The sequence below is a fragment of the Winogradskyella marincola genome (genome assembly GCF_029624125.1).
GTDB lineage: Bacteria > Bacteroidota > Bacteroidia > Flavobacteriales > Flavobacteriaceae > Winogradskyella > Winogradskyella marincola.
Map to the genome: position 1 here is coordinate 57,672 of NZ_JARSBN010000001.1, position 57,671 is coordinate 115,342.

A 57,671-nucleotide genomic window follows, 5' to 3' on the forward strand; every position below is an offset into this window, starting at 1 on the left:
GTATATGGTTATGGCCAGTATGATTTTGATGCACCTAACTTTTATCTAAAATTTGCAAGAGGAAAACTAAACTACCTTATAAGCAGACATTTTTATTCTGATATTTTCAATTATTATTCCAGAGAAAACAGAACGATTAACGAACAAGTTTTAAACCTCTCTACTGAGCAAAAGCAAAAGCTTTTTCATTATCTTGAAGACAACTATAAACCTGAAAACAGAAAATATCTCTACGACTTTTTCTACGACAATTGTGCTACAAAAATTAGAGATGTACTTTCTACTGTAACTAACAATGCTATAACATTTAAAAAACCAGAAAGTTTTGAGCCAAAAACCTTTAGAGCACTTATCTACGAGCATGTTGATAAAAATTCCTGGGGAAGTTTTGGGATTGATGTTGCGCTAGGTTCTGTTGTAGATATGCAAGCTTCTGCTAATGAGTTTATGTTTTTACCAAAGTATATTCATGCCTTTTTTGAAGTTTCTAAGATTAATGAAAATGAAGATTTAGTAAAATCTTCAAACGTTTTGTATAAGAGAAAGGATGATAATTCTTCAGGCTTTATTTTTAGTCCTTTGGTAATTTTAGGATTACTCGCTATTGTTATTCTATTTATTACTTACAAAGACTTTAAAGGGCAAAAGCGAACTAAGTGGTTAGATATTACTTTATTTTCTTTAACTGGCACTATAGGTATTCTTTTGCTACTCTTATGGTTTGGCACTGACCATACAGCGACCTGGCAAAACTATAACTTGCTATGGGCTTGTCCGCTCAATATTATAGTGATAGGTCAATTGCTAAAAGCAAAAATTAAAAACTGGGTAAAAAGCTACCTAAAATTTTTAGTTATAATGCTCTGCCTTATGACTATGCATTGGCTTATAGGTGTACAGGTCTTTGCCATTGCTTTAATACCTCTACTTGTAGCCTTGGCTATGCGATATATCTACTTAGTAAAATATTTTAATAGCTAAAAAACTTATTTACTGACCTCTGTAGTACAGAATTGTACTGAGCGTTTTTATGGCAATGTTGAAGTCTAAGAACACACTTCTATGTTTTATGTAATACAAATCGTATTGCAGCTTTATAAGACTATCATCTACTGAAGACCCATACCTTGTTTTAACCTGAGCCCAACCTGTTAATCCAGGTTTAATTATATGGCGTGTTTCGTAAAACGGAATAATACGAGATAATTCGTTAACAAAGAATGGACGCTCTGGTCTTGGACCAATAACACTCATATCTCCTCTTAGAACATTATAAAACTGAGGTATTTCATCTAAACGAGACTTTCTTAAAAACTTACCAAACTTAGTCACTCGTGTGTCATTTTTCTTTGCCCATCTTGCTCCATCCTTTTCTGCATTGACAACCATTGTTCTAAGTTTAAGGATATTAAATGGTTTTCCATTTCTACCTATACGTTCTTGCGAATAAAACATAGGACCTTTGTTTCCTATAATATTTCCAATGAAAATAAAAGGTATGATTAATGCACCCAAAGCCAAGCCTATGATTGCCAAAATAACATCAAACGTTCTTTGAAAAAAGATATAAAGTTTGTTATCATTACTTCTACTAAAAGGAAAATATTTATAGAAATCCTTGCCTACAAACTGAATTGGAACTCTGTGCAATAACTCTTCATAAACCTGAGTGTATTCTCTTATTTTAAAGCCTCGTTCTAATAACATCATAAGATCATGGTAAACCTCAGCTATAATAGCTTCAGAATTAAAACTCGCTACCAAAACTTCTGATATTCGTTCTTTTTCTATAACACTAAGAAAATCTGCAGCTTTAAATTCTTTTAAACCTTTAAACCTTACAGAGTCTGATGTAGAAGCTTCACTATTAATGAAACCTACTATTTTATAGTTAGGGTCTGAGGTGTTGAGGGCTTTTACTAAACCATCAATATTTGATATTTCACCCACTAAAAGTACACGCTTATAAAATCTTGGAGACTCAATAAGGTTGATATAAAACAATCTCCACAATAAAATAGACACTATGAGTGCCACATAAAAATATACGATTTGAATACGTTCTTCTGGTAAATATGGTGATAAAATTGGTGTTAAAAGATAGAATAGTACAACTGTAGAAGTTGTAATTACAATATTTCTAAATGTTGTGTCAAATTTACTGGCTTTCTGTAAATCATAAAGTTCAAAAATTGTCCCAAAAATTGTGATATAAACTGCCAATAAAGTCAGCGCTACGTAGTTGGATTTGTTAAACTCTATGTAGTCAAACTTGGGATAAAGGTTTAAAAAATAAATCGCCAAAAAGACCATAAGTATATCCATGATTCTGAGAAGAATCTTTCTTTCGGATACTTCGAAATGAATGCCTTTTTTTTGTGTCATATCAGGTTTAACTATACTGTAAATATAATAACATCGATTTATTATAAAAGAGAATTAAGACAAAAGCCTTTGCCATTTTATTTTAACGTCTTCCCAATCTAATTTTTCTACTTTTTTGCGAGCGTTAGTTATCAACTGATCCTTAAGTTTTTTATTTTCTTTTAACTCCTCTATAGCCTCTACAAAAGCATTTACACCATTTGCAGAAACTAAAAGCCCTTCTTCATTATGCGAAATTAAAAAAGGTAAACCTCCTACATTGGTAGACACAACTGGCAAGCCTAATGCCATAGCTTCTACAACACTTATTGGCATGTTGTCGTAGTTGGTGGTATTGATAAAAATATTGTATTCTTTAGAGAGTTTTAGCCACTCTTCCTTTGGAAGTTTTCCTGTAAACTTTACATCAAGATTTAAGTCTTTTGCTAATTGTTTAACCTCTTTTAGTGTACCATCACTATCTGGTCCTACCATACACAACTCAGCGTCATATCCTTTTTTTACAAGACTATCTAACAATAGCACTGCTAACTTAGGGTTATATATTTTAGAAAATGAACGTACCCAAAGTAAACTTAGCTTTTCAATTTCTTTTCTTGAAAATTCATAATCTTCTATACTTATTGAATTGGGAATGTACTCAACATTATCATAACCGTAATTCGCAAAAGTATTTCTTAAAAAAACAGATGGAGATACTAACCTGTGAGCATTACCAAAAAGTAGCTTACTCTTTTTAGGACTTTTAATTAATCGGTTTTCTAGATTACCACCATGTAAAATGGTTATATATCTAATATTGAAACATCTAGAGAGTTGTGCAACAAAAAAAGCATAATAAAAATTAAGCGTGCTATAAGTATCTATAAGTACATAATCTGTATGTCTTCTATTTTTTATAACCATCAACATCATATCTAGTAATCGTAAAACCTGATTTTGCTTTTTGGAAGCAATCTTTACGTTACAAAATTGTCTTAAGCGTGCACCTAAAACTTCTATAGAGGTTATATTTTTACCTTTTTGAGATAAGGCGTTTCCTATGTAAAGGACGTTTTTCATATTGTATATCTAATAGAGCCAATGCATAAAAAAAAGCTGGCGCGGCAATACGCATAGCAGAATGATTTATTGTTGCAAACCAAAAAGCTAAAAAGGCGTAGAAAAAAACATTTTTCCTGTTTGAACTTCTATATGTTAAAGGAGCAAAGATTAATATTAATAAAATAAAAATGCCTAAAATTCCATGTTCGGATAATAATCTGGTAAGTTCATTATGAGTTACAATAGCTCTACCTTCTCTGTTATACTTTGTGTTACTTGCTCCTATGCCTAAAAAAGGGTTTTCCAAAAAACCATCTAGCTCATTTAGAATTAAATCTGCTCTACCTGTGGTAAGATCTTGCTTTTCTCTTCCTAAGGAATCTCTGTTAGTGTATCTCTTATCAATCATTCCTACCGTAGCTATTGAGCTAACCACCCAAGCAATACACATTGCAAAAACAAAAACAACCACAGAAACTGCTACTTGACTCCTTATTCTAGGAATCGATCTAAAATAAAAAATTGCCAAAAAAGCTAATATGGTAATTGCTGCTGCTACAACTCCTCCTCTACTAAATGTTATAATAGCTCTATATGCAATTAATGATAAAAAAATGGTATTAAAAATTTTTAAGAAAAGTGAAGGCGACTTTATAAACAATCTTACAGTAAATGCAAATATCCCTAATCCTAAAATTGTTGATACTTGATTGGGACCAAAACCTCCAGACGAAGTGTAATTAGAAGCTGTACTTTTTATAGAGTCTTTTAGAGAAGGACTATACACCAACAAATAAACCATAGTTGTTACTATTGGCATTGATAACGAAGCTAGTGCATTAATAATATCTTTGTGCTTAACCTTTTTGTCTAAAAAAAACAATGCACTAAGCCCTAAACAAACAGGTCCGCTAAGAACAAAAGCCAAATTTGTTCTAAAATTTGAATCAATTTTTAAATCAAAAGAGGCAATTATTATTGATGGAACCAATAAAATTAAATACGTAAAATATGGATATCCTTTATTAGAGACTCCTCTAAAAAACATACCAAGAAGCACAAAAAGAATCACTAAATACTTAGACGCTTCATAAGCTATACTTCCTTTGGTCATCCTAAACAAAACTTCTGCACCTACAAAATATGCACAAGCCATCATAACAGTGGTTGTTTTCTTTGATTTAGGCACAACAATTATTCTACCTATAAAAAAAACAACTGCTGCAAAAAAATAAACCTTAGACAAAGGTCTATAGGTATATATTAAAAGACCTATGACAGCATGAATAAGTATTAGGGAGATATATCTGCTATCTTTATTCAATATCTAATTTATAAAATGCTAAGAAAAACTAAATCTAAACATTTTTCTATAATCTCTTAGCGGAAATTTATATTTATAACTTTTACCAATCAAGTATATATAAAAATGCACAAAGAAAACCGGATACTTGGAATTATTTTTTTTCAGATATTTATCATAAAGAGAATTACGGTAACTGCTAATTAAAAAAGGCGTAGCTCTTTTATTATAATAGTAATTAAGAATCTGTGTGTTATCTTCTATTTCTTTATAAAAGCTGCTATATCTATGGGAGCCATTTGATGTGAAAACTTGAAATAAAGAAAGAGGCTCATTATTATCCTCGTAATAAAACAAAATACTTTTTGAAACATCTATAATAACCCATTTACCCAATTCTTTTGAAAAAATTTCATTTGTAGCGTGACCACCATATTTTTTATTAAAAGGCACAATAGTAATTCCCCATTCTCTAACTTTTATGTCATTAATAACACAAAAATTATTGAATATCTGAGACATATCACTACAAACACCACCATCACCATTAATCATAGCTTTCAAAGCTTCATCAGAAGCCAGACTTAAACCTCGTCCTCCTTTAATGTGCTTTCTAAGCCACAAAGCTATTAATACTGCTTTGTCTACATCTTTTTCTGGTTTATAGTGTTCAAATATTTTTTTATTGATTTCATAAAAAAATTCAGGAACAACTGTTTTAGAATTTTCTCGATTATAACAATCTTTATCTAATCTGTTTATTGTAGAATTTTTTGAAAGTAGCCAAAATCTGGTGTAATAAAGTAATGGATGTCTACGGAGTGCCCAGGTAATCTTTTTTAGAGTCAAAACAAAGAAATTGAATTTATTAATATTCGCTAAACGATATCATAAATTATCAAGGTAGGGCTCTCTAATTTCTAACAAATATAATATTGTGAGTCAATCAATTAACTCCAGAACTTAGCAAATAAGTTATTTTTCGCTTAATAACATCTTTATTCGCTCAACATAATAAGTATATGAGAATTTTCTTACTATATTATCATTTTCAGTAACAAACTGATTGTAATCTTGAGAAGGCATGGTTAATGCTTGAGTAATGGCTTTTAATACATTACCTTCATTAACTGGAGAAATTAAAAAACCATTTTTACCATCTGTAACATATTGTCCTATTGAGGATATATTTGAGACAATAGGCAAACAACCAAAATTCATTGCCTCTGCTATGACTTTTGGAAAACCTTCTGAAGCAGTGGTTGGCATTATAAAAAAATGTGAACTTTCGTAGATTTGAAATAATCTGTCCGTTGGCAAAAAACCATGAAAAACAAAATCAATTCTACTTTTCTCACCAAGGTTTTTAAAGTATTCTATCTCTGTACCATTACCAACCAAGTGTACAGTACCTACTTTACTAGACATCTCTTCATCTAGATTATTAAACGCTTTAATAATACGCTCAACACCTTTTTCTCGTTCTAATCTACCTGCATAACAAAAATTAATAGAACCATTGTTATTCTTAGCGTTTCTCACTCTTACTCCATCTTCTAAATCGTTTTCTGTAAGACATGGATTCTCAAAGCTTAAACAGTGTGTTTTTTGATTTTGCCAGCTTCCGTTTATAGTAACTTTTCGATTTTGATGTTTTAACATAAATCGTTGTAGAGCATATCCTAAAGGAGGTGACTGCTGATTCCAGTTGCCAGCATACTTATACCAGCCTTTCTTTTTTGAAAAAATTGTGAGGTAAGGAATTAAAAAAACACCTATTCCTGTAGGAGCGCGTAATTGAAAACAGTCTGTTTTTTTTAAAACTGAATTTACTGTCTTAATAACTTTTGGTGCCGTTAAGGCTACTTTAATTTTATCTAATACCGAGTGACCTCCAGAGGGTTTTATAGGTACAAATTTAATTTTATCACTTGTGTAAGGCATAGAACTTTCCGGAGCCTCAACATCATGAAACATAGCAATATGGTAGATTTCATCGAAAATCTGAGCTAAAAAATTGATTTCGGTTATGGTTGGTCCCCAACCAACTATAGTTCCATTTGCTAATTTATAATGCTCGGTATGTGATATGATTGCAAGTTTCAATTAAATTTAATTTTTGGTTGAATTTAATAATTCTTCATAAATAGAAATGCAAGATTTAAGGTAGGCATCTTCTGAGAAATTTTGATTGTAAAACAATTCTATTCTAGTTTCTAGTTCTTCTTTGCTTTTCAAAAGAACATCCATTTGCTTTAACCAATTATTTACCTCAAAATTGTTTTGAATAAATTCTGTAAACTCTAATTTTACCTTATCTGCAACTTCACCAGTATTGTAAGCTACAAAAGGCAGATTTTCACTTAGATATTCTATGGCAACCAATGGACCTGTTTCAGATTTAGCTGTATGTATACCTATATCGTACTTATGTAATTCTATCGTAACGTCTTTGCAATTAGTAATAATAGTAACCTTATGCTCTATTTTAAAACTTTTGATCTGGGTTTTAATTTTTTCGAAATAGCCATTATCAACAGGTTGACCATATATTGTATAATGATAATGATCTGGGCTACTTTTTATGACGTTTAATAAGTACTCATAGTTTTTTTGAGGTCTAAAATTACCAACAGAAATTACTTTTACAGAATTATAATCTTTTTGATCATAGTTTACACCTGTCTCCTTTTTCCTTATAATATTTGGTAATTTATAAACCTTTTCGTTCAACTTTCTTTCTCTGGCCCATGATGTTAGTGCTTCGCTAACACCAATATAAGCAGAACATTTTTTTATTGCACTTCTTATACTACCATTAATGCTTTTGTTCTCTGCTATTCTTCCAAAGTGATCATGAAAAATAACAACGCTTTTTTTATGCAATTGAGTACTATAAAAAAGTAAAGACACATACCTAAGAACTTGCCTTAGATGAATATGGATAACATCATATTTTTGTAGTTCTTTATAAAGCTTATAGAGATAAATAGGATTAAATTTTTGCTTCCTTCTTATATAAGTTATTGATATTTCTGAAGCTAACTGAGCGTCTAACTGTCCTTCTTGTAAAAGACAAATTACACTAACATCGTACTGACTTTCATGCAATAAATTAGTAAGATCTACCAAAACACGCTCAGCACCACCAACTTCTAACCTATCTATTACTTGAACAATTTTCATAATTACAACTGTTCTATTTTTGAACCTTGTTTAAGCTTAACAGAAGCTAGCTTCCAAGACTTTAACACCTGAAACAAAATAAGTGGTAAAATTAAAATTGAAAAGAATACACCTACAATCTTAAGTGCTTTATTTCCTTTAAATTTATAAGGCATTACAGATGAAGGAACTGTTCTTAACAACTCTAATCTTGCTCTGTAATTACCATAATAGTTACGATACAAGTACAACACGCTTGGAATTGGTCTTGGTGCAAAGACATTTTTTGGTCTAAAGGCGTCCCAACTTCCCATTTCCCTTAACCCACCAGAACCAACTTTGAGATGTACTCGTTTGGCATAAGGGTTAGAGACATTAACAAAACCATTTATGTGCGCTCTTAGACCAAACTCACCATCTCCCATACGCTGTTTTTCAAATTGCCTATCAAAGAGTCCTATGCTCTCAAAAACTTCTTTTTTAACCAAAACATTGCCTGTATCTAATTGATCTGATCGTCTAAAAAATGAATAATTCTCTGGGATTGTATCTCCAACAACAGACAACGAAACACCAGATGATATATCTGCATTAAAAAAATCGATACATTTTAGATGATTAGAAATCCAATTTGGCTCTACTCTACTATCATCATCAAATAGCAGTATCAATTCTCCCTTACATAATTTTATTGCTCTATTTCGTGCTAACCAAAGTGCTTTTTCCTGTTGATATTCTACTGTAATATCTAAATTATAAGATTCGTAAAATGATGCATTAAAAGGCTCTGACTGGTCTATAACAATAACTTCGAAATTAGAATAATCCTGCTGTTCTAAATCCTTTAAAACATCATGCAAATACTTGTATCTATTGAGTGTTGGAATTATGACACTTACCTTGGGATTTTTCTCAATTAAAGAAGAATTAAAAGTATCCCAATTATTATAAGATATAGGTTTCTTGAGATATTGTGACCGTTTTATGTGCTTACTTTTTAAAAACCCATTAATCTCTGTTATTGGATTTTTGAAACTTAAAAGCCTAATAAATAAAACATAGAGACTCCAAAAAGGGTTAAAATATTTTCTTAAAAAACAATAATTATCCTTTACAGAAATACTATCAAAACTAGTGTAAGTATTAGCTTCACCGATGTAACCCAATTGTACTGCCTGCCATGACAAATCGTATAATCTTGCATTTTTTGAAGTATAATTTTCATCCGGAACTAATTGGCTTTGAACGTCTTCTGGAAGAGTTTCAAAAACAGGAAAAACATACGCTCCTTTTGAAGGTAAAGCAAAATAATGTACTGGCTGTATGTATTTTAGAAAATCAAACATTTTCTTTAGGTTTTGCAGGAATTCCAACAAGTACAAGTCCAGAATCTGAATACGAATTTACAACACATGCATTTGCACCAACTCTAATTTTATTTCCTAATTTTAAAGGACCTATTATGGTTGCATTAGCCCCAAGATTACAATTATTACCAATTACAAAGTCTCCTTTCTCACAAGGTTTATTTATTCCCAAAACATTTCCTCCTGTAAGTGTTAGGTTAAAACCAATTACACACACACCATTAATTACAACACCTAGAGCTGGATGATGAATCAATAATCCACCTTTAATATCAGCTTTATAATGTATATCTATATTTGATATTGTTTGAAATACAAAAGAAAAAGGAAGATAGAGTATCCTAATCACAGGATAAAAACTACCAAATAAATCATAACCACAGCGCTCTATACGATAATTAAAAAGTCCCCAAAATGATCGTGTAAAGAAGACCGTAAAAATCCGAAGCTTTTTTCTACCGATTGCTCTTTTGACATCTGCTATGAAATATTTTAATTGTTTCAATATTCTGTTTCCTTCGTTTTTAAAACTACAACATTATAGATTTTGAAATAATTTTTGAAAGTAAGTCTTTAATCTCAATTTATCTTCCCAAAGTTTTCTGTTTGCCTCAAATAAGTCATTCAACTTTTTATCATCTAGTTTACTATGAAATTCTACCACTTTTTCTACTATTCGATGCCTATCTTTATACTCTACCCATACTACATGATCTCTCCAGTTTAAAAAAGAGTCATGAGGTAAAATACAATCTGTATTTACAAAAACAGGGATTCTACCCATAGCCAGAGTTTCGTATAATCGAACTGAAAAATTGCCCACTCCTCTCACACACAAAACATAATCTGAGTTCTTGATATTATCAAAAAATTCTAACGTTGTTTTATGGGTATCTCTGTTTTTTAGCGTCTCTATACCTGCTCTATGCTGTTTTCTTAATATAAAATTGGCCCTTATTTTAGGATTCTCTTGGAATAATGTTATTAATTGAGACCTTAAATATTTCGTTGGAACTAGCTGATGTGGTGTTTGATATCTCACACCAAAGTAGTATAGAAAATTTCTAATAACTATTTTTGCCGATTCTTTTAGAGCTTCAATTTTACTATCATCTGTTTGTCCACAAAAACCTACAGTAGGCAGAATGCTATACTCCTTTTTAAAAATTATTGTCTGGTTGTAATGCTTTTTTAATGGATCTTCTATAAATACTGGCACACAATAATGATAATCGTCTAACTTAGATCTATAACCTTGTTCTCTAACAATTATAACATCCAAATCTTTGGGTATGTTAATTCCAAAATCGCTCGGTAAGGACACTACAACCTTTCTTCCTAAACGATTAGCTTCTTTAATAAATGTTATAGCCTTATCAACTTGTTTGGTTACTTTGTAATACATCCATGACATTGTCAATATCACAAAATCAGCCTCTTCAATGGAACTTGCAAAGACTACATCTTTATCTGATATTCCATAAGCAGAAATTCTACTTTTATCACTAAAATCTTTTGCTTTAACAAATGGCTTTAAAAGTGCAAACAGATGCCTTCTATAGTTACTATCATAATGTTTTTTTGGAAAAAACAGCTTCATTATGGTTAAATTTCTAGGTTGTTCTTGATAATACAAAATTTTTATTCTTGCTTCTTGGTATAAAAATCATGAAACGCTTGTTGCTGTATGTTAAGATTAAAATGATCTTTAACTCTATTAACAGCGTTTTCAGAAATTCTTAGCCTCTCTTCTGAAGATAAAGACACCACTTCTAAGAGTTTATCTGCGAGTAATTTTGATTGTCCTCTAGCAACAACCCATCCTGAAAAATTATCTTTAACATTTTCTGAAAGTCCTTCTGCATCACTAACTACACATAACAATCCCATTGATTGGGCTTCTAAAACGGCATTGCAAAACCCCTCTTGCACGCTATACTGTATATATATATTGGCAGTTTGCATGATTGTTTTCACGTCTTTACTTGCCAATTTTCCTGAGAACGTTACGTCTTCTTGAAGGTTCAACTGATTTACAACATACATTAGGTGTTCTTTTTCATCACCCTCACCAACAAGTGTATATTGAAATTTTATTCCTCTTTTTTTCAATAGTGCCAGAGCTTCCAGTGTCTTAACCAATCCTTTTTTCCAATGTAATCTTGCTACTGTTAACAGCTGAATAGGTGTGCTAAAGTCGTTAAACCCATCTGCATTAAAATACTGATTATCAATAGCAGGTGTAATTTTTATTACAGATGCCTGGTCGTTAAACCCATTTGCATATAGTAATTGTTTTATATCGTTTGAAATAACATGAATTCTTGATACATGCTTCCAAAGTTTTTGATAACAGTTAGGATACTTTAATGTATAAACACCTATATCAAAGCCTCTGAAGCTTACAGCCATGCTTGCCCCAATTGATTTTGGTATTAATTCTCGCTCTAGCGCGAGTGTTCCAAAACCAAAATGAACCCAATCTCCTTTAAAAGTAAGAAGATGTGCGTTGAGGTAAATCTTTTTTAGAATTACTTTGGTTGAACTTCCATCTAGCTTTTCTAATTTAAAGAACCTATTGACTATTTTAAAATATGGAAGCAGTCTTATAAAGACTATACAAATACTAAAAAACTGTAATAAAAAGAACTTGCTTATTGGTGGACTCTCTTTATGCAAACAGTTTTTATACTTAACTCTAGAAGGGCCTGTAAACAAAATGACCTCATGCCCTTTTTGCTGTAAACCTTTAATTTTATTATTAAAAAAAGTTTCAGAATAACTTGGTGGTTGGGCAAGTACTAGAGCTATTTTCATAAACTATAGTTTCTTTTATAAAAATCAATTTTAAAGAGGTCTAGATAATAGTTAATGGTTTTGTAATCTAGGTCTGTAAATTTAAGATTTTTCGAAGTACCTGTTATAATTTCGCTCTTAGGATGCGTTTTACTAGAAGGCTGATTATAAGCAGTTTCTATATTACTTAATGGTTTTAAATTATATGACTTACATATTTCTAAAAAAACGTTTATGTCGTTCTTGATATCTTCATACTTATATACAGTATACTTAGAATCATTTTTATTTAATAAAAAAGGAATGCTGTTTTCTATACACCACCTTATACTTAGCTTTTCTATATCGCTTAAATTTTTCTGATTTCTCAAATCAAAATTATAATGCTCCATGAGCATATTGCATAACAAATCTTGATTTTTAAATCTATTTAAATTGTACAACCAAGGAAATTTTACTCTTTGTTGAGAAGCAATAACATCGTAAGGGTTTCTTATTACATACACTATTGGAATGCTATATTGCTGAGCTATATAATGAGCACTCATATTACAGCGCACAAACTTTATAACATATTTTTTTGGTATTACAGGCCACAAATGTCTTTTAAACTTTCTATTACTCAACTGCGCTATCCAATCATTATCTACCTGGTTTTTAAAAATATTGACAAAATATTTTTTTTGATCTCGTTCTACATTCTCTGCTGTTATTAATTTATCGCAAATTAAATAGCCTTCTTGTGTTTGATGCTCATGCTCTGGCTCAAACAAAAGTCTATAACGATACTGCAATCCAATTATTTCGGATAACCAACTTGTGCCGCTTCGGGCAGAACCTGCAATGATGATATGTTTGTTAAATAATTTCAAATCTTCATTTTTTGACAAGTTTCAAATATAAATTTTTGTAAGTATTTATCTCTTTTTTTAATGAAAAACGAGAAGTTACATTATCTATAGCTTGTTGTTTTAGCATATTATAGAGTCCTTCGTCCTGTAATAATAATTTGATTTTATCAACTAATTCTACTGTTGAGCTAAACATAAAACCTCCTCTATTATTCTTTAGAATATAAGATGCTCCACCTCCTGATTCTGAACTCAACACAGGAACACCACAGGCCAAAGCTTCTAAAATACTTACAGGCAAACCTTCTTGTTTTGAAGCTAAAACAAAAACATGTTGTTGAGAAAGCTCGTGTGGTATATCTTCATTTTTCACAAAACCTTTGAACGATACACGATCTTGAAGATGACATTTCTTTATTAAACGAACAAGTTGGTCTTTATATACCTCATCCGTTCGTCCGTACAAATTTAAATGCACATGAGTAGGTAAATTAACCAAAGCTTCAATTATTTGTGCTTGGTTTTTGTTTTCTACAATATTACCAATACAACATATATTGAAAGTGTTTTTATTCCTGTTATCTATAAAAACAAATTTATCTAAATCAACTCCATGAGGAATTAATGTAATCTTTGACTTAAAATAAAATGGGTTAAAAAACCGAGATCTCATTTCAGGATTGTCATAAGCAATATGATTGGCTAAAAGACTTTTTAGCTTCCAACGCTTAGACCAGGCATTGTTTTTTTTGGTGTATAGATATTTAACATTTGCTAATCTACATGCTAAAGCTTCAACAAAATTAGATTTATAATCCCAAGAATGGCATAAATCTATTTGATGTGTTTTTAATATTCTTGAAAAATATCTAACATCTTCTAAAAGTTTACCTACATATAAAACATGTATTTGGTTTGAAGCAGAGATGTCGTCTGGTATAAGTTCTGGATGCTTTTCTACAGCTATAAATACCTCAAATTTTTCAGGATCTAAACCTCGTACTATTGAAAGTAAAACGTTTTGACTTCCGGCTGTTTTAAAATTTGGTATGGTATATAGTATTCTAATTGGCTTCAAACTCAACTATTATTCTTTTGCCATAAAGATAAGGTTAATAACATACTTAAAGGGTGCGAAAATTTTACTCTATCCTGCTCCCTAAAACTATGATAAATACTATCAATGATTTTTTTATCTATAAGCGAATAAAAACTATCATTATAGATGTAAGTCTTTAAATTATTATCATTGTCTTTACCCAAAAACTGTAATTCCCAATTACGCTGAATATAGGGTTTACCAGTAAAACTTTTAAGTGTTCTATATAATTTATTATTAATTCTATATGGTAAATTATAAGGTGATTTATTGAACTGGAAATTGTTTAGGTTAAAGGGTTTTTGCTCTTGCCATGTAATTTTAGAAAGTACTTTGCTTCTTTTCTTTATATACGCTATCTGTAGTTTTCTATCTTCTAAATAGGCTTCAGGAATAGTGCATATAAACTGACACATCTTATCATTATAATATGGAAGTGTTATTGGGTGTATGTTTTCAAAAACAGATAAGTTAACAGTTGTCCATCGAGGTGCCCAGTACATAGATTTAAATGCTCTAATTTTTGCACTAGAGTTTTCGATATTTATTTGTGACAGCAAACTTTTAATTCTATCTCTCAAATACAACTCAAAATCTCCATCTAAACTCCAAGACTCCCAAAGTGCTTTCGCTAATTGTAATCCACCTGGTTTAACTATCTTTTTTAAAATTAAATTAACCTCATCGTCAATAGACAATTGCTCTTTTGTTGTAGCGTCAAAAAGCACATCTCCCCAATGACCAAGCGAAAAGACATCTCCTTTAGACTTTAATTCTTCCGCTACTGCCATTTGCCTTGGATGAGTAAACTCAGAATAACACTGATTGATGCTAGACAGTTTCTTCACCTTATCCCACAAATAACCCTCTGCTATTGTATACGCTTCAAACGAAAAGCCACATGCATTGGCTATTTGTCTTGATATGTTGGCCTCATTGTATCCATTCTCAAATGAATAACTATAAGCTTCAACATTCTTGCCAAGATGATTTAAAGCTACTGCTTGCGTTCTGGAATCTAATCCGCCAGATAATGGCAATATAACTCTCTTGCTTCCTACTTGTTGGTCTATAATTGATTCGAATAGTTCTGAGAACTCACTAAGCGCCTCCTCAAAACTAATATCTCTTGGTGAATAATGCCATTGAAAATAAGATTCGCTTTTTATTAAAAAACCATCCTCATCAATTGTATTAACTGTACCTGGTTTTAAACAAACCTCATCTTTAAAATACGTATCTTCATCCAGAAAAAAACCTATTGCCGTAAACACACATATAGCTTCGTAATTAATTACATGCTCTGTTTTAACCTTAGCAAAGGTTTGCTTTTTTGGAATTACAGGTACTTTAGTTTGTAAAGGTTTCTTCATCTATATTAAAATACGTGAATACTTCTTTTATCTGTCTATCATTAGCGCTTTCAAACACATTGGTTTTAAACAAACTTTGATCTTGGGCTTCACTGATTTCTACAAAAGCTCTATTAAATTGATCTGTTTTAACCACCATAATATTGCTATGTATTTGTGCAGCTTTTAACCATATATCATCTCCAATACAATTAGTTTTTGCCATACCTTGAGTATCATAAATAGATTCTAAAAAAAGACTAGGATTATACAATACACCACTAACTCCGGTTGCCAACAAAAAATGAGAAGGTGTATTAGATCTTGGCGTGTTAATCTTCCATTCTCGGTAAGATTTAAAACCAGCATTATCAACAACTATTTTTCTTACCCTATTGGCTACAACACTTTTTGGAAATTCATTTGACTTATTAAGTAATACTTCTATTAAGTTTTTGGGATATATAATATCATCATCTATAGTAACTACTAGATTATCTGGATACTTCTTAAAAGCGTAATAATACTTAGTATGCGCTTTAAGATCCTTACAAAACTCAATCTCTAAGCCCAAAGGTATAAGCTCTTGCAATGTACTGGGTAAATCCTCTATTTTAGAAGTAAAAAATTCTTCACCAAGCCACAAGACTATTTTCTTTGGAGGGACTGTTTGGTTAAGTAGACTTTTTATTGGTAAATAGACATACTCAATCCTACTAGGTATTGTGGTTAAGCTAACTATTACAGCACTTTCTGTATCGATTTTAAGCGACTTTAAAGGAAAATTTTTATAATACTTAACCAAGTTGATTTTTAGATATTTATAAAGTTGCCAATTAATCCATCTACCGAATTTAGTTCTCTTTTTATCTCGTTTTCTATTTAGATGATAACTATATAAGTAGTGAATCATAGTGAAGTTAAAAATGCTGAAGCGTTTAGGCCAACAATAATTACAATACGTTTTTGCGTAAAGATAGACTATTTTACATTTTTATGATTAGAGCTTTATATCATATAATTTTTATACCATATCTAACTATTGAAAAACCAAAATATAATGTACATTGCCAATACAGATTTATTTTCAATAGGTTACAAAAGATAAAATGAAAAAAATTAAACGTTTCATTTACAACAGAAAAGTTGTAAGATATTATAGAAAAGGAAAAGCTTACCTCAACAATCCTGAATATCTCAAAACACAACAAGAAAGTAAAAAAGAAATCTTAAAAGAGCCTTCTCGTACTACAATCATAAACTACCTTTTATCCTTAAAAAAGGAAGATACTACGTATTTAGAAATTGGTGTAAGAAACCCAGAACACAACTATAATCATATTAATGCTAACACAAAGTATAGTGTTGATCCTGGTATTGAATTCAAAAAAAATCCTGTGGATTTTAAAATGACAAGTGATACTTTTTTTAATAAACTCCTTAAAAGTGAAATCCTTAGCAATACTATAAAATTTGATGTAATTTTTATTGATGGACTACACTTAGCAGAACAAGTAGATAGAGACATTGAAAATGCACTAAAATATATTAAAGATGATGGTTTTATAGTTTTACACGACTGCAACCCTCCTACTGAATGGCATGCAAGAGAACATTTTGAATATAAAGATACACCTGCTGGTGGTTACTGGAATGGCACAACCTGGAAAGCATTTTTAAAATGGAGAGGCAACCCTTCTGTACATTCTTGCTGTGTAGATAGTGATTGGGGAGTTGGCATTATTTCTAAACATCATCCAATAGGAAAAAGTATTACAAATGTTAATCCTTTTTATGAATATAAAATCTTAGAAAAGCAAAGAAGAGAGCACTTAAATCTTATTGATTTTGAATTGTTTAAGAAAACATTTAATTAAACCCTCTGTTGTTGATGAAAATAATTCAAAAACTGAAAATTAGAAATAAAGAATTCAGTAGTCATCCTATCACTAAAGATAATAGAATTAAGGCTTTATCTCGTTATATTATTTTCAACTTTGTTAATAGGTATAAAAAGAATATTAAGTACAAGTGGGTTGGAAAATTAGTTTTTTATGCAAATAAAGGAGATGCAGGTATTGTTGGTAATATATATTATGGATTATATGAATTTAATGAATCCATGTTTATACTACATTATTTGAGAGAAAGCGATTTATTTTTAGATGTTGGAGCAAATGTAGGCCATTATTCTCTTCTAGCTTCAGGGATTAAGAATTGTAATTCAATAGCAATTGAGCCTGTACCAAAAGCCTTTAATCAACTCAAAGAACTTGTAAAGCTAAATAAGCTAGAAGATAAAGTTGCTACACAAAACATTGGGATTAGTAATATGTGTTCTGAAATGTACTTTTCAACTGACAAAAACACGATGAATAGAATTGTAAGTAAAAATTACAAAAATTCGGTTAAAATCCCTGTTAAAACCTTAGATTTCATATGTGAAGATATGGATGTTTCAATACTAAAAATAGATGTTGAAGGGTATGAGAAATTTGCTTTAGAGGGTGGAAAAATATTGTTATCAAATAAAAACCTAAACATAGTCATTATTGAAATTAACTTTAGTAATAAGTTTTATGGCGTTAAAAATGAAGAGGTAGAAGAAATACTTTTGCAAAATAATTTTTTACCGTATGAGTACGACCCAATCAAAAGAAAAATCTCTGAGTTAAATTCTTACAATAAAACACAGTTTAATACTATTTTTATAAAAGATATAAGTCTTGTCAAGGAAAGAATAAAAACAAGTGCTAAAATAAAGGTTTGGAACAAACTAATTTAGTTCAAAATGATGCATCACTCCATACTTTTTCTCTCAAAACTTCCTTGGGATAATCAATCTCTACGACAGCACTTTCCTTTCGCTTTAAAATATTGAACAATCTTGTTTTATATAGCTTTTTTAACTTTTGAGGATGATATAGAAAATTATCTTTAAAATAGTTTTTTAAAAACGCATCAGAATTGTTTTTATCATTAACAAGTGTTATCAATAAACTTTTAAGATCTTCTATTTTATTACCACTAAGAAAATGATCTGGATGGTTCTCAAAGTTTTTATATTTCTTTTTAAAATCTTCATAATCATAAACATGATAATGTAATACATTTCCTGAGGTAATGGCTTTTAACTCTTCATCATTATAAGAGATATAACGGTGAACATTATAAGGAATCACTGTACTGTTTACCTTAATTGCAGATTTCCCCATGGTGTGCCCCAGCCAATACGATATCTTCTTGTACTCTTTTTTATAAGGGTCATATAGCTTATTGTAAATCTGGTCTAGCCTAGAAGCAAAGTTCTTTTGTGTTTTAAATAATGTTTCCTCTTGCATTACATTATTATAGGCAATCTTTCTAGATACAACTTCTAAAGGTTTTAAATTAACTATAGTTGCATTCTGAGTTTCTGCTACACTAAAGAAATCTTCAATAGATACTCTTCCATCTTTTGAAGTTATAAATAACTCATCAGCATCTATAGAAATTAGCCAGTCTATATGCTCTTTTTTACATTTTTGTAATGCATCAAACGTATTTAAACATTGTCTTGCGGTATGATGTTGCTCTGCATTACTCCAAAATTTTTCTAAAGCTGAGATATGGCTGTAGGTTTCTGCTTCTACAGAGTTACTGATTTCTACACCTTTTATATCTTTTATTACTTGAGGACCATTATCTGTAGTATTATCAAAATAGACAAACACTTTAGTAGCACCAATACCCAAGTGATAGCACACATTTTGCTTTAGCAAACGTGCTTCATTTTTTACGGTCATAACTATTGCTACTTTCATGTATTATTTTTTTATGTCCTTGTAATACTTAAGGCGCATCAAAAGATATTTCAAATTTAGTTTTTCCGTTTTTCTCAATCTATTATTTACTCTATTAAAAAAACGCTGCACATAAGACCTATACAATTTAACATCTATTTTATTGGCTTTATAAGCCTCTTCTGCAAATCGCTGATGCTCTCTGTAGTACTTAATTAAATAATTTAACCCTTTAGAATTTAATGTAGATACACTTTCTCCTTCTTTTCTAAAGTACGATTGTGTTAATGGATTTAAAGCTATTTTTTTATTATGAAAGGCTTCAAAATAAAAGACTCTATCTCCTATTAATCTATAATTTGTATATCTAAAAGCATCCTTAATTAAGGTTTTTTTAAAAATGATAGAACTTACATTTAAAATTGGGCAATACAGAAAGTAATCTAAGCTTATTTTTAATTCGTCTTTTTGCTTAAATATTGGATGCTCTGTACGTCCAGTGATTGAATCTTTATTTACAACTTTGGTTTCAGCAACCACAACATCTAAGCTTCTTTGCTGTATGTGTTGAAGTTGAGATTCTAAAAAATTAAGATCGCAATAATCATCACTCTCCGCAATCCAGATGAATTGTCCTTTTGCCAAGCTCAATCCTTTTTGCCATTGTTTAAATGGGCTTCCGCTATTTATTTTATTTACTATAAAATGTGACGTTTTTGGATGATCTTTATACGTACTTAAGATAGACAGACTTGAGTCTGTTGAGCAATCATCAAGGAGAATAACTTCAAAATTTTGATAACTTTGGTTATAAATACTTTCTAAACGAGAGGTTAAATAATCTGCATGATTGTAATTAGGTAATATTATGGATACTAATTGGCGGTTCTGAATATTCATTTATAATAAAGCATTGAAGTCTAAAATTCTTATTAGAAAAGCTAGAACAGAGAACTTACCAATCATTTTCTGTATAAAAATTTTCCCATACTGGCTTCGTTCCTATCTTTACTCTTGCGATTTCTTCTTCTGTTAATCTATTTTTCCAAGTCTTTACATTTTCTTTTGAGTTCCTTTTTAAATCAGATTTTACTCCACTATTAGTTGTTTCAAAAATATAACTCTTTACGTTATCACTGAAAGTTAAATTAATTTTTGAAAAGATATTTTTAAACTCTTCAATTGGATTTATAGACAAGTCTTCATGTTTTACAAAATACCAATCATCTTTATATTTTTCTTGATAATATGATACCGTTCCATAGATTGTCTTCCATAGTAAAATACCTTGGTCTATAATGTCTTTTTGATTTCTGGAAAAATCATTAATTTCATCTCCATAGTCTTTTAAGTAAGACTTCATTAACATTGGTTGATTTAAATAATTATTAAAATCAAATTCCCATTTTTTCACTTTCAAACTTGCCACAAATGCTGCAGGATGCCTTATAATTATTACAACATCTAAGTTATAATTATTATATAACCACTCTGTAGACATAATTGCTATTGGATCCTTTATAATTGTTCTATCTGTGGCTCTTCTCTTTAAATCTAAAAAATGCCCATATATCTCTTTTACTGTCCTTACTTTAAACAACCTCGTAAGACTTGAAATATGAAAAATTCTTAAAAAAGAATCTATATAACTCTTTACATCTTGTTGATGTTTTACATCACTGGTAATATATTGAAACCAGTATTTAAAAGGAGGTTTGTAGCGTTTAATTGCAATATTAAAAGGTTCTTGTATGTATCTAACCTTTGGTGCTTTAGATATAACTTTTCCGGTCCAAGTTGATCCTGAGCGATGAGAGCCTGTAACCAAAATACTTTTTTTCATTCCTTCAAACTCTTTAATTTAATAAATTGATTAGATCCTCTTTTTATGAATAATTGCGAAAACACGCAGCCTACCAGATAAATTTTTTCATTCAAACTAATATACTCAAAGGTCATTAGCCGTTTTAAAACATCACTATAAAAGCCATTTTTCAACATAACCTTTAAGGTATTTAAGCAATGGTATCTATATTTTAAAACACCTTTAGTATGCTTATGTTCTTTAAAGTAATTCAATACCATAAGATAAACTCTATAGGTAGAAGCCATTTTAGAAATGTCTTTGCTTGTACCATAGGTCATTGAATCCTTATGAGATTTTACTGTATAAAGTACATCACTCACATGCTCTACATCTAAATTAGGTTGTGAAGTAAAAAACCTAAAGAAAAAATCGAGATCTTGGTTTTTGGTCAATGTTTCATCATAACTGTAACCTGCTAGCAACGCTCTCTTTATAAGAAAAGATAATGGCCCAAAGGACACAATACCATCTACAAGATCGTTAAGTATGTTACCACTAAATTTTTGATTGGCTAGTCTGGCTCGCTTTCCATGTTTATTTAAATTTTCGAAAGCAGAAAACACAATATCTACAGAGTTGTTTGTAATAAAAGGTTGTAGTTTTTTTTCAAGAAATTCAGGTTTCATAATATCATCGCTATCAAACCATTGTATATAATCTCCTTTACTTACTGTAAACCCGTAATTACGTGCTCCATTACCTCCTGGAAGGTGGTTTTTTGGTCTATTAAAATACCGAAACCTATTATCTTTATTAATATACTCTTGTATTAAAGCTTCTGTATTATCTGTACTTCCGTCATCAACTACAATACATTCCCAATTTGTATACGTTTGTGCTAAGACAGAATCTAACGTATCGCTTATTAAATGTGCACGATTCAATGTTGGAATGATTATGGAAACTAACGGAGTCATTCTTTTAAATCTTGAAAATTGTTATCTAAAAAATTAATAAAAGCTTTATTGAAAATATTAACACCTGTTTGATTAAGGTGATGACTGTCATAAAAATCTATAGTGTCGTTAAGATTTAAAACTTCATTGTAATTATAATAATCGCCATAAGAAGCCATTAAACTATTAAACGCTTTGATGTTAGAGTACGAATTATACTTTAGAGATGTCACAGGAGCTTGTACCAATATATAATTTATGCAATTTTTGTTTAATCTTCTAAGTATAGTTTCAAAGCTTTTAATTTGATTTTCATTAAAAGTAATTAAAGTTTTATCTTGTTCCTCTCCATTAAAGTATGCTGGTTTTAACTTGGCAACATATCCTCCTTTTTTATAAGCTTTATTCTTTACATATACCGTATCGTTAAAAATACCATTTACCAATGTATACAAATAGGTGTTATGTAACTTTATGTTTTTTTGATTAAATACCATTTTTAATGAATGTAAATCGTTGTTATCATTCACAATTAAATCTAGTCCAGATTCTACACCATCTGAAGCAAAGACCATTGGATTAACTTCAAATACAACAAGCTTCGGATTTAATTTTTTTAAATACCTATCTATTAGAATTAATGTTTGAATAGGTGTTTGCGAACTAGAACCCAAATTAAAAGCCTTATAGTTTGACGCACTAAAAATTCTTGTATCAAAACCTCTATAGGCATGTGAAGACCCTAAAAACAACAAATCAACGTTAGACGTTTGTCTTACTTCCTGTAATCTTAAATAATTATGACCTACTTTGTACACTAAGTTTGGCAAATGTTTTGGTTTTAATACACTACCAAACAAAAACAACAATAATGTATATCCTATAATTAAAAAAACAGAAAAGATTAAAATCCTCTTGATTAAATTAATTATTTGAATACTCATCATAAAACTACTAAAATTGAAAATAAATAAACGGAGTCTCTTCGGTTTGCATATACATTCCTATTAAAAAAATGATTAATGTATAAAATGCCCAGCGTATTGGTGTAAATTTATTTTTCAAGAGATTCTCTATTGCATACTTATCCTTTCTGCCAAACCACTCTACTACTACAAAAAAAGCAAGCAATACAACTATTGGATATATTAATTTTCTAATACTATAGACTGGTAAACTCAGTAGATCTAAACTAAACATATCCCTTATAAAAATTAGTGCATGAGATACAGACTCTGCTCTAAAAAACACCCAAGCAATTGTTACAAGACTAAAGGTAGTTATAATATTAAAGAGTTCTTTTGGACTTGGTAATCTTTTATTTTCTGCAACAATACTTGTATTAACTCTGTTTCGCTTTGCTAAGAGCAGTGGTATAAAATACAGAGCGTTTATTGCTCCCCAAATAATAAATGTCCAGTTAGCTCCATGCCAAAAACCACTGACCAAAAATATAACAAACACATTTCTAACCTTATGAGACCTAGATCCGCCCAAGGGTATGTATAAATAATCTCTAAACCATGTAGAAAGTGAAATATGCCAACGTCTCCAAAACTCTGCAACATCTCTAGAAAAGTATGGAAAAGCAAAATTTTGCATTAAGTTAAAACCAAATAACCTTGAAGTTCCTATAGCTATATCAGAATATCCAGAAAAGTCTCCATAAATTTGAAAAGCAAAAAAGACAGCACCCAAAGCTAAGGTACTCCCAGAATAACTTTCGGAATTATTAAAAATCATATCTGCGTACAAAGCGCAATTATCGGCTATTACCATTTTCTTAAATAGTCCCCATAAAATTTGTCTCAACCCATCAACAGCATTGGTATACTCAAATTTTCGAGATTTATAAAATTGTGGCAATAAGTTTGTTGCTCGCTCTATGGGTCCTGCAACCAACTGAGGAAAAAAGCTAACAAATGCCGCAAAAGAAACAAAATTATGCGTTGGCTGTAACTTACTTCTATAAACATCAATGGTATAGCTGAGGGTCTGAAACGTGTAAAAACTAATTCCTACTGGTAAAACAATATTTAAACTACTACCATTAACATGGTATCCTAAAAAAGTAAACGCCTGATTAAAATTTTCAACAAAAAAATTATAATATTTAAAGACACCCAATAAGCCTAAATTTGTAAAAAGACTGCATATCAAGAGAAGTTTTCTAACTTTTGGGTCCCTAGATTTTTGAATATTTTTAGCAATAAAAAAGTCTACAACGGTGCTAAAGAAAATTAGAAACAAAAACCGATAATCCCACCATCCATAAAACACATAACTACTAATGGCTACAAACAGGTTTTGAGCCCTTAGGTGAGAGTTTAATAACCAATAAATTAGAAATACTATTGGAAGAAAAATTGTAAAATCTATTGAATTGAATAGCATACCTTGAATTTACAATTTAAACATACTATTTATGCGTGATAAAAGCATTAGAATTGGTTTCAAATTGTTTAAATCTACTGTTAAGTGGATATCCTGAGAAAATATACTTAGACACTGCTGTAGTATCGTTTTTATAATCAATTTGATGGTTAAGTAAAAATTCTAAATTCCAAAATTTAAGTTTTCGTTGAAATTTGATTTTTAAATTTTTGTTTAATATTTTATAAATTAAACACCATGGTAATCTTCTAGAATTAGGATAAAAATAATAGTAAAGTACATAGTGCATTGCTGCCATGTTATTATTTTCATCATTGTTTACCCTAAAAAACACAAAGCACATCTGTCTTAAAAAATATAGTAGAGTAGTATAATGACCACCTATAATACCTGCATTGTATATTGCTGTATCGTAAAAGTTATTTGGCAACTCTTCATTTAAGCCTTCTTTTAACCTGTTAATGCTATCCAAATTCCAATTAGAGTGAATAAGTTTGTTTTCGCTTCCTCTCCCAACAAAAATTGTACTTTTTTTCTTATTGTCAATACATTCAAATGGCGACTTATTTATAACAACATCATTACCATCAGTTAGAAGAATTTGGTCGGCTTTGTGTTTTAAAAAAAACATGTAGTATATTATAAAACGCTCATCATTAAGGCTATAATTTCCTAACTGACATTTTACAAAAGAGATATGATCTGTCTTATACTTTTGAATAAAGTCATTTGATAAATGGTCGTAAAAAACTATTCCCTCTAGCTTTAATTTTACCATGCTGTTATACCATGGGGCTATATAACTTATATCATCAGAATCAATTTTTAATTTTCGCTGTGGGTCTTTTTTAGAACTAAAATATGTGGTGCAAACTACTGATTTAAAGTTTTTAGATAACGATTCTACAGATCTATTGGTTTTAAAAATATCTATACCATTAATAACAGAGAGTTGATCAAAATCACCAGACAGTATCTTTTTTAATAATCGTAGATTATCCTTTACTTGAAGGCTATTACTAATAGGAATATCAATTTTTAGTCCATTACTCATTATCTACAAATGCTTTCTTTGCCCAAATATTTAATTGCATATCTTGATTAAGGGATACTTTTTGTTTTACAAAGTGATTTGTCTTTTTATACTCACCCTCAATAAAATATCTAAAATTATTCTTTTCAAATAAATCTAAAAATTTAGATAGATATTGATTTTCGTTTATAAATGAATGATACTCTAAAAAAACATGATTTAATTTATGTAAATTAGTTTTTACATCATCATAGATTAATTTCTCTGCACCTTCTATATCAATTTTAAGAAAATCAACTTCGTCTTTAAGATATTCACTAAGCGTTGTGGTCTCTACATCATAATTATTTGCTAAGTCTTTTTCTAAAATTAAAGAACCTGAAATAATCTCATTTGTAGTAAATTTTTGTATTCCTTTTGTATTGGACAATGCTTTATCTATACATATGACATCTTTCAAATTATTTGCTTCTACATTTTTAACCAGTGATTTATAAGCCTCTCTTGAGGGCTCAAAAGCGACAATCTTAGCTTTTGGATATCTTTTTTTCCAATACAATACTGCCATTCCTATGTTAGCACCTGCATCTATTATAAAAGGTTCTTCTGTTTTTGAATTAAAATTATACACATGTCGAGTAAAAATTTGAGAAAAGGCTCTTTCAATACATGCTTTATTATGTGAGTATATCTTTAATCCTTCAAAATATTTACAATAAAAATCTCCATTTAACTTAATATCATCTTTTGGCTGATTTTTTACTAATCTTTTTATAATTTTCTTTAACCGCCTCATTATTTGTTTCTGTTTCTAATCAATTTAGCTGGTACTCCTCCAACAATTAATCCTCTTTCAATATTCTTATTAACAACCGAACCTGCCGCTACTATAACATTTTCCTCAATATATACTCCATCCAAAACCTTAACTCCTGCACCAATCCAAACATTATTTTCTATTATTATTCCTTTTTTAGTTAAGCCTTGTTTTCTAATAGGAATATCTAGTTCATCATAATTATGATTTGCTGGAACAAATACACTTTGAGTTGCAATTCGAACATCATCACCAATGGTTAAATTTCCGTGTCCATATAACACACAAAATGGATTAATACTAGTTTGACTTCCAATTTTAATATTCCCGCCATAAGTCGCAATTATAACATTTTCAAAAATGTGACAATTATCACCAATCTCAATGGTACCGCCTTTGGAATTATTTAATATAACCGATGAATCAATTGAGGTATTGCTACCAATGATAATTCTATTTGGGTCTCCTTTTACCTTATATTCAGTAGCTCTATACTTAGCTATTAATTTTGAGAGTAGTTTCAACATCTAAATAAATTTTTCCAAAGTGACTATTTAATAATACTCCATTTCCATAGACATCACTTGCCACAACATTAAAAGAAATTGCAGAATCTATAAAATCTAGCCTGCCACCTTTTTTGAAAGACACAGAAATATCAATTATATAATCCCCTTGGATTAAATTAGGCTTTTTTATTTTAAACAGAAAAACTTCTTCATCTAGACCGTTATTCTGTTCAACAACCACACTTTTCATTGCTGTACTAAAGGCGGTAAGTTTTTGCTCATAAGTGTCTTTAATGAAAAAACCTAAATGCAATCCGGTTGTATTTTTAATACCTGAACTTGTTATTTCTAATATAAAATCCTCACCCATAACAAATTGATCAGACACTTCATTATTTTTGTTCAGCATTCTAACTTTCTTGATAAACTTGGAATCAAAATCGCTAGATGTTGTTTTTTTTCCTTTTAAGTACATCTGAATACAATCTTTTGTATCTCCTTCAAATTTTACTTTTCCGTTTTCTAGTAAAATAGCTCTTGTACATAAGTTTTCAACGGCAGCCATATTATGACTTACAAACAACACTGTTCTACCATCTCCTTTAGAGATATCTTGCATTTTACCAATGGCTTTTTTCTGAAACTCTGCATCACCAACTGCAAGTACTTCATCTACAACCAAAATATCAGGCTCTAAAAACGCTGCTACAGCAAATGCTAAGCGAACACGCATACCAGAGCTATAACGCTTTACTGGTGTATCTATATAACGTTGACATCCTGAAAATTCTACAATTTCTTGCTCTTTAGCTTTAATTTCGGCTTTGGTCATTCCCAAAATTGCACCATTGAGATAAATATTTTCCTTTCCTGTAAGCTCTGGGTGAAATCCTGTACCTACTTCTAACAAAGAAGCGATACGTCCTTTAGTCTTAATCTGACCTGTAGTTGGACTCGTAACTCTAGACAATATTTTGAGTAATGTAGATTTACCTGCACCGTTTTTTCCAATAATGCCTAAAACTTCTCCTCGCTTAACTTCAAAATTAATGTCCTTAATTGCCCATACGTAATCACTCTTAGCAGCTTTACTTCTATCGTTGGTATCACCAATTTTTAGATAAGGATCTTCTTTCCCTCTTAGTTTGTAAAACCAACGCTTGAGATCATGACTAAGTGTACCTGTACCTACAAGACCTAACCTGTATTGCTTACTTATATGTTCTACTTTTAGGATTACTTCAGACATCTTCTACACAGTATCTATAAAGGATTTTTCTGTACGATTAAAAATAACTAATCCTATTAAAAATATAAACAGGCTTATACCTAATGTATACAAAAATCTGGTAAGGTTAAATTCACCTATATCAAGTAGCATATATCTAAAACCTTCCATAATTTGAGTTAACGGATTATACTCTACAATTTTAGCCACCAATGGTGGAAATTTTGCTTTAGCTTCAGACATTGGGTAAGGCACGGCAGAGACATACATGAGTAGTTGTACTGCAAAAGTTAATAATACTGTTATGTCTCGATATTTTGTAGTAAGGGATGAAAAAATCATACCCAAACCGAGACCTAGCATTGCCATAATAACTACATATACAGGAAATAAGATAATATTAGAATTTATACTTAACTCATAACCTGTCGTATAGTAATAAACAAAAAAACCAATAAAAATCAGTAACTGAATACCAAATTTTAAAAGGTTTGAGATTGTAATAGACATTGGTAATATTACTCTTGGAAAATACACCTTACCAAAGATATTTTGATTTTTTGTAAAGGTGCTGGACGTATTATTAAGGCAGTCTCTAAAATAGTTCCAAGCTGTAATACCTGCTAGATTGAATAAAAAAGGCGGTATACTCCCAGTTTTTATTTGACCTAAATTATTAAATATTAAAGTAAAAATTACAGAGGTAAATAAAGGCTGAATAAGATACCAAAGAGGCCCTAAAATAGTTTGTTTGTATAGCGTTACAATATCGCGTTTTACAAACAGAAACAATAAGTCTCTATAACGCCAAATTTCTTTAAAATTAAAGTCGATGAGTTTTCTCTTTCCAGAGATGGTGTATAGCCATTCATCTTCCTTTTTACTCAACAATTTAGCGTGTTTTAATTAGTATTGCTAATATACTATTTATTCAGAATTTTCATAATAAACACAGAAGTATTTACCATGCTAATTAAAGTAATCCCAAGTAATTTTCAAACCTTCCTTAACCGTATATTGTGGTTTGTAGCCTAATAGTTTTTGTGCTTTAGAAATATCTGCCAAAGAATCTCTTACATCTCCTTGTCTAGTTGGCCCATAGACTGCATCTAAATTAGAGTCTGCTGCAGATTTTAGTGAATCCCAAAGGTAATTTACTGTAATACGCTCACCACAAGCAACGTTAAACACTTCGTTTGCTGCTTCTTTTGGCGCAAAGAATCCTCTAATGTTGGCTTGCACTGCATTATCTACAAAAGTAAAATCTCTTGTTTGCTCACCATCACCATTTATTTTAGATGGCTTATTATCTTTAAGTGCTTGCATAAATAATGGAATTACTGCAGCATAAGCACCATTTGGGCTTTGCTTTGGTCCAAACACATTAAAATATCTTAAACCTATAACATCTGTACCATAAGTTTTACCAAAAACATCCGCATACAACTCATTAACATATTTTGTTACTGCATAAGGAGATAAAGGTTTCCCTATTTTATCTTCTATTTTTGGTAAGGATTTACTATCTCCATACGTTGAACTTGATGCAGCATACATCATACGCTTTACGGTCTTACTTTCTTTTAAAGCTATAAGCATATTTAAAAATCCTGAAATATTGACCTCATTTGAGGTTGCAGGATCATTAATAGATCGTGGTACAGATCCTAATGCTGCCTGATGCGTTACATAGTCTATACCGTCCATTGCTCTTTTGCAAGTTTCCAAATCTCTGATATCACCTTCTAGTAATTCAAAAGAAGGATTATCCATAAACTCGGTTAAGTTTTCACGGTATCCATTAGAAAAATTATCAAGTACCCTAACTTTCTTGGCTCCATACTTCAATAAATATTCTACAATATTAGAGCCTATAAAGCCAGCACCACCTGTAACTAAAAAACTTAATTGTGATAAATCTTGATTATGATATTGATTTGAATACATAATAAAGTTTGACTTTTAAATTTTATAAACGAGCATCTACTGAGTTGATAGGCAGTAAAGATTTAACATCAAACACCACACATTTATCAGACTTAAGATTATCTATAGATAATTCTAAAAACTCATTATGCGAAACTGCTAAAATAATAGCATCGTAATTAGCTTGTAAATCATCCATAGAAGATTTTAAGTCTAAATTATACTCATGTTTAACTTCTTCTTTTGAAGCCCACGGATCGTAAACATCAACACTAACATGATATGATTGTAACTCTTCTATGATATCAATAACCCTAGAATTTCTTATATCAGGACAGTTTTCTTTAAAAGTAATACCTAAAACCAGAGCATTAGAGCCTTTTATAGTAGCGCCTTTACTAATCATCATCTTAACGGTTTCTGTAGCCACATAGCTTCCCATACTGTCATTCATCTTACGACCTGCCAGTATAATTTCTGGATTATAACCAGATTCTATTGCTTTCTGCGCTAGATAATATGGATCTACACCAATACAATGACCACCTACTAAACCTGGTGAAAATTTTAAGAAATTCCATTTTGTACCTGCTGCTTCTAAGACAGCTTTCGTATCAATATTTAAAAGTCTAAAAATCTTTGACAACTCATTAACAAAAGCAATATTGATATCTCTTTGAGAATTTTCTATCACTTTGGCTGCCTCAGCTACTTTTATTGATGGTGCTAAATGCGTACCTGCAGTGATAACCTTTTTATAAAGTTGATCTATTTTTTCTGCTATTTCTGGTGTAGAACCAGAGGTTACTTTTAAAATCTTAGTAACTGTATGTTTTTTATCTCCAGGATTGATACGCTCTGGAGAATAACCTGCATAAAAGTCTTTATTAAACGTAAGACCAGATACTTTTTCTAAAACCGGAATACAAATATCTTCTGTTGCACCAGGATATACAGTAGATTCGTATACAACGATATCATTATTTTTTAATACCTTACCTACTGTTTCACTAGCTTTAATGAGAGGTGTAAACACAGGACGTTTTAACTCATCTGTAGGTGTGGGTACAGTTACAATATAAACGTTAGCTACTGAAAGCGCTTCAACATTATCTGTAATTAACAATCCTTTTTCAGCATTTAAATCTGAAGTTAAAACAGATTTAAGATTATCATTATCAACTTCTAATGTTTTATCCACACCAGAGTTTAACTCGCTTATTCTTTGTTTATTAATATCAAAACCAATTACAAAAAATTGCTTAGCAAACTCTACTGCTAGAGGTAAACCAACATAACCTAATCCTATGATTGCTATTTTATTTTCAGAATTTGTCATCTGCTAAAGATAGATTTTAAAATGAGCTTCAAATCTAAATAAAAACTATAATTCCTTACATAGTTTTTATTTATTTTTACTTTATCTACCCATATAACTCTTCGATTATAATCCTCAGGATCTTTTTGTTTATTTAATATCAGTTCTTCTTCCTTATATTTTAGAGTTGCCTCTCCGGTTATTCCTGGTTTAACCAATAGTACTATTCTATCATCACCTTCTAATTTATCCGCAAAACCTTCTATATCTGGTCGAGGTCCTACAAAACTCATATCTCCTTTTATAACGTTAAATAACTGAGGAAGTTCATCTAATTTGGTATGTCTTAAAAATTTTCCTAAAACCGTAGCACTTCTATCCAAGTGTCCTAAAAGGTGTTTCTCTTCTTTTAGAGTCCTAATTTTATATATTTTGAAAATTTTTCCATGCTGACCAACGCGTCTTTGAGTAAACACGCCATATTTTTTAGTATCAAAAGTGGCCAATATCACCAAGGCAATAATTGGTAAAATAAAAAAAGGTAATAATAACAAAACTAAGAGAACATCAAATATTCTTTTGGTTCTAAGCTGCTTTTTTGTAATCAAAATATAAAAATTAAAGAAGCTATCTACGCTTAAAAAGGTTTCTAACTTTCTTTATTAAAGAGTTATCCTCCTTTTCGTGATAGGCATTACCATAAACTCCATAACCGTAGCCGTAGCCATAACCGTAACCATAGCCATAATTATGATTACTCTTATGCCTGTAAAAATTAAGAATAAAACTTATGTTTTTTAACTCACCTGTCCTATGCTTTGCATTTACTAATTGAAGCATACCCTTTTTTGTATAATCTAACCTAACCATAAAAACAGTAGCGTCCGCATATTGTGTTAATTCTAACGCATCAGTTACTAAACCTAATGGAGGTGTATCTAAAATGATAATATCGTACTGGTCTTTCAACTGAGATATCAACTCCTTTAATCTATTTCCCATTAACAATTCTGAAGGATTAGGTGGTATTGGCCCAGACGTGATAAGATCGAGGTTTTTTATATGCGTATGAGTTATTATTTCATCTAAACTACTATCATCTATCAAATAATTCACCACTCCTTTTTCATTAGTGATATTGAAATCACCGAAAATTTTAGGCTTTCTTAAGTCTAAACCTAATAAGATTGTTTTCTTTTCTGATAGCGCATAAACAGTTGCAATATTTATAGATGTAAACGTTTTCCCTTCACCACTTACAGAAGACGTAACCATTAGTGTACTTGCTCTTGTATCTGAAGGGTTGTTCTTAAAAACAAATTGCAAACTAGAACGTATTGCTCTAAATGATTCTGCTACTGCAGATTTAGGCTTTTCATAAGCTACAAGGTTGTTTTTATATCTGTACTTACCTATTAAACCTAAAATAGGAATTTTAGACATTTTCTCTATTTCATCAGAACCATGTATTGTGCTATCTAATAAATAAATAACAAATATTAAAAACATAGGTGTAAAAAAGCCTATCATTAAAGCTAACATGTAGTTTAGAGACTTCTTTGGTCCAATTGGTGGATTTCCAATGTCTTTTGCTTCATCAATAACTGTAATATCAGAAACATTAGCTGCCTTAACAATCGCAGCTTCACTTCGTTTTGCCTGATAAATATTATAAGCTTCCTGACTTAAATCTAGTTTTCGCTGAATCTTTAAATACTCTTGCTGATCTTCTGGCAGACCTATAAGTTTTCCTTCTAAATTAGCAATCTTTCTCGCTATAGTACTAAGCTGTACACTTATTGTATTTCTAGTAGAGCTAATAGCCTCTATTAATACATTTTTTTCTGTATCAATTTTTCGATCCAAATCATCAAACAAAATTGATCCTTCCTTAGTACTGTATTCCAAGTTGCGTCGTTCTACAGATAATGCTATAATGCGACTAACACTTAATAAAATATTGGACTCTGTTATCCCAGCTGAAGATGGAGCTGCTATTTGAGTATAATCTGTTTTAGTTCTTAGATAGTTTTCTAAAGAATTTAAATAATTAAGCTTAGATTCTTCTTGCAGTTGTTCTTGTTCATAAACTCTTAACTGATTAGAAATCTGAAGCATTTCTTCTTCTACATCAAAAACCTTATTGTTCTTACGAAAATTATTCATTTCGTCAGTTACAAGCTTCAAATCCTCATTGACATTGCCCAAACTGCTATCTATAAATTTTATGGTATTTGTAGCATAAAGGTTTTTACGCTCTAGTTCTGTTTTACTCAAAATAGCAGCAGTTGCATTAAGATAATCAACAATTTTAGATTTGTTTTTTCCTATCATTGACAGTCTCAGCACAGAAGAAGCTTCTCCTGATGAAGGTGCTATATTGATTATGTTTTTATAATTATCAACTATAGAGTCAAAATTTAAATATCTTACAAAGTAATCTGATTCATTATCATATGCTACGTTTGGTTTTAACGCAATAACACCATTAAAAAACGGAAGCTCTATAGGTTTTCCATAATCAAACACCTGTTTAAATGATTCTGATTTTAGCTTAATAGATGCTTTAGTTCTAGAATCAAACTGTAGCGTTACTCCGTTTACTTTTTCAATCTCATAAGATAATTCAAAACGTTTACCATCAACATCTTTTATTTTAATGGGAACATTAATTAACTGAGGCTTAGATTTATTAGTAATAACTTCAAAAGGAGACTCTTTATAGATATCTAATAAATGGTATTTGCCTTGTCTTAGATACTCTTTATAATACTCTAAAGAGTCCACAACTAACTCGTTATGAGTTCTGGTTTTTACTTCGGTAATAATACTACTTACTTTACCTGAAACTCCTCCCCAATTAAAAGAGATACTTGTATTTGCTGTAAAAAAAGGATTTTGATCATTCTCGATAGTAATTAAAGAATCGAGTCTGTATATATTCTGTTTTCTAACATTGATGAAATAAGCTATTATTAAAGCTACACCAACACAAAGCAAAACTAATTTCCAGAGATTAAGAGCTTTAAACAAGAAACCTTTAAAATCAAACCCTATCCTCTGAGATTCTAATGATTCAATATCTTCAAAATCTTTATAATCCATATCTTATAATCTAGTAAAAAGCAAAACAGTCGTTGCTGCTAATGAAACTATTGTTGCTATTGTAGTTAAACTAGACACAGCGGTTTCGCCAGTACCTGTTGACTTTTGCCTTAAAGGTTTTATATATATCATATCATTAGGCTGAATGTAGTAGTATGGAGATTTCATAACATTCACATCCGTTAAATCCAAGCTGTGAATTTTTTGTCCTTGTGGGTATTGCCTAATAATCATAACCTCTTTTCGGTTACCTGTCATTGGTATTTCACCAGCATTTGCTATAGCCTCAAATATATTAACCCGCTCTTTAAACAGCGTAATAGTGCCTGGATTACCTACTTCTCCAGTAGCTGTGTATCGCAATCCTGCCAGTTTAACAGTTACAAAAATATTAGCAGTTTCTTTAAATTGCTCATCTAGCAATTTTTGCTCTATCATTTTTTCAATTTCATCTGCAGTATAGCCTAGCACATTTAGAGTACCCAGATTAGGAATTCTAATATTGCCATGAACATCCACTGTAAATCCATCAAAATAAGCACGCTCAGCACTATCTGCATTTAAATTAGCCTCACCTATCGGATTAAAAATCTGCACATTATTCTGGTCCAAAACCTTAATTCTAATATTTAATATATCATCAATTTGAATTCGATAAGGCTTCTGCACCTCAGACAAATCGTAAGGGATAGTATCATTAGTTTTACCTTCCTTGTTTTGTAAATAAACAATGTCTTTATGCGGAATACATGACGAGACAAAAATGCTGCTAAGAACAATAATCAAAAGCTTGATGCTTCTCATAGGTTTTACAGATGTTTACTGACAAATATAATGTATCACTATCAATAACAAAACTATTAGGTTTGTTTTTGGTTTATTTACGTTCTTTGCATAAAATTTTATAAAGTTTGAATTACCTCAACGTAGAAAATATATCAAAATCTTATGGAGAGCTGGTGCTTTTCCAAGATCTGTCATTCAGTATCCATAAAGACCAAAAAATTGCTTTTGTCGCTAAAAACGGAAGTGGAAAAACATCTATTCTCAATATCCTTTCTGGAAAAGACACACCAGATGATGGCCAAGTTGTTGTTAGAAAAGGGCTTCGCCTCGCTTTTTTGGATCAAGAACCTGATTTAGACAGCAAACTTACTATCGAAGAAACCATATTTGCGTCCGATATTCCTATTCTAAAAGTTATTGAAGCTTACGAAAAAGCATTAAAAAATCCTGAAGATACCGAAGCCTACCAACTAGCTTTTGAAGCTATGGATAGAAACAATGCTTGGGAATTTGAGACACAATACCAACAAATTCTATCGCAATTAAAGCTTAACGATTTAAGTACAAAAATTAGCGTTCTTTCTGGTGGTCAGCGCAAACGCTTGGCATTAGCTCAAGCCTTGTTAAGCAAGCCAGACATTCTTATTTTAGACGAGCCTACCAACCATCTCGATTTAGAAATGATAGAATGGTTAGAAGACTACTTTGCCAAAACCCAGCAAACGCTTTTTATGGTAACGCACGACCGTTACTTTTTAGAGCGTGTGTGTAACGAAATTATTGAGCTAGACCACGGCCAGCTTTACACCTATAAAGGCAATTATTCTTACTATCTTGAGAAAAAAGAAGCACGTATAGAAAGCGAAGCAACCGAAGTAGGAAAAGCCAAACAACTTTTTAAAAAAGAACTCGATTGGATGCGTCGCCAACCCAAAGCACGTACCACAAAGTCTAAAAGTAGAATCGACGACTTTTTTGAAATAAAAAAGAAAGCGCACCAACGTAGAAAAGACCATCAAGTACAGCTAGAAATTAACATGGAGCGCCTTGGTAGTAAAATCATTGAGTTTCATAATGTCTCTAAAGCGTTTAAAGACAAGAAAATTTTAGATGGATTTGACTACACTTTTAAAAAAGGGGAACGCATTGGTATTATTGGCAAAAACGGAACCGGAAAATCAACTTTTCTAAACTTACTAACCGGAAGCCTAAATGCCGATAATGGAAAAATAGTTATTGGAGAAACCGTAAAAATCGGTTACTACACCCAAGGTGGCATCACAGTAAAACCTGAACAAAAAGTTATAGATGTTATCCGTCAATATGGTGATTATATTCCTTTAGCAAAAGGAAGGCAAATAAGCGCTCAACAGCTTTTAGAACGCTTTCTTTTCGATAGAAAAAAACAATATGATTTTGTAGAAAAACTAAGTGGTGGCGAGCAAAAACGCCTATATCTATGTACGGTTTTAATACAGAATCCTAATGTTTTAATTCTAGATGAGCCAACGAATGATTTAGATATTGTAACACTCAATGTCCTTGAAAATTTCTTAATGGATTTCCCAGGTGTACTTTTAGTGGTATCGCACGACCGTTACTTTATGGATAAAATTGTAGACCACCTTTTTGTATTTAGAGGCGAAGGTATTATTGAAGATTTCCCAGGTAATTACTCAGACTTTAGAGCTTACGACAGTAGTCAACCAAAACAAGTAGAAAGTACGGAAAAAGCAGACAATACCGAAGCTATTAAACAAAACGAAGCTGCAAAACTATCGTACAACGAACAAAAAGAATATAAGAATCTAGAATCTAAAATTCGCTCGTTGGAATTAGACAAAAAAGCTATGGAAGCTAAGTTTAATAATCCAGATTTATCTCAAGATGATATCAATAAACTTTCAGCAGAATTGCAAGTTATCATCGATGCTATTGAAGAAAAAGAATTGCGTTGGTTTGAATTGGCAGAACGATTGGAAGAATAATGATTTCTCGAAAAAAAGCAAAGACACAAAGATGTACTGTTAACTTAGCGGCTTAGCGCTTTTGCGAGAACAGAATTAAAACAATGTACCAAGTAAAACAATACATAAAATTCCTTTTTAAAGCCACCAATCAACATGGTGTGCACTCTCCATTTGTATATAATTTTGTAACTAAATGTTTATATGATAAGAAGAAGTACGACACATACAAAAAACTTCAGAATTATAGAAAAACACTAAAAAATTCAAAAGTAGAATTAGACATTACTGACCTAGGAGAAGGTTCAAAAACGTTAGGTAATAATGTTAGAAAAGTGAGTCAAATGGTTTCAGCCTCTAGCAGTTCTAAAAAAGAAGCTAAATTATTGTATCGTGTTGTTCAATATTTCAAACTAGAGTCTGTTTTAGAACTAGGCACATCTCTCGGAATGGGAACTTATGCTCTTGCTTTAGCCAATCACAATTCAAAAATCACAACTATTGAAGGCTGTAAAAACACTTCAAATTTTACAGAATCACAGTTTGAAAGTTTAGATGTCAATAATGTGAACTTCAACATTGGTGCATTTGCTTCAGAAATTAAAAAATTAGACCAAACGCATTTTGACTGCATTTACTTTGATGGTCACCACAATAAAGAAGCAACCATCAAATATTTTGAAACACTTTTACCAAAAGCACATAACGATTCTATCTTCATTTTTGATGACATCTATTGGTCCAAAGAAATGACCGAAGCTTGGGAATATATCAAAGCTCACAACTCAGTTACTGTTACCATAGATTGTTTCCATTTAGGCTTTGTATTCTTTAGAAAAGAGCAAGCTAAAGAACATTTTAAAATTAGATTGTAACAAGCCCACAACTTTAACGTCTTATTGGCAAACAGATTTTAAATTCTTTATCTTGCAAAGGATTTAAGCAACAAACAGAATTTTTATATGAGCGATAACGTCATTGAGATTAGAGGTATCATTAGAGATTTTAAATTAGGACAAGAAACGGTTCATGTACTCAAAGGAATAGATTTAGATATAAAACGTGGCGAATATGTTGCCATTATGGGACCTTCTGGCTCAGGTAAATCTACACTAATGAATCTTTTAGGCTGCTTAGACACACCTACTGCAGGCTTTTACAGTCTTAATGGAAAAGACGTTAGCCAAATGACAGATGATGAACTTGCAGATATTAGAAATACAGAAATAGGTTTCGTATTTCAAACCTTCAATCTTCTACCTAGAACTACTGCTCTCGACAACGTTGCTTTACCTATGGTGTATGCAGGTATGTCTAAAAAAGACAGAGAAGCTCGCGCTACAGAAGTATTAACTGATGTTGGTCTTGCAGATCGTATGGACCACAAGCCAAATCAGCTTTCTGGTGGTCAACGACAACGTGTTGCTGTTGGTCGTGCTCTGGTAAACAAACCTTCTATCATCTTAGCAGATGAGCCTACAGGTAACTTAGATTCTAAAACAGGAACAGAAATCATGGCGCTTTTCGATCAAATTCATGCAGCAGGAAACACTGTTATTATGGTAACTCACGAAGAAGATATTGCCGCACATGCCAAACGCGTTATTCGTTTACGTGATGGTATTATTGAGAGCGATACTTATAATTAGAAAAGCCCCTTGACTTTCTATTTTGCTTGGCTATGTTATTTGCGATTCCCCAAAAGGGAAAAAATTAATGTAATTTTATTTCCCATATAATTAGATTTTCAATCTAGTATAAATCCGCAAAAAAGTGGCTAATCCATTATTTATAACCATTGTTATAGTCGCTGCTATTTTGGTTTATCTTCAAAACCGAAAGAAATACCAGTCACATTTTTACGAAAACCTACCCACAAATCAACTATATGCTGAATTGGTTGGATTGATTAACTCAATTCTTGAATACCAAAACGAAACATCAAAGTTTACCTTTTCTGGTTTTGAAGACCATTCAGATTTATTAGAAAAAATGGCGAATTTAAAAAATGAGCTAAAAGCTCATAATCCTAACGCGGTTTTTGAGTTAAAAGAATATTTTAACATCAATGGTAATTTTAAACAACTAGCAGATTTAAATAATTGGAAAATTGAATACAATAAACTGTATGAGCGCTTCTTCCTAATTTTTGAGACCTTAGAAAAAAGAGAGTTTTAAAACGAGACGAAATTCGAACTAAATATGTCAAAAAACACTTCCATAAAGTACTTCGCGTCTTTGTGTTTTAGTGAGAACCAAAAACTTCAAACTTCAATTCTTATATTTACATTTTAGAGAAACAAATCAATGCTTGTAGTTTTAATTTTAGTCGGAATCTATTTAATCGTCAAGGCAATGGCAAAAAATAATGAACGCAAAGCTAACCGAAGTAGTAAATTCAGAAAAAGAAAATTTTAAAGATTTAAAGGCTCTAAACAAAACTAGAAAAGTATAAATCCTTAAAAACCCTCTGCGTCTTTGCGTCTTTGCGAGAACACCAACTCTAAACTTCACTCTCCGAGCTTCGTGCTTCAAACTTAATCTCTCAACTTTTTACTTTACAACTTTTTAACTCGTAACTTTGTTTTTATGAAAGTATACACAAAAACAGGAGATAAAGGAACCACAGCGCTTTTTGGCGGCACACGTGTTCCTAAACATCATATTCGCATAGAAAGTTACGGTACCGTTGATGAGTTAAATTCGTACATAGGACTCATAAGAGACCAGAACATTGACCAATTGTACAAAAACACTTTAATGGAAATTCAAGATCGTTTATTTACAGTTGGAGCAATTTTAGCTACAGACCCAGAAAAAGCGACTTTAAAAAATGGTAAACAACGCTTAAATATTCCTAAAATTTCTACAGAAGATATTGAACGCTTAGAAAAGGAAATGGACCTTATGGAAGACAGTTTACCACCAATGACGCATTTTGTGCTACCTGGCGGTCATCAAACCGTGTCATTCTGTCACATTGCACGTACAGTTTGCCGTAGAGCCGAGCGTTTAGCGTCTCACCTTAATGACATAGAGCCATTTCAGCCAGAGACTTTAATGTATATAAATAGACTTTCTGACTACCTTTTTGTATTGGCACGGAAGTTGTCACATGATTTAAACGCTGAAGAAATTAAGTGGATTCCTAAAAAGGATTCTTAATTCTTATTTTTTTTAAAACTTAGGTTACGAATATCTCATTATTTAAGCCTAAAAATTTAAAAGATCACACGTTCTTTTTATTAATGAATAATTAATTTACTTTTTTCTTGAATAATTCAGTTAAAAAATTATTTTTGCAAAAAATTAAAACCACAACGCAAATGTATTGGACATTAGAATTAGCATCGTATTTAAGTGATGCGCCTTGGCCAGCAACAAAAGACGAGCTTATAGACTACGCGATTAGAACTGGAGCACCTCTAGAAGTTGTAGAAAATTTACAATCAATCGAAGACGAAGGAGATTCTTACGATTCTATTGAAGAAATTTGGCCAGACTATCCAACAGATGAAGATTACCTCTGGAATGAGGATGAATATTAACATATAACATTACATAAAAAAAGTCTCTTGCGTTACTTTAACGAAGAGACTTTTTTTATTTTCGAAAGTTCGGAAATTAACATCAAACTTACCGTTCCTATAATTTAGGAACTTTATTGGTGTGTATTCAAAATAAGCAATTAAAACAGCTTTTTAAGGCTGAAAAAACATATAAAATGGGCATACTAGACAAAGTACTAAAGGTATTTGTAGGCGACAAGTCTAAACAAGACGTTAGTGCTATTAAACCAATCGTAGAGAAAATAAAATCTTTTGAACAAGCACTCGAAGCCTTATCGCACGATGAGTTAAGAGCAAAAACCGCTGAGTTCAAAGAAAAAATAGCTGAAGCACGTAAACCGCTTTTAGAAAGGCAAAACGAACTTTTAGCAAAAGCAGAGCAAACAGAAGATATCGATGAGCGCGAAGACATCTACCAAGAAGCAGATAAAATAGAAGATGAAATCTACGAAGTTACCGAAGAAGTACTTAACGACATCTTACCAGAAGCCTTTGCTGTAGTTAAAGAAACTGCTAAGCGTTTTGTACACAATACTCAAATTCCTGTAACAGCCAATGCTTTTGACAGAGAAGTATCTGGTACTAAAGATTACGTTACACTAAATGGAGATCAAGCTGTTTGGGTTAACTCTTGGGATGCTGCTGGTAAAGCCATCACTTGGGATATGATTCACTACGATGTGCAGCTCATAGGTGGTATTGCAATGCACCAAGGAAAAATTGCTGAGATGCAAACTGGTGAAGGTAAAACCTTAGTAGCAACACTTCCTGTATATCTTAATGCTTTAGCTGGTAAAGGTGTTCACCTTGTAACGGTTAACGATTACCTGGCAAAACGTGATAGCGCTTGGATGGCACCAATATTTGAATTCCATGGCTTAAGTGTAGATTGTATAGATTACCACACACCAAACTCAGATGCACGTCGCAAAGCGTATAACGCAGATATCACTTATGGTACTAATAACGAATTTGGTTTCGATTACTTACGTGATAATATGGCACATTCGCCAGAAGACTTAGTACAACGTCCACACCACTACGCTATCGTCGATGAGGTCGATTCTGTATTAATTGATGATGCACGAACACCTTTAATTATTTCTGGTCCTATTCCAAAAGGAGAGGAACACGAATTTGACATGCTTAAACCAAAGGTTCAGCAAATTGAAGAAGTACAACGCAAATACTTAGTAGGAGTTTTAGCAGAAGCTAAAAAACTAATTGCGTCTGGAGACACTAAAGAAGGTGGTTTCCAACTTTTACGTGTGTACAGAGGTATTCCAAAAAATAAAGCTTTAATTAAGTTTTTAAGTGAAGAAGGAGTAAAACAACTGCTTCAAAAAACTGAAAACTTCTATATGCAAGATAACAATAGAGAAATGCACAAAATTGATGCAGAACTTTATTATGTTATCGATGAAAAAAACAATCAAGTTGAATTAACCGATAAAGGTGTTGAGTATCTTTCTGGTAAGGATGATCCTAATTTCTTCGTGATGCCAGAAATGGGAACCGAAATTGCTAAAATTGAAAACAAAGGACTTTCATCTGAAGAAGAAGCGGTTCTTAAAGAAGACTTGTTTAGAGACTTCGGCATAAAATCTGAACGTATCCATACCCTTAACCAATTACTAAAAGCTTACGCACTTTTTGAAAAAGACGTACAGTACGTAGTAATGGACAACAAGGTAATGATTGTAGATGAGCAGACTGGTCGTATTATGGATGGTCGTCGTTACTCAGACGGATTGCACCAAGCGATTGAAGCAAAAGAAAATGTAAAGATTGAAGCGGCTACACAAACGTTTGCAACAGTTACACTTCAAAATTACTTTAGAATGTACCGTAAGCTGTCTGGTATGACAGGTACTGCGGTTACTGAAGCTGGCGAGTTCTGGGAAATCTACAAATTAGATGTGGTTGAAATTCCAACTAACAGACCAATTGCCAGAGACGACAGAGAAGATTTAGTTTACAAGACGAAGCGCGAAAAATACAATGCTGTAATCGATGAAGTTGTAGAATTATCTAATGCAGGAAGACCTGTGCTTATTGGTACAACCAACGTAGAAATTTCTGAGCTTTTAGGTAAAATGTTGAGCATTCGTAAGATTCCACATAACGTACTTAACGCGAAGCAGCACAAACGTGAAGCAGAGATTGTAGCACTAGCTGGTAATGCTGGTCAGGTAACAATTGCCACCAATATGGCTGGTCGTGGTACAGATATTAAGTTGAGTGATGAAGTTAAAGAAGCTGGAGGTTTAGCCATTGTTGGTACAGAGCGTCACGATTCGCGTCGTGTAGACAGACAGTTACGTGGTAGAGCTGGTCGTCAAGGAGATCCAGGAAGTTCGCAATTCTATGTATCACTAGAAGACAATTTAATGCGTCTATTTGGTTCTGAGCGTATCGCTAAAATGATGGATAGAATGGGACTTAAGGAAGGTGAAGTGATTCAGCATTCTATGATTTCTAAATCTATTGAACGTGCTCAGAAAAAAGTGGAAGAAAATAACTTTGGTGTTCGTAAGCGTTTGTTAGAGTATGATGATGTTATGAACGCTCAGCGTGAAGTGGTTTACAAACGTCGTCGTCACGCTTTACATGGAGAACGTCTTCGTGTGGATTTAGCAAACATGATTTTTGATACCTCAGAAGGTATTGCAATAAGCAACAAGGCTGCCAACGATTTCAAAAACTTTGAGTTTGAATTAATCCGTTATTTCTCAATGGCATCACCTATTACAGAAGTAGAATTTTCTAAAATGGGTGAACAGGAAATTGCAGGTGTCATTTATAAAGAAGCCTTTAAGCACTATCGCGAAAAAATGCAACGTGCAGCAGATTTAGCATTCCCTGTAATTGAAAATGTCTACAACACACAACGCGACAGATTTAAGCGTATTGTTGTACCTTTTACAGATGGTGTTAAGAATTTACAAGTAGTAACAGACCTGGAAAAAGCTTACGAAACTCAAGGTAAGCAGTTAATCAATGATTTTGAAAAGAACATTACACTTGCCATTGTAGATGACGCTTGGAAAACACATTTACGTAAAATGGATGAGTTAAAGCAGTCTGTACAGTTAGCAGTACACGAGCAAAAAGATCCGTTATTGATTTATAAGTTTGAAGCTTTTGAGTTATTTAAAGCGATGATAGATCAGGTGAATAAAGATGTAATTTCTTTCTTATTTAAAGGTGAAATTCCTCAGGAAACTGCCAACACCATCCAGGAAGCAAAACAACGTAAGCAAGAAAAGCTTGAAACGCAGAAAGAAGAAATTCCTAATATGGACGAGCGTGCAGCACAAAGTAGAGCTGCAGGACAAGGAGCGTCTCGCCAACAGCAACAAGTGGTAGAAACTATTGTTAGAGAGCAACCAAAAATTGGTCGTAACGATAAAGTAACTATTAAAAATGTGATGAGTGGTGAAAGCAAAGAAGTAAAATACAAACAAGCTATTCCTTTAATTGAAAAAGGAGAATGGGTTTTGGTTAATGACTAAACCTTAAACAAATAATGTCATCCTGAATTTATTTCAGGATCTAAAATCCTGATGTAAACCATCAGGATTTTTTTGTAGTATTATTTATGTAAGTCATAAAATTCACTCGACTGACGTGTTAGTTTTAGTATTGTCCTTGGTGGAACTTCGAGTAATCACGCTGGAGCGTGATTGTATCGAGAAGCCATTAACTGAAACTTCAAGAATACCTTTTCAACTTTTTATTCTATATTTACACTATAACCTACTTATAATTAATTTATTATGAACCCAAATCTATTTCGCATACTAGCGTTAGCGCTATGTATGGCATTTGCATCGTGTTCTTCGGACGATACGAATTCAGTTCCAGATGAAACAAATAATGAGTTTATTTTTAATGGAACATCATACAATTTAGTTTCGGCAATCATTGTTGATGAGAACACCGCAAATAATGATCCTAGTGAAATTAGTATTAGTCTTTTTAATAAAACCAGTACTGAAATTACTGGCAATAATGATTTGAGTGATATCAGTTATGTGTATTTCGATTTTGAAGATACTACTATTCAGAATACCACATACAGTCAAATAGAAGACTACGACATCTCCATTAATGGAAATGTTGTGAATAGTGAATTTACACCTGGTACAGTTTTACTTTCTGATGATGATCCGCAATCAGACGTTTATGCCCAATCTGGCTCAGTAACTGTAACTAACTTTACTGAATTTAATATCGTCTTTACATTTACATTTACCAGAAACGATGGACAAGTAATCTCTGGCAGTTACGATGGTAATTACTTTATGCCTAATTAATAAAATACGCAGAACTACGTATTTCAAAATAGAAACAGAGTCTGTAGTTTTACTCTTTAACTTACAAAAGAGACATGTCTATACTAGCCAGCATTATAGCACAACCCAAAAAGCATCTCAGAGAGTGGGATTTTTTAATTTTTACAGTTCTTACAGCATTATCTGTTGGCTATGGACAGACAACTGTTTTCTATGTGATCTACTTTTTTTGGTGGAGTGAATTCATTAGAATTATTATAAAAAGTATTTTCCAGAGATTCAACAAAAACAACAATAGCAATCAACTAGAAGCCAAGCTTATGTTTGGCTCCCTTTTTATGATGCTTATTTATTTGGTATTTATCATTGTTTTCTTTGGGTTGATTGCCAATTGGAACAACTCTGAAATTACGCTAACCAATATGAAAATTATGTTTTTTAGGAATTGGTTTTTCAATATTAATTTACTGTTTGTACTGCTAGAGCATATCTATATTAATCTTAATAGTAACAATACAATAGCTGTATTTGGTCAGTTTACCTCTAATATGCTGGTATTGCATATTTCAATAATATTAGGAGGTATCATTATGTTTTTTATTGTGAAACCGTTTCCTGAGACATTTTCGCCAGATAACCTATGGTGTTCAGTATTGATTATCTTACCCTTTTTGTTACTTAAAATGGGCATGCAATTTATACTTTCTCCTAAAAAGATAAATGCTAGATAAATTTAGTTATTGCCCAACTTTAGAAGCAAGTTAGGATTTGGACAATTCGATTTGTAAAAGTCTAAATCAAGTTGATTACTTACTCCTGGATAATCTCCTTTATAATCTTGAATGTCCTTTATAATCTGAAAATGTAAATGTGGTGCATAGTCTCCGTTAACCTCAGCCGTGCCAAGAGTTGCAATTGGATCTCCTTGCTTCACCTCTACTCCAACTTTTAAACCACTGATAGACTCTAAACTCAAATGACCATATAAAGTGAAAAACGTTACGTTTTCAATACAATGTTCTAAAATTATAGTTGGTCCATAATCACCATAATTAGTGTTGTTTTTAAAACTGTGAATTTTTCCATCTAAAGGTGTATAAATTGCAGTGCCTGCTTCAACCCAAAGATCTAATCCTAAATGAATGTTTCGTTCTTCTTCAGGCTTTGCTTTACTAAAATAATCACTTCGGTTATAAATACCTCTATGCTCTAAATAGCCTCCAATTGCCACTTTAGCGTTATTGACTTTTAAATGATTCCAAATAAAGGCTTCTAAAGCATAAGAAGATGATACATCAACACTATCTAATTGCTTGTTATGAATAGATAAATCCAGTGGCACATATGAATTATGAGATACTTCAGCGTGAATTAAGGGATGTACATGAAGCGATTTTAGAAGTGCTTCAAAAGAAGATAGGGTCATAAAAAACAAAATTTCCACAAAAATAAGAATCTATTTTAATGGAAAACAGGAAGAAAAAATTGAATATACCCTTTAGGAAACACTTTAACTAAAGGGTTAATTCATAATAACATTACTAAACTTAGCATTAACGACAATGCTTCTATTAGAGCTTTGGCTGTCTTCACCATTTCTAATGGTCTTTTGTGTGGTAGCTTTATTATTGAATTTAGATCTACTACCTTTAAAATACATACTATAATCAACATTTTTTGGCAGATTAACAAAAGCATCACTATTCTCTAAAACCAAGTTTAGATTCTTAAACGTCTCTGCAAGATTAGAAATCGTAAGATCACCAAAACTTCCATCTATAATACCTGTATCTGATAATGTTTCAATATTAATGTTTGAAGACTTAGCGTTTAACACTAAATTATCTACATTTTTAATCTGCGCTTTATCTACATAATTCAAATTTAAAGTTCCTAATTTCCAAGAATTAATCACTACTGGAGAATAAGATACATTGATGGAAGTGTCACCTCCATCAATGTTATCTGCTACAAAAAAAGCATGCGATATATCTCCTTGCAAATCGTATATAACCGAAGATATTTTTAATTCACCATGTCTTATGTTGGTTTTTAATTTTGCTTTTTTAGGGATTTTTATTTTAATCACTTTACGCACTTTACTGTTGTTACCAGACTCTAAGCGTCTAACAATTGCGGCTTCTCTTCTTTGGTGTGCGTCTTGTCTGCGCTCATACATTTCTGCTCTTCGCTCCGCCATTTCTTTAGAGCGTTCTGCCATTTCTTTAGAGCGCTCTGCAAATCTTTTAGAATGCTCTGCCTGACGCTCTATTAATGCAGCTTGACGCTCCATTTGCTGACCAAAACGTTCTCCCCAAGCTTCCATTTTTTCTTCCCATTCTTTGCCAAATTTTTCACCAAACTCTTCTCCCCATTTTTCCATTTCTTCAGCATACTTTTCGCCAAATTGCTCTCCCCATTTTTCCATATCCTTAGCCCATTTGCCATCAAAACGCTTACCATATTCTTCTCCCCATTTTTGCATTTTTTCTTGGTAACCAGACTCAGCAAACTCTTTGGCCCACTTCTCCATACGCTTTTGCAGCTCTTTTCCTCCTTGCTTTTCGTACTTTTTACTCCATTCATTTAAGTACTTTTCGCCTTCTTTTTGATATTTATCGTAATCAAACTTTATGGTATTGATACCTTCCGGAAGTTCTGGCAACTTAGGAAATGCTGGCATTTCTGGTAATTGTGGCAATTCCGGAATTGCTGCCATCTCTGGTATTTGTGGAAGCTCTGGCACTTCTGGTATTTCTGGTAAATCTGCTAATTCAAACTCCAAGTCTTTTAATATTGCCGTGTAATCTCCTTCTCCATACACTCCCAATGCACGTCCACCATGAGAAGAAATTACCACTTTGTTATTAGAGCCATCTACTTTAAGATTCCAGGCCTCCAAAGCCTTTTTTAATTCTTCTGCAGACAATTTATCACTTTCTAAATACGCTTCAATTTCTACGATATCTCTGTTCCATGTATCGATTTCAATTTCGGCATAGCTTGTATTTAAGTCAACTACAACATCTTTATCTACCTTAATAGATTGCGATATTTTACTCAACTTTTTTTGTGCATAACCAAAAGTGGTTAATAAGCACAACACTAAAATTCTAATTGTGTTCATGATTTTTTTTGATTTAACTGTTCGTTTTTTGATTTATGATTTTTTGATTTGATTATCCGATTTCTTCTTCAAAGGCATCATCATTAAACTCTTCTAACTTGTCTTTTAGACGCATTACAAGGTTTAATCTCAGCTTTAAATTTTCTATAAGTGCATCTAGGGTTACAGAGTTTGGACCGTTTTCGTTAAGCTCTTCTAGTAATTTATCGTACTCTTTATTCAACTCTTGAAGTCTCAACACATAGCCATCAAACAACTCTTTGTTTTGTGGTGTTAACTCTACTTTAGACAATTCTAAATTGATACTTGCCAAATAATAATCTTCCACCTTTTTTAAGTCTGGTGATACATCTCCCAAGGTTTTTAAGTCTGTATCTACGACTTCTTGTGTTGGTTCTACAACAACAGGTGACTGAAAATACTTGTAAGCCCCAAAACTTAATCCCAGTAACACCACTACACTTGCCGCAATATTTAAGAAACTAAATCCACTAGATTTTTTCTCTATTGGCAATTCTTTATCTAACTTGTCTAAAAAGCGTGCTTCATGATCTTGAGACATTTTTGCGCGCTGTGCTAACCTATCCTCTTCAAATAAATTTCTAAGATCTTGTGCCATTTTTTTCTGTTTTTAATACGGTTTGTAATTTTTGTTTTCCTCTAGATAGTTGGGTTCTCGATGCTACTTCAGAAATATTTAATATCTCTGAGATTTCGCTATGATCGTAACCTTCAATTAAATAGAGCATTACAACATATTTATACTTTTCGGGTAATTCTTCAATTGCTGTTTTTACATCTTCAATTGTTGTATCATCATCAACCAGCCATTCATTTTCATCTTTAGCATCAACCACATTGAGGTGGTGCTCTTCGAGCTCTATCAATCGCTGTTTTTTAGATTTTAAAACATCTATGCATCGATTCACAACGATGCGTTTTAGCCAAGCACCAAAAGTTACTTCAGCTCTGTATTGATCTAATCTTGAAAATGCTTTTATGAATGCTTCCTGAACAATATCTTCGGCTTCCATAGTGTCTTTCACAAACCGAAGCGCTACGATAAGCATGCCATCGCAATATTGTCTATACAATTGCATTTGCGCTTGCCTGTCATTCTGTTTGCATTTTTCAACAATATGAATCTGGAACGTATTGATGACTAGTTGTTGTTTTTGATTGGTTCACTCTAAAGACGACTCAAAATTTTGAGTGTTGCAAAAAACTTAAAAAAAATTTCAATTTTTTTTGATATTATAAGATTTGCTTAAAATTCAGCGTTCTGTTCTATAAATTTAGGGAATTGAATTATATTTAAATTTTGAAATTGCTGATAGATATTCAGCGCTATTAATTTAACTAAAAACTGCTTAAGAAAAACTCACTATGCTAAAACGCATTCTTATTGTATTATCTATAATAGCCTTAGGTTTATTATTATATTCTGTGTTTGTTGAAAATATATTTGCTTCTCGTCTAAGTCCCAAAGACACTGCAAAAATCACACTAAATGACTTAAAATTAAAGGTAGAATACAACAGACCTTCTAAACGCGAGCGTGATATTTTTGGCGCTCTTGTTCCTTTTAATGAAGTATGGAGAACAGGTGCTAACGAGGCTACAACTTTTGAAACCAATCAAAACCTTATGATTGATGGCATTATGCTAAGAGAAGGAAAATACACACTTTGGACAGTACCTATGAAAGACTCTTGGAAAGTGATGTTTAACACCAAACAGTATGAATGGGGAGTTAACGAAAAAATGGAACCAATGTGGGATCCAAATTATGATGCCATTGAAATTGAAGTACCAAAGCAAAGCATTGATGAAGTTGTAGAAAAATTTACCATAGCTTTTGATAACAAAACAGGAAACTTAAAACTTACTATGGCTTGGGATCAGACATTGGTTGAAATTCCGATGTATATTTATCCACAAGAAAAATAACTGTACGTATTGTGGCAAAAAAAGATGACACATATAAATCTGCTTTGCACGAGCAAGACGGTATTGAGCCTCCCGAAATTTTAAGTTCTCACTCTGCAAAATTCATAAAAGCCAAGCGCAAAAAACAACCTTCTGTTGAAGATTTAGTAAAAGGTATTACTGCTGGTAACATTACAGATCTCAGTAGAGCAATTACATTGGTAGAAAGTACCAATCAGGCTCACACTCAAAAAGCTCACGATATCATTACAGCTTGCCTACCTTACGCTAATAAATCTGTAAGAGTTGGTATTACTGGTGTACCTGGAGTTGGCAAAAGTACTTTTATTGAAGCCTTTGGAAGCTACCTTACAAGTATTGGTAAAAAAGTTGCTGTGCTAGCAGTTGACCCAAGCAGTAGCCTGAGCAAAGGAAGTATTCTTGGTGACAAAACCAGAATGGAAGATTTGGTAAAAGATGAAAATGCGTTTATTAGACCTTCTCCATCTGGCGATTCTCTTGGTGGTGTGGCAAGGAAAACCCGAGAAACGATAATTTTATGTGAAGCTGCTGGTTTTGACACTATAATTATAGAAACCGTTGGTGTAGGCCAAAGTGAAACTGCTGTACACAGCATGGTAGATTTCTTTTTACTATTAAAACTTGCTGGTGCTGGTGATGAACTGCAAGGTATAAAACGTGGCATTATAGAAATGGCAGATGCTATTGTTATTAATAAAGCCGATGGAGATAATCTTAAAGCTGCCAAGTCTGCCAAAGTAGAATTTAACAGAGCCTTGCATTTGTATCCCGAAAAAGAATCTGGTTGGTCTCCAAAAGTATCTTTGTGTAGTGCTCTAAAACAAGAAGGTATTTCTGATGTTTGGGACGTAATACAAGAGTATCTTGAAATCACATCTTCTAATCATTATTTTGAACACAATAGAAATGATCAAAATAAATTCTGGTTACTTCAAACTATAGAAGAACGTCTGAAATCTAATTTCTTTAAATCTAAAAAAATAAAGACTGAACTTAATTCTCAAATTAAACTTGTTGAAGCAGGAAAAACAACACCTTTTGCTGCTGCTGAGTACTTACTAAACCTTCTCAATTAACCACAACGTGCCTTAAATACATGAGGTTTCGCTGTAACACTAAAAAAGCATACTTTTGTGCCAGAAATTGTATCAATACATGAATTACAAATTAACCATCATAGTCCCTGTTTACAACGAAGAAGATAATCTAGAACGTGTAGAAACAGAACTTTTAAAGTATTTAAAAATTGCGTCTGCACCTACTTGCGTGTTGTTTGTAAATGATGGTTCTAAGGACAAAAGCCAAACTATGATTGAGGATATTTGCAATCGTAACGACGCTTTTGACTATGTGCTGTTTAAAGAAAACAGAGGTTTAAGTGCTGCTATAAAAGCTGGTTTTGATTATGCAGACACAGAACTTGTTGGCTATATAGATTCTGATTTGCAGACTTCACCTGAGGATTTTAATCTATTATTAAATCATATTAATGACAACGAACTCGTAACAGGTGTACGTGCAGACCGCAAGGATTCCTTTGTGAAAAACATGTCTTCTAAAATAGCCAATGGCATTAGACGTGCGTTCACCAAAGATGGTATGGATGATACTGGTTGCCCTCTAAAAATTATAAAAACTGATTATGCTAAACGCATACCTATGTTTAGAGGTTTGCATCGCTTTTTACCTGCTATGATTATGCTACAGAATGGTAGAGTTACCCAAATACCTGTACGTCATTTTCCAAGAATAGCTGGTACTGCAAAATTTGGTCTTTGGAATCGTCTACTTGGTCCATTAATGGATTGCTTTGCATACCTATGGATGAAGAAAAAGTACATTAACTACGATGTTGCTAAAACTAGCAAATAAAACATCAACAATTAATTATTAATCACAAATAGAAATGATAATAAGATGTTCCATGTGTCCATTAAAAGGCAACAGATATTAGCACATGAAAGACTGGATTATTTATAGCATAGGATTTTTTGCACAGATATTATTCTCGTCTAGGCTACTCATTCAGTGGGTAACATCAGAAAAGCAACGCAAAGTCATAACACCAAAAACATTTTGGACCTTAAGCTTAATTGCTTCTTTCTTATTATTTATTTATGGGTATTTACGATTAGATTTTGCCATTATGCTTGGCCAGAGTTTAACCTATTTTATCTATATCAGAAATTTACAGTTGCAAGGCCAATGGCAAAAATTCCCTAAACTGGTTCAGGTTTTATTATTTATAGTTCCGGTTCTTATTGTTGTTTTCTACTACAATAACAATAAAATAGACATAGAGCTTCTCTTTAAAAATGAAGCCATACCATCATGGTTGCTTATATTAGGAATCGTAGCTCAAGTGATTTTCACGTTACGCTTTGTGTACCAATGGATTCATGCAGAACGACACAAGGAATCCTCTTTACCTATGGGTTTTTGGGTACTGAGTTTAATTGGAGCTACTTTAATTTTAACCTATGCCATTATAAGAAAAGATCCTGTACTGTTTACAGGTCATCTTTTTGGATTGATTATCTATGCCAGAAACGCATATCTCATTAGACAAAACAATGATTAAGCTAATAGAAAAATACCCAATAGCAAGTCTTTTACTTTTTGTAATGGTTATGCTTGGCTTTACCATAGACGCTATTCCTGTGAGTATTATGGAAGCTCGAAATTTTATTTCGGCAAGAGAAATGCTTACTGATAACAACTGGATTTTAACCACTATGAATGGAGAAGCTCGCTACCAAAAACCTCCATTACCAACATGGATTACAGCTTTTTTTGGTATGCTTTTCGGAATAAAATCTGTACTCGCACTTCGCTGGCCAGCGCTTTTGTTTTTAGCAAGTATTGGGATTTCGACCTATTTAATTTCAAAAAAACTAGAGCTTAGCAAATCTCACAGTCTTATAAATGGTTTTATTGTTTTAAGTTCTTTCTATGTTATAGGCATTACTATTGAAGCTCCTTGGGATATATACACTCACGGCTTTATGCTTATGGCTTTATTTCAACTTTTTATAATGTTGAAACAACAAAAAACGAACCTTCTTAACAGCCTTTTGTTTGTGTTGTTTATTGCTGGTTCTGTGTTATCTAAAGGTCCTGTGTCTTTGTATGTACTGTTTTTATCCTTTGCTATTGCTTATGCTATTGCGCTAAAACCTAAAGGCCATCTATTGCACTTCTTAAAACTGTTAAGTTTATTGATATTTGGAATTGTACTTGGTGGTTGGTGGTATATGCATGTACGCATCGCAGATCCTGAAACCTTTGCTGCTATAGCTGCCAGAGAAACATCAAACTGGAGTAGCTATAATGTAAGGCCTTTTTATTATTACTGGAGCTTTTTTGTGCAAAGTGGATTGTGGACTATTCCTGCGTTTATAAGCTTATTGTACCCTTATTTAAAGTCTCGTGTAACCAATTTAAAAACTTATCGTTTTAGTTTCTTCTGGACTATAATTGCGGTAGTTTTATTATCTCTTATTCCTGAAAAGAAATCACGTTACCTTATGCCTGTATTAATTCCACTTGCTATTAATATTGGCTTTTATATTGAATATTTAATTCGTGAATTTAAAAACCTAAAAGATAAGCGCGAGACCATTCCTGTGTATTTTCAGTTTGGATTGATCGCTTCAATTGCCTCTCTATTTTGGGTTATCTGGTTTTTCTCGAGTTCGGTATTATCTGGCACTGTACTTATCAAATTTATTGTTACTGCAATTGTTTTATTAATTATTGGAGTTACCATCTTTAAAAATTTAAAATCGAAAAACATTAAAAATGTATTCTATTTGGTAATAGCTTTTATGCTTAGTATTGGTCTATTTGCGTTACCAATAGCAGAGACACACACTACAACAGACTACAAACCTATTTCAGAATTACAAGACAAGAATCTGAATTTGTATCATTTAGACTATGTAGCACCAGAAATGATATACAATTACGGTAATAAAATACCAAGTCTTAAAACAGGTGAAGGGTATAATATTCCTATTGAAAAAACTTTCCATTTGCTCACCAGAACCAATCAACCAGATACGATTGAAGTACTTTCAAAATTGTATAAAATGGAATTTATTGACACCTACGACCTTAATCGTGCTTCCAAAGATTCTAAATCTTATAACAAACGATTGTTTAATCATTTGTACAAACTTACTCGGAAATAAAACGCTTAAGGATATATTGGTTAAGCTTATAAAAACCAAAACCAGCCAAGGCACCAAAAGCCATTCCACATAGAATATCTATTGGAAAATGTACACCGACATAAATACGGCTATAAGCCACTAAGAAAGACCAAAATAACAGAATAAAAATAAGATTTTTAAAGTAAGGTCTTAAGACTAAGCCACCAAAAACAGCTGCTGCCATAGAGTTAGATGCGTGACCAGAGAAAAAGCTTCGGTTACTACTGCATCGCTCTGCTATAAAACGAATACTATCTTTTATCTCATCGCAAGCGCATGGTCTAAAACGCAAAACCGAGCGTTTTACAATATTTGTAGTTTGATCTGTGAACAGAATCATTAAGGCTATAGTTACAATGATAAACAAAAGGGCTTTCCATCCTAACTTTCTATAAATTAAAAATAATAGTACAGAGTATAATGGCGCAAATGTAAACTCGTGGGTAATTGCCAACCACATACTATCCCAAGTTGGCGAGCCAAGACCATTGAGGTATACAAAAAGTTCGGTATCTAAGTCTAAAAGTTTGTCTAGCATTAGTCTTGGTCGTAACGTGCCACTTCTCTATCGTAGAATTCTGTAGCTTCTCTTATGTAATTTTCAGCTTCAGTCTCAAGCTCTTTTTGATCCTGTTGATCAAATTCTTCAAACCACTCTACTTCATCGTTTTCAAGATTAATAATAAATCTAGGAAATTCAGTATGAATAACGAATATAGCATCAGGATAATCTGTATTATCGCCTAAGATGAATTTTGGTAGTTCCATTGGTTTAGTTTGAAATTTGAAAGACAAAAATAGGGAAAAGTTAAAAGTTTGAAGTATTTAAAATGTCTTAAGTGATAAATACTTTCAACTTTAGGTACTTAAAACTTTAAGTACTTTTTTTAATCAACTTCTTCGTCAAAAAATGAAAACGAATAAAGAGCAATAAAGCCGCTGCACTTAAACCAGCCAGTAAGCCCATCCAAATACCCAAGCTACCATAAGCGTCTTCTTTGCCTAAAACATAACTAATCGGGAAACCAATTACCCAATACGAAATAAAAGTAATTATGGTCGGAATCTTAACATCTTGCAAACCACGAAGTGCACCAAGCGCAATAACTTGCAAACTATCACTAATCTGAAACACTGCCGAAGCCAACAACAAAGTCGCTGCAATTTTTACCACTTCTGCTGTGTCCATGGCATTAGCAGGATCGTCTAAATCCACATACAAATCTGGCAACGCTTTATGAAATATTACAAATAATAAAGCAAAGATGACAGCAAAAATGAATCCAACAAAAAAGATAGATTCTGCAATACGTTTTAGGTTTTTATAATCGTTTAAGCCTTTTTGGTTACCAACACGCACCATAGCCGCAACACTCAATCCCATGGCTACCATAAAGGTCATGGATGATAAGTTGAGTGCAATCTGATTGGCAGCTTGTGCATTTTTACCTAAAAGACCGCTTAGCCAAATCGCTGCTGTAAAAATAGCCACCTCAAAAAACATTTGCATAGCACTCGGCAAACCTAAGTTAGTAAGCTTTTTTAGAGGTTGTTTACTCAACTTAAAAAAATTAATATTGGTCACGTAAGCTTTAGATCTTTCGCGTTTTGCCAACAACCACCACAAGAAAAACAACATGGCAAATCGAGATACTAAGGTACCAACTGCAGCACCAACAATACCCATTTGCGGAAATCCAAATTTTCCAAAAATAAGCACGTAGTTAATGGCTACATTGAGAATATTAGCCACCAAAGTAGCGTACATTGGATATTTGGTTAAAGACATACCATCGCTAAACTGCTTAAATGCCTGAAACACGATTAGTGGCACCAAAGAAAAAGCTACCAAATCTAAATACGGAATGGCAAGCTCTACTACTTCTTCTGGTTGATCCATCATATACATTAAAGGCTTTGCCAGTAACTCTAGTAAAAACAGAAAAATACCCAAAACGGTACACAAGAAAAACCCATGCTTAAAAGCCGATTTCCCTTTAACAAAGTTTTGTTCTGTATCTGCCTCTGCCACCAAAGGTGTAATGGCTGTAGAAAAACCAATACCCAAAGACATGGCAATAAAAATAAAGCTATTACCCAAAGACACAGCAGCCAACTCTGCCGAGCCTAATTGCCCAACCATAACGTTATCTACAAAACTCACAAAGGTATGTCCTAACATACCTAACATCACTGGTGATGCCAGTTTTAGATTGTATCTAAATTCTCTTGTATAATTGCTTAAAACCATGCCGCGAAGGTAGTGGTTTTGGGTTTAGGTTTGAGGGTTAATTTTTTGCTAGGATTGAAATTAAAAATAAAACACTCGTTACAAACGAGCACTAGCTAGGGAAATTCAGCCGTTATTGCGTTTACACGTTTTTGTTGTACCCAGTATTTTTATCTGTTCTTTAATCGAATAGTTCATTTCATCTTCCAGTTTTGGTCTTAACAATTTATAAATAAAATCTGGAATTAAAGGACTTAAAAGTCTATTATGGTAAATTCTGTTTTGAATGCTTCTCAATTGATATTTATCTATATTCTCATCAATTTTTATTTCTTTAATTAGAGATTCAATTAAATTTCTTAGATGGTTGAGATTATCTATTGATTCTGTGTTTGAATTAATCTCCTTATAAGCATACATAAAAACTGGGATGGATGGAAGAACTACTTCAATTAAAAAGTCTTTTAGGCTTAATTCTCTTGAAAGTGATATTGTTAATAAAACTAGGAAAGTTATTACGCTTAAACCAATTATTAAAAACTTATATCTTTTGCGAACTGAAAAATCATATGTTATATTAGTTCTTTGACAAAGTAAACTCGCAACATTGGTTTTAATTTTTTTTATTTCCAATGAATACCAATTAGTTACTAAATCAACGTCTTTTTTATTTCTTTTCTTCTTATTTGAATATCTCCTCACAATTTCTCTATCAATTAAAACAAGATTTAGAGAATCGTTATCAATTATACCAAGAACTTCTGTATCAAACAATTCTTTAATGGATGCCGCAATTTTTTTCAATCTATCGATGGTACTCTCCAACACTTTTTCAGATGTGGCAGCAATAATGGTATATAATACAAAAATATAGTTTGATTGGTCTATAAGACTTGGACTATACTTAACAGTTAGAGAGACAACAATAGGAAGAGCTACTGTAAGCAAAAGTAATAGACCTTGATAATTTTTTGCTCTTGAATAAATTGTTTTTTGAGCAAGCAATTCGTCAATATGATTATCTCTATTTTGTCTTTCTAATATTTTGGCACCTAGTTTACCCATAGCTTGGAAAATCATTACCGAAGATTTCTCTCCATTTGTTTATTGACTTCTGGTGGTTCTTTTCGTTTGTTTCTGCGTGAACTGCTTCCTTGGCTTTTTCAAAAGCCCAATCAGCTTTCTGTGATATGGCAGTTTTTTCTGAGAAGGTAAATTCGTTTAAGTCTCCTTGAAAACCTTTTGGATCATTAACAGAATAAAATATTGCAG

56 protein-coding genes (2 of these 56 cut by a window edge) are annotated in these 57,671 nt (G+C 32.1%); 17 read left to right on the top strand and 39 right to left on the bottom strand.

The genetic code is table 11. The features are described from left to right. A protein-coding gene (locus tag P7122_RS00320; RefSeq protein WP_278003792.1) for an Lnb N-terminal periplasmic domain-containing protein crosses the window boundary here: on the top strand, window positions 1-981 show its 3' portion. The gene continues 180 nt to the left of window position 1, outside the view; only the last 981 of its 1,161 coding nucleotides appear in the window; the start codon falls outside the window, past its left edge; the stop codon is at window positions 979-981. A 9-nt stretch (window positions 982-990) separates the two neighbouring features. Here the strand turns inward: P7122_RS00320 and P7122_RS00325 are convergent, their stop codons facing one another. From P7122_RS00325 to P7122_RS00390, 14 genes are all read right to left on the bottom strand, one after another. Next, window positions 991-2,385, bottom strand: a complete 1,395-nt coding sequence (locus P7122_RS00325; RefSeq protein WP_278003793.1) for a sugar transferase — start codon at window positions 2,383-2,385, stop codon at window positions 991-993. 54 nt (window positions 2,386-2,439) lie between these two features. Continuing rightward, window positions 2,440-3,447 (bottom strand): glycosyltransferase family 4 protein, encoded by a 1,008-nt coding sequence (locus tag P7122_RS00330; protein WP_278003794.1) that lies wholly within the window; start codon window positions 3,445-3,447, stop codon window positions 2,440-2,442. Further along, the gene (locus P7122_RS00335; RefSeq protein WP_278003795.1) at window positions 3,401-4,618 is read right to left on the bottom strand and encodes an O-antigen ligase family protein; all 1,218 of its coding nucleotides are present in this window, start codon (window positions 4,616-4,618) and stop codon (window positions 3,401-3,403) included. Before P7122_RS00335 ends, P7122_RS00330 begins: the two co-directional genes overlap by 47 nt. 153 nt (window positions 4,619-4,771) lie before the next feature. Then, complete coding sequence (locus P7122_RS00340) at window positions 4,772-5,581, bottom strand: transglutaminase domain-containing protein (RefSeq protein WP_278003796.1); 810 nt, start codon at window positions 5,579-5,581, stop codon at window positions 4,772-4,774. A 126-nt stretch (window positions 5,582-5,707) separates the two neighbouring features. Next, window positions 5,708-6,838: a glycosyltransferase gene (locus tag P7122_RS00345; RefSeq protein WP_278003797.1), complete on the bottom strand. Its 1,131-nt coding sequence runs from the start codon at window positions 6,836-6,838 to the stop codon at window positions 5,708-5,710. A 6-nt stretch (window positions 6,839-6,844) separates the two neighbouring features. Then, the gene (locus P7122_RS00350) at window positions 6,845-7,918 is read right to left on the bottom strand and encodes a glycosyltransferase (protein ID WP_278003798.1); all 1,074 of its coding nucleotides are present in this window, start codon (window positions 7,916-7,918) and stop codon (window positions 6,845-6,847) included. 2 nt (window positions 7,919-7,920) lie between these two features. Next, window positions 7,921-9,243 (bottom strand): glycosyltransferase family 2 protein, encoded by a 1,323-nt coding sequence (locus P7122_RS00355; RefSeq protein WP_278003799.1) that lies wholly within the window; start codon window positions 9,241-9,243, stop codon window positions 7,921-7,923. Continuing rightward, a complete protein-coding gene (locus tag P7122_RS00360) occupies window positions 9,236-9,769 on the bottom strand; it encodes a serine O-acetyltransferase (RefSeq protein WP_278003800.1) in 534 nt (177 codons plus the stop codon). Before P7122_RS00360 ends, P7122_RS00355 begins: the two co-directional genes overlap by 8 nt. 33 nt (window positions 9,770-9,802) lie before the next feature. Further along, on the bottom strand, window positions 9,803-10,864 hold the full coding sequence (locus tag P7122_RS00365; protein WP_278003801.1) for an exostosin domain-containing protein: 1,062 nt from the start codon (window positions 10,862-10,864) through the stop codon (window positions 9,803-9,805). A gap of 41 nt (window positions 10,865-10,905) precedes the next feature. After that, complete coding sequence (locus P7122_RS00370) at window positions 10,906-12,081, bottom strand: glycosyltransferase family 4 protein (RefSeq protein WP_278003802.1); 1,176 nt, start codon at window positions 12,079-12,081, stop codon at window positions 10,906-10,908. After that, entirely contained in the window at window positions 12,078-12,932 is an 855-nt protein-coding gene (locus tag P7122_RS00375; RefSeq protein ID WP_278003803.1) for a sulfotransferase domain-containing protein, read from the bottom strand. Before P7122_RS00375 ends, P7122_RS00370 begins: the two co-directional genes overlap by 4 nt. A 4-nt stretch (window positions 12,933-12,936) precedes the next feature. Continuing rightward, a complete protein-coding gene (locus tag P7122_RS00380; RefSeq protein ID WP_278003804.1) occupies window positions 12,937-13,989 on the bottom strand; it encodes a glycosyltransferase family 4 protein in 1,053 nt (350 codons plus the stop codon). Between the two features lie 2 nt (window positions 13,990-13,991). Further along, window positions 13,992-15,383 (bottom strand): asparagine synthase-related protein, encoded by a 1,392-nt coding sequence (locus P7122_RS00385; protein WP_278003805.1) that lies wholly within the window; start codon window positions 15,381-15,383, stop codon window positions 13,992-13,994. After that, entirely contained in the window at window positions 15,361-16,275 is a 915-nt protein-coding gene (locus tag P7122_RS00390) for a hypothetical protein (RefSeq protein ID WP_278003806.1), read from the bottom strand. Before P7122_RS00390 ends, P7122_RS00385 begins: the two co-directional genes overlap by 23 nt. Window positions 16,276-16,471: 196 nt before the next feature. Here P7122_RS00390 and P7122_RS00395 point away from each other — a divergent pair, with 196 nt between their 5' ends. Both P7122_RS00395 and P7122_RS00400 read left to right on the top strand, forming a co-directional pair. Next, the gene (locus P7122_RS00395) at window positions 16,472-17,239 is read left to right on the top strand and encodes a class I SAM-dependent methyltransferase (protein ID WP_278003807.1); all 768 of its coding nucleotides are present in this window, start codon (window positions 16,472-16,474) and stop codon (window positions 17,237-17,239) included. Between the two features lie 14 nt (window positions 17,240-17,253). Continuing rightward, window positions 17,254-18,147: an FkbM family methyltransferase gene (locus P7122_RS00400; protein WP_278003808.1), complete on the top strand. Its 894-nt coding sequence runs from the start codon at window positions 17,254-17,256 to the stop codon at window positions 18,145-18,147. 1 nt (window position 18,148) lies between these two features. Here the strand turns inward: P7122_RS00400 and P7122_RS00405 are convergent, their stop codons facing one another. The 16 genes from P7122_RS00405 to P7122_RS00480 all read right to left on the bottom strand — a co-directional run bounded on the left by P7122_RS00405 (window position 18,149) and on the right by P7122_RS00480 (window position 35,041). Further along, a complete protein-coding gene (locus P7122_RS00405; protein ID WP_278003809.1) occupies window positions 18,149-19,165 on the bottom strand; it encodes a glycosyltransferase family 2 protein in 1,017 nt (338 codons plus the stop codon). 3 nt (window positions 19,166-19,168) lie between these two features. Next, entirely contained in the window at window positions 19,169-20,044 is an 876-nt protein-coding gene (locus tag P7122_RS00410; protein WP_278003810.1) for a glycosyltransferase family 2 protein, read from the bottom strand. Window positions 20,045-20,099: 55 nt separating this feature from the next. Continuing rightward, a complete protein-coding gene (locus tag P7122_RS00415; RefSeq protein WP_278003811.1) occupies window positions 20,100-20,987 on the bottom strand; it encodes a sulfotransferase in 888 nt (295 codons plus the stop codon). Beyond that, window positions 20,984-21,928 (bottom strand): glycosyltransferase family 2 protein, encoded by a 945-nt coding sequence (locus P7122_RS00420; protein ID WP_278003812.1) that lies wholly within the window; start codon window positions 21,926-21,928, stop codon window positions 20,984-20,986. The genes P7122_RS00415 and P7122_RS00420 overlap by 4 nt, the downstream gene beginning before the upstream one ends. Next, window positions 21,925-22,854, bottom strand: a complete 930-nt coding sequence (locus P7122_RS00425; RefSeq protein ID WP_278003813.1) for a hypothetical protein — start codon at window positions 22,852-22,854, stop codon at window positions 21,925-21,927. Before P7122_RS00425 ends, P7122_RS00420 begins: the two co-directional genes overlap by 4 nt. A 7-nt stretch (window positions 22,855-22,861) precedes the next feature. Further along, window positions 22,862-24,301 (bottom strand): MBOAT family O-acyltransferase, encoded by a 1,440-nt coding sequence (locus P7122_RS00430; RefSeq protein ID WP_278003814.1) that lies wholly within the window; start codon window positions 24,299-24,301, stop codon window positions 22,862-22,864. Between the two features lie 25 nt (window positions 24,302-24,326). Next, window positions 24,327-25,355 (bottom strand): hypothetical protein, encoded by a 1,029-nt coding sequence (locus P7122_RS00435; protein WP_278003815.1) that lies wholly within the window; start codon window positions 25,353-25,355, stop codon window positions 24,327-24,329. After that, a complete protein-coding gene (locus P7122_RS00440) occupies window positions 25,348-26,130 on the bottom strand; it encodes an FkbM family methyltransferase (RefSeq protein ID WP_278003816.1) in 783 nt (260 codons plus the stop codon). The genes P7122_RS00435 and P7122_RS00440 overlap by 8 nt, the downstream gene beginning before the upstream one ends. Continuing rightward, window positions 26,130-26,678, bottom strand: coding sequence for an acyltransferase (locus P7122_RS00445; RefSeq protein WP_278003817.1), 549 nt, complete (start codon window positions 26,676-26,678; stop codon window positions 26,130-26,132). The genes P7122_RS00440 and P7122_RS00445 overlap by 1 nt, the downstream gene beginning before the upstream one ends. Next, window positions 26,647-27,909, bottom strand: coding sequence for an ABC transporter ATP-binding protein (locus P7122_RS00450; RefSeq protein WP_278003818.1), 1,263 nt, complete (start codon window positions 27,907-27,909; stop codon window positions 26,647-26,649). The genes P7122_RS00445 and P7122_RS00450 overlap by 32 nt, the downstream gene beginning before the upstream one ends. A 3-nt stretch (window positions 27,910-27,912) precedes the next feature. Then, on the bottom strand, window positions 27,913-28,776 hold the full coding sequence (locus tag P7122_RS00455) for an ABC transporter permease (protein WP_437130079.1): 864 nt from the start codon (window positions 28,774-28,776) through the stop codon (window positions 27,913-27,915). 81 nt (window positions 28,777-28,857) lie between these two features. Further along, the gene (locus P7122_RS00460) at window positions 28,858-29,835 is read right to left on the bottom strand and encodes an SDR family oxidoreductase (RefSeq protein ID WP_278003820.1); all 978 of its coding nucleotides are present in this window, start codon (window positions 29,833-29,835) and stop codon (window positions 28,858-28,860) included. 22 nt (window positions 29,836-29,857) lie between these two features. Beyond that, window positions 29,858-31,153, bottom strand: a complete 1,296-nt coding sequence (locus tag P7122_RS00465; protein WP_278003821.1) for a nucleotide sugar dehydrogenase — start codon at window positions 31,151-31,153, stop codon at window positions 29,858-29,860. Next, on the bottom strand, window positions 31,150-31,740 hold the full coding sequence (locus tag P7122_RS00470; protein WP_278003822.1) for a sugar transferase: 591 nt from the start codon (window positions 31,738-31,740) through the stop codon (window positions 31,150-31,152). The genes P7122_RS00465 and P7122_RS00470 overlap by 4 nt, the downstream gene beginning before the upstream one ends. Before the next feature lie 19 nt (window positions 31,741-31,759). After that, a complete protein-coding gene (locus P7122_RS00475) occupies window positions 31,760-34,237 on the bottom strand; it encodes a polysaccharide biosynthesis tyrosine autokinase (RefSeq protein WP_278003823.1) in 2,478 nt (825 codons plus the stop codon). A 3-nt stretch (window positions 34,238-34,240) separates the two neighbouring features. Continuing rightward, entirely contained in the window at window positions 34,241-35,041 is an 801-nt protein-coding gene (locus P7122_RS00480) for a polysaccharide biosynthesis/export family protein (protein WP_278003824.1), read from the bottom strand. A gap of 107 nt (window positions 35,042-35,148) precedes the next feature. Between P7122_RS00480 and P7122_RS00485 the strand changes: the two genes are divergently transcribed. The 9 genes from P7122_RS00485 (at window position 35,149) to P7122_RS00525 (ending at window position 45,588) form a co-directional block, all read left to right on the top strand. Continuing rightward, window positions 35,149-37,011, top strand: a complete 1,863-nt coding sequence (locus P7122_RS00485) for an ABC-F family ATP-binding cassette domain-containing protein (protein WP_278003825.1) — start codon at window positions 35,149-35,151, stop codon at window positions 37,009-37,011. A gap of 83 nt (window positions 37,012-37,094) precedes the next feature. Then, window positions 37,095-37,865, top strand: coding sequence for an O-methyltransferase (locus tag P7122_RS00490; RefSeq protein WP_278003826.1), 771 nt, complete (start codon window positions 37,095-37,097; stop codon window positions 37,863-37,865). 87 nt (window positions 37,866-37,952) lie between these two features. Beyond that, window positions 37,953-38,639, top strand: a complete 687-nt coding sequence (locus P7122_RS00495; RefSeq protein ID WP_278003827.1) for an ABC transporter ATP-binding protein — start codon at window positions 37,953-37,955, stop codon at window positions 38,637-38,639. Between the two features lie 124 nt (window positions 38,640-38,763). After that, entirely contained in the window at window positions 38,764-39,168 is a 405-nt protein-coding gene (locus P7122_RS00500) for a hypothetical protein (RefSeq protein ID WP_278003828.1), read from the top strand. Between the two features lie 411 nt (window positions 39,169-39,579). Beyond that, on the top strand, window positions 39,580-40,155 hold the full coding sequence (locus tag P7122_RS00505) for a cob(I)yrinic acid a,c-diamide adenosyltransferase (RefSeq protein ID WP_278003829.1): 576 nt from the start codon (window positions 39,580-39,582) through the stop codon (window positions 40,153-40,155). A 161-nt stretch (window positions 40,156-40,316) separates the two neighbouring features. Further along, window positions 40,317-40,538: a DUF2795 domain-containing protein gene (locus tag P7122_RS00510; RefSeq protein WP_006989959.1), complete on the top strand. Its 222-nt coding sequence runs from the start codon at window positions 40,317-40,319 to the stop codon at window positions 40,536-40,538. A 176-nt stretch (window positions 40,539-40,714) separates the two neighbouring features. Next, complete coding sequence (gene secA, locus P7122_RS00515; protein ID WP_278003830.1) at window positions 40,715-44,074, top strand: preprotein translocase subunit SecA; 3,360 nt, start codon at window positions 40,715-40,717, stop codon at window positions 44,072-44,074. 264 nt (window positions 44,075-44,338) lie between these two features. After that, window positions 44,339-44,878 (top strand): hypothetical protein, encoded by a 540-nt coding sequence (locus P7122_RS00520; RefSeq protein ID WP_278003831.1) that lies wholly within the window; start codon window positions 44,339-44,341, stop codon window positions 44,876-44,878. A 74-nt stretch (window positions 44,879-44,952) separates the two neighbouring features. Continuing rightward, window positions 44,953-45,588: a hypothetical protein gene (locus P7122_RS00525; protein ID WP_278003832.1), complete on the top strand. Its 636-nt coding sequence runs from the start codon at window positions 44,953-44,955 to the stop codon at window positions 45,586-45,588. 2 nt (window positions 45,589-45,590) lie between these two features. Here P7122_RS00525 and P7122_RS00530 read toward each other — a convergent pair whose 3' ends face one another. From P7122_RS00530 to P7122_RS00545, 4 genes are all read right to left on the bottom strand, one after another. After that, on the bottom strand, window positions 45,591-46,283 hold the full coding sequence (locus tag P7122_RS00530) for a peptidoglycan DD-metalloendopeptidase family protein (RefSeq protein ID WP_278003833.1): 693 nt from the start codon (window positions 46,281-46,283) through the stop codon (window positions 45,591-45,593). A gap of 96 nt (window positions 46,284-46,379) precedes the next feature. Beyond that, window positions 46,380-47,984, bottom strand: a complete 1,605-nt coding sequence (locus P7122_RS00535; RefSeq protein ID WP_278003834.1) for a hypothetical protein — start codon at window positions 47,982-47,984, stop codon at window positions 46,380-46,382. 52 nt (window positions 47,985-48,036) lie between these two features. Continuing rightward, entirely contained in the window at window positions 48,037-48,603 is a 567-nt protein-coding gene (locus tag P7122_RS00540; RefSeq protein WP_278003835.1) for a hypothetical protein, read from the bottom strand. Next, window positions 48,587-49,084, bottom strand: coding sequence for an RNA polymerase sigma factor (locus tag P7122_RS00545; RefSeq protein ID WP_417871617.1), 498 nt, complete (start codon window positions 49,082-49,084; stop codon window positions 48,587-48,589). Before P7122_RS00545 ends, P7122_RS00540 begins: the two co-directional genes overlap by 17 nt. 286 nt (window positions 49,085-49,370) lie before the next feature. Between P7122_RS00545 and P7122_RS00550 the strand changes: the two genes are divergently transcribed. The 5 genes from P7122_RS00550 to P7122_RS00570 all read left to right on the top strand — a co-directional run bounded on the left by P7122_RS00550 (window position 49,371) and on the right by P7122_RS00570 (window position 54,148). Beyond that, window positions 49,371-49,934 (top strand): DUF2911 domain-containing protein, encoded by a 564-nt coding sequence (locus P7122_RS00550; protein WP_278003836.1) that lies wholly within the window; start codon window positions 49,371-49,373, stop codon window positions 49,932-49,934. 11 nt (window positions 49,935-49,945) lie between these two features. Continuing rightward, window positions 49,946-51,031: a methylmalonyl Co-A mutase-associated GTPase MeaB gene (gene meaB, locus P7122_RS00555; RefSeq protein ID WP_278003837.1), complete on the top strand. Its 1,086-nt coding sequence runs from the start codon at window positions 49,946-49,948 to the stop codon at window positions 51,029-51,031. A 79-nt stretch (window positions 51,032-51,110) separates the two neighbouring features. Then, a complete protein-coding gene (locus P7122_RS00560; RefSeq protein WP_278003838.1) occupies window positions 51,111-51,827 on the top strand; it encodes a glycosyltransferase family 2 protein in 717 nt (238 codons plus the stop codon). Window positions 51,828-51,912: 85 nt separating this feature from the next. Beyond that, on the top strand, window positions 51,913-52,536 hold the full coding sequence (locus P7122_RS00565) for a lipid-A-disaccharide synthase N-terminal domain-containing protein (protein WP_278003839.1): 624 nt from the start codon (window positions 51,913-51,915) through the stop codon (window positions 52,534-52,536). After that, on the top strand, window positions 52,529-54,148 hold the full coding sequence (locus P7122_RS00570; RefSeq protein ID WP_278003840.1) for an ArnT family glycosyltransferase: 1,620 nt from the start codon (window positions 52,529-52,531) through the stop codon (window positions 54,146-54,148). The genes P7122_RS00565 and P7122_RS00570 overlap by 8 nt, the downstream gene beginning before the upstream one ends. Here P7122_RS00570 and P7122_RS00575 read toward each other — a convergent pair. The 5 genes from P7122_RS00575 to P7122_RS00595 form a co-directional block, all read right to left on the bottom strand. Next, window positions 54,135-54,707 (bottom strand): phosphatase PAP2 family protein, encoded by a 573-nt coding sequence (locus P7122_RS00575; protein ID WP_278003841.1) that lies wholly within the window; start codon window positions 54,705-54,707, stop codon window positions 54,135-54,137. The two genes, P7122_RS00570 and P7122_RS00575, sit on opposite strands and share 14 nt — an antisense overlap. Further along, window positions 54,707-54,937: a DUF8828 family protein gene (locus P7122_RS00580; RefSeq protein ID WP_278003842.1), complete on the bottom strand. Its 231-nt coding sequence runs from the start codon at window positions 54,935-54,937 to the stop codon at window positions 54,707-54,709. Before P7122_RS00580 ends, P7122_RS00575 begins: the two co-directional genes overlap by 1 nt. Before the next feature lie 106 nt (window positions 54,938-55,043). Beyond that, window positions 55,044-56,420, bottom strand: coding sequence for an MATE family efflux transporter (locus tag P7122_RS00585; RefSeq protein ID WP_278003843.1), 1,377 nt, complete (start codon window positions 56,418-56,420; stop codon window positions 55,044-55,046). A 105-nt stretch (window positions 56,421-56,525) separates the two neighbouring features. Continuing rightward, entirely contained in the window at window positions 56,526-57,464 is a 939-nt protein-coding gene (locus tag P7122_RS00590) for an S-4TM family putative pore-forming effector (protein WP_278003844.1), read from the bottom strand. After that, window positions 57,457-57,671 carry the final stretch of an SMODS domain-containing nucleotidyltransferase gene (locus tag P7122_RS00595; protein WP_278003845.1) on the bottom strand. Its footprint extends 772 nt past the window's final position, so the window shows 215 of its 987 coding nt (coding positions 773-987); its start codon lies off the right edge, out of view; it ends in the stop codon at window positions 57,457-57,459. The genes P7122_RS00590 and P7122_RS00595 overlap by 8 nt, the downstream gene beginning before the upstream one ends.

Coding starts and splice junctions, on each gene's coding strand:
- P7122_RS00480 (WP_278003824.1), bottom strand. CDS start 35,041: ATGAGAAGCATCAAGCTTTTGATTATTGTTCTTAGCAGCATTTTTGTC.
- P7122_RS00415 (WP_278003811.1), bottom strand. CDS start 20,987: ATGAAAAAAAGTATTTTGGTTACAGGCTCTCATCGCTCAGGATCAACT.
- P7122_RS00410 (WP_278003810.1), bottom strand. CDS start 20,044: ATGAATATTCAGAACCGCCAATTAGTATCCATAATATTACCTAATTAC.
- P7122_RS00495 (WP_278003827.1), top strand. CDS start 37,953: ATGAGCGATAACGTCATTGAGATTAGAGGTATCATTAGAGATTTTAAA.
- P7122_RS00430 (WP_278003814.1), bottom strand. CDS start 24,301: ATGCTATTCAATTCAATAGATTTTACAATTTTTCTTCCAATAGTATTT.
- P7122_RS00435 (WP_278003815.1), bottom strand. CDS start 25,355: ATGAGTAATGGACTAAAAATTGATATTCCTATTAGTAATAGCCTTCAA.
- P7122_RS00355 (WP_278003799.1), bottom strand. CDS start 9,243: ATGTTTGATTTTCTAAAATACATACAGCCAGTACATTATTTTGCTTTA.
- P7122_RS00510 (WP_006989959.1), top strand. CDS start 40,317: ATGTATTGGACATTAGAATTAGCATCGTATTTAAGTGATGCGCCTTGG.
- P7122_RS00560 (WP_278003838.1), top strand. CDS start 51,111: ATGAATTACAAATTAACCATCATAGTCCCTGTTTACAACGAAGAAGAT.
- P7122_RS00445 (WP_278003817.1), bottom strand. CDS start 26,678: ATGTTGAAACTACTCTCAAAATTAATAGCTAAGTATAGAGCTACTGAA.
- P7122_RS00370 (WP_278003802.1), bottom strand. CDS start 12,081: ATGAAAATAGCTCTAGTACTTGCCCAACCACCAAGTTATTCTGAAACT.
- P7122_RS00440 (WP_278003816.1), bottom strand. CDS start 26,130: ATGAGGCGGTTAAAGAAAATTATAAAAAGATTAGTAAAAAATCAGCCA.
- P7122_RS00395 (WP_278003807.1), top strand. CDS start 16,472: ATGAAAAAAATTAAACGTTTCATTTACAACAGAAAAGTTGTAAGATAT.
- P7122_RS00325 (WP_278003793.1), bottom strand. CDS start 2,385: ATGACACAAAAAAAAGGCATTCATTTCGAAGTATCCGAAAGAAAGATT.
- P7122_RS00550 (WP_278003836.1), top strand. CDS start 49,371: ATGCTAAAACGCATTCTTATTGTATTATCTATAATAGCCTTAGGTTTA.
- P7122_RS00365 (WP_278003801.1), bottom strand. CDS start 10,864: ATGAAGCTGTTTTTTCCAAAAAAACATTATGATAGTAACTATAGAAGG.
- P7122_RS00330 (WP_278003794.1), bottom strand. CDS start 3,447: ATGAAAAACGTCCTTTACATAGGAAACGCCTTATCTCAAAAAGGTAAA.
- P7122_RS00385 (WP_278003805.1), bottom strand. CDS start 15,383: ATGAAGAAACCTTTACAAACTAAAGTACCTGTAATTCCAAAAAAGCAA.
- P7122_RS00425 (WP_278003813.1), bottom strand. CDS start 22,854: ATGATGAGTATTCAAATAATTAATTTAATCAAGAGGATTTTAATCTTT.
- P7122_RS00390 (WP_278003806.1), bottom strand. CDS start 16,275: ATGATTCACTACTTATATAGTTATCATCTAAATAGAAAACGAGATAAA.
- P7122_RS00590 (WP_278003844.1), bottom strand. CDS start 57,464: ATGGGTAAACTAGGTGCCAAAATATTAGAAAGACAAAATAGAGATAAT.
- P7122_RS00350 (WP_278003798.1), bottom strand. CDS start 7,918: ATGAAAATTGTTCAAGTAATAGATAGGTTAGAAGTTGGTGGTGCTGAG.
- P7122_RS00545 (WP_417871617.1), bottom strand. CDS start 49,084: ATGCAATTGTATAGACAATATTGCGATGGCATGCTTATCGTAGCGCTT.
- secA (WP_278003830.1), top strand. CDS start 40,715: ATGGGCATACTAGACAAAGTACTAAAGGTATTTGTAGGCGACAAGTCT.
- P7122_RS00530 (WP_278003833.1), bottom strand. CDS start 46,283: ATGACCCTATCTTCTTTTGAAGCACTTCTAAAATCGCTTCATGTACAT.
- P7122_RS00400 (WP_278003808.1), top strand. CDS start 17,254: ATGAAAATAATTCAAAAACTGAAAATTAGAAATAAAGAATTCAGTAGT.
- P7122_RS00565 (WP_278003839.1), top strand. CDS start 51,913: ATGAAAGACTGGATTATTTATAGCATAGGATTTTTTGCACAGATATTA.
- P7122_RS00505 (WP_278003829.1), top strand. CDS start 39,580: ATGAAAGTATACACAAAAACAGGAGATAAAGGAACCACAGCGCTTTTT.
- P7122_RS00525 (WP_278003832.1), top strand. CDS start 44,953: ATGTCTATACTAGCCAGCATTATAGCACAACCCAAAAAGCATCTCAGA.
- P7122_RS00420 (WP_278003812.1), bottom strand. CDS start 21,928: ATGACTCCGTTAGTTTCCATAATCATTCCAACATTGAATCGTGCACAT.
- P7122_RS00585 (WP_278003843.1), bottom strand. CDS start 56,420: ATGGTTTTAAGCAATTATACAAGAGAATTTAGATACAATCTAAAACTG.
- P7122_RS00460 (WP_278003820.1), bottom strand. CDS start 29,835: ATGTATTCAAATCAATATCATAATCAAGATTTATCACAATTAAGTTTT.
- P7122_RS00450 (WP_278003818.1), bottom strand. CDS start 27,909: ATGTCTGAAGTAATCCTAAAAGTAGAACATATAAGTAAGCAATACAGG.
- P7122_RS00405 (WP_278003809.1), bottom strand. CDS start 19,165: ATGAAAGTAGCAATAGTTATGACCGTAAAAAATGAAGCACGTTTGCTA.
- P7122_RS00465 (WP_278003821.1), bottom strand. CDS start 31,153: ATGACAAATTCTGAAAATAAAATAGCAATCATAGGATTAGGTTATGTT.
- P7122_RS00575 (WP_278003841.1), bottom strand. CDS start 54,707: ATGCTAGACAAACTTTTAGACTTAGATACCGAACTTTTTGTATACCTC.
- P7122_RS00540 (WP_278003835.1), bottom strand. CDS start 48,603: ATGGCACAAGATCTTAGAAATTTATTTGAAGAGGATAGGTTAGCACAG.
- P7122_RS00520 (WP_278003831.1), top strand. CDS start 44,339: ATGAACCCAAATCTATTTCGCATACTAGCGTTAGCGCTATGTATGGCA.
- P7122_RS00580 (WP_278003842.1), bottom strand. CDS start 54,937: ATGGAACTACCAAAATTCATCTTAGGCGATAATACAGATTATCCTGAT.
- P7122_RS00535 (WP_278003834.1), bottom strand. CDS start 47,984: ATGAACACAATTAGAATTTTAGTGTTGTGCTTATTAACCACTTTTGGT.
- P7122_RS00490 (WP_278003826.1), top strand. CDS start 37,095: ATGTACCAAGTAAAACAATACATAAAATTCCTTTTTAAAGCCACCAAT.
- P7122_RS00475 (WP_278003823.1), bottom strand. CDS start 34,237: ATGGATTATAAAGATTTTGAAGATATTGAATCATTAGAATCTCAGAGG.
- P7122_RS00570 (WP_278003840.1), top strand. CDS start 52,529: ATGATTAAGCTAATAGAAAAATACCCAATAGCAAGTCTTTTACTTTTT.